Genomic DNA, 57,671 nt, shown 5'->3' on the forward strand with positions numbered 1-57,671 from the left:
ACGCCGACGGCATCCACGGCAGCTTCGCGGGCTGCCAATCAGCGTTCATCGCCACATCTACGCCAAAGTCCTGTGCACCTTCCGCCGTTGAGAAGGTGAAGTTTACCGGTTGACCAAACCAAGCGGCATTCATTGGGCTACTGGTTAAATTGCCATTATCGAAATGCAGTGAACCATTGAGCTGAGTAAAGGTGCTATCCAGCGGCTTGATCAACAAGGAGTTATTCTTAAAAGCAACGTCACCGGTGGCACGAGTTTCTTTGCCATCCAGCGGGATATCAAGATGTAAGCGCCCACTGACATCGCCGCCCACTTCCAACTCATCCAAGGCCGCGCCGACTGAATCGGCTAATGGCGAGGTTTTAAAGTATTCATGAACAGCCTTGCCAGAACCTGCCACCTTTGCGTCAACGAGCAGCTTTTCTTTTTGGTAAACAGGGATTACGGCCGTGATATCTGTGCCGTCAACGTCGCCTAACTTGGTGTGCGGCGCATTCATCCACAGACCATCGTTGAGGAAATTCAAATCGATAGCGAGATTATTCAGCGGCTCCCAGTTTGGCTGGAAACGGAAAGTGGCATCACGCAGAGGAACAAAGACTTGGAACTGCCCTTCATTATGCAGATAAGGGAAATAATGCGGATTCCCTGCGTAGACCAGCGTGGCATTGTCCACCTTCCCGCCTTCCAATGCGCCGGTGAGATAATCAACCAAATGCGTTCCCATCAAGGGCTCTGGGAAATAGCGCCATGCCTGTGCCGCGTCATACAGACGGATCCCTGACAAGATGCTCAACCATGGCTGGCCCTCTTTAGGATGCTGATAATTAAACTCGCCGGTCGCCCACAAAGACTTCGCCTGTACGTCAAGATTATCCCCCGACAGCGACCAGCCTTTGTCATTGTTGATAAACGTGGCGAAACCGCTGGCGTGACTCACTTCAAGCGGCGCTCGGAACATATCGCCATACGGCAATAAGCTGTCTTTCAACGAGAATTTCAGGCCCGCGTTCATCGCACTACCGGATATGCTGCCGTTGAAATGATTAACACCAGGCAGCAATTTCCACGGCTGCCAACTGACGTCTTGCCATTCCCCGATAAAGCGCGCTCGTTCAGGTTGTTGCAGGGGAATATCAACACCCGCGAAGGCGATATGGCCCTTAGGGCGAATATCGTCCCAGCGCCCTAAGGCATCAGGCGTAAGAAACGCCAGCGTAGGCAAAATAGGTCCAATGCGTTCTAACTGTAAATCTGTCGCACGCAGACGCAGTTCTTCAGGCTGATCTGGGCCGATAAAATGGGTATTTTCAGGACGGTACATGGCGCTCAACGAGCCTTTCGGCCATGCAACGCCATCGGTGCTCAAATTAAGCTGCGGAATATCAAACGTCCAACCGCCGGCAATGCGCCCAACCTGTAACGTAAGATTATCCACCGTCAGTTCATGTTGCTTATCCGCAGTGCTCCAGTTGGCCTCGCCCTGTTTTAACAACAGATGCCCACCTTGGATTTCGCCATCGGTCACGGTTAACCAAGACGCTAAGCTGAACCGCGCGCTATGCAACCCAGTATTGCGGTTTACCCAGCGGCTCAGCCATGGCTTCATCTCTATTTCATCGGCCTGCAAATAAACGGTGCCATCGCTGAGCAAGCCGTTTTTGTCATGCAGATCCATTCTGACCTGCATATTGCCGTGCTGACCTTCTGGCGTAGAGAACATGACCTGACCTTCTGCGCGGTGGCGCGTGGCGGTGTTTAGCCAAGTCAGATTAGGGATTTCAAGCTGGATACGCGGGCCCGACGGGCTTGGAAAGGTGATCTTGCTGTCGCGCAGGATAAAGTGGTCAAACTGGTAAAGGAAGATGTCCGTAATACCGTCACTTTCGATGCCCTTTGAATCGGACGAGGAACCGCTTAAAGGCTCATTGCTATCGGCCTGTAAGTGGTAAAAAGTGAGATCGCGGAACTGCCAACGCCAATGCAGCAGGGACTGCCAAACATCAAGCGCAACGGTTACTCGCTGAATGCTGATATTACCTTTTGGCTGCGCAACAGAAATATTGCGCACTTCCAGCGTGGGGCCAAATGACTGCCAGTTTGCATTCAGCGCGCCGATTTTTACCGGCACACCAGAATACTGTTCAATCTTTTCAACGATCTGCGGGCGAAATGTTTCAAGGTGAGGCAGAGCCAAGCGCAGACCACTCACTATCAACGCCACCAGAACAATCAATGCCACCAGTGTCGCTAGTAAGTATCCAGACAGTCGCCTCACGCTCTTCTCCTTGAAATCATAATCGTAAGCTGAGCGTTCAAATCACATCATAACCACGTCGAATTGCTCTTGGTTGTAAAGCGGCTCAATCTGTACTTTGACCTGTTTACCCACAAAAATCTCCACCTCAGCCAAAGAATGAGATTCTTCGCTTTTCAGCGCTTCGCCAACGGCAGGTGACGCGTAAACCAAGAACCGATCGCTGTCATAAGCATGGTGTACACGAACGATCTCACGCAAAATCTCGTAGCATACGGTTTCGACGGTTTTCACCGTTCCACGCCCGCGACAGGTTGGACAATCGCTGCACAGCACATGTTCAATGCTTTCGCGCGTTCTTTTGCGCGTCATTTCCACTAATCCTAGCTGGGAAAAACCGTTTATGCTGGTTTTCGCACGATCTTTGCTAAGCGCCTGCTCCAACGAATGCAGCACGCGGCGACGGTGATCTTCACTGCTCATATCAATGAAATCAATGATGATAATACCGCCTAAATTGCGCAGCCGTAGCTGACGAGCAATCGCCTGAGTCGCCTCAACGTTGGTGTTGAAAATGGTTTCATCCAGATTACGATGGCCCACAAACGCACCAGTATTAATATCCACCGTCGTCATGGCTTCCGTTTGATCGATAATCAGATAGCCACCCGATTTTAGCTCAACACGGCGATCGAGCGACCTCTGGATCTCGTTCTCAACGTCATAGAGGTCGAAAATGGGCTGCTTGCCAGTATATAGCTCAAGCTTAGACGTCATCTCCGGAATGTACTCACGGGTGAATTCGGTCAATGAATCAAAATTCAGGCGCGAATCAACGCGGATGCGATCTAACGCGGCACCCGCAAAATCACGCAATACGCGGTGCGCTAAGGCTAATTCGCCATACAGCTTACATTTGGTTTTATTACGACGCTTGCGTTCCATTACTTTGGTCCACAAACGTTTTAAAAATGCGGCATCTTGTGCCAATTCTTCGTCATCAATACCTTCCGCCGCTGTGCGGATAATAAATCCGCCCTGCTCATCACAGTATTCAGAAACGATAGACTTCAGACGATTGCGCTCCGCTTCGCCTTCAATACGCTGAGAAACGCCAACGTGGCTCGCTCCCGGCATAAAGACCAGATAACGAGAAGGCAGCGTAATATCCGTGGTTAGGCGTGCGCCTTTTGTTCCAAGGGGATCTTTGACAACCTGAACCATCAGGTCTTGTCCCTGACGAACCAGCTCAGCGATATCACGTACGTGGAAGTTTTTTTGCTCATCACCCGCCACGCATTCGGTGTGCGGCATAATGTCCGAGGCATGTAGAAATGCCGCTTTATCTAATCCAATGTCGACAAAAGCCGCCTGCATGCCGGGAAGTACACGGCTGACGCGCCCTTTGTAAATATTACCCACAATGCCACGCTTAGATTCACGCTCAATATGGATTTCTTGCAGGATCCCCCCGTCAATGTAGGCGACCCGTGTTTCTGAAGGTGTAACGTTAACTAGCAATTCAGCTGTCATGGTCTCTCCTCACGTCCCGTAACGCCATAAACTGTTTAAGTAGCTCTTGTGTTTCTACTAACGGTAGTCCCATTACGGCATGATAACTACCGGTAATAGATCTGACGAAGCAGCCACCTTTTCCTTGTATCCCGTATGCACCCGCTTTATCCATGGGTTCGCCGCTGGCGATATAGTCGTGAATATCTTGTTCGCTGAGAGATCGAAATGTCACGTCGGTTACCACATGACAATATAACTGATGCTGTCTATCTGCCAATGAAACCGCGGTAATCACCTGATGAGTTTGCCCTGATAGTTGGCGCAACATCTGTGCCGCATAAGTCTCATTTTTAGGTTTTTCTAGCACTAAGCCATCTAGCACAACAATCGTGTCAGCACCCAGCACCGGTTTGTCTTCTGTCGCGGCGAGCACACCCGCACGCGCTTTATCCTGAGCCAAACGGCAAACGTATTCCAATGGCGTTTCTTCTGGCTGGCGCTGTTCTTCCACATCAATAATCAAGCGCTCGAATGGAATATCCATTAACGCTAATAATTCGCGACGGCGCGGCGATCCAGATCCCAGATAGATAGAGTCCATTGATAATTCTCGTTATAAATAAATGAGCTTTACCCTAAGGTAAATTATTGCACCGCAAAACGACGACGAACTTTGCGCATCAGCAAGAATAGCCACGGCCACAGCACGCCGTTAACCACACTACTCCAGAATACCTCTGGACGGAAAGAGGCATTTGCCACAACAAATTCACCCCAGAAAACAACAACGTCCATGGCAGCCGTGAGTAATACCACCATCAGAGCCTGCTGCCAGAGTGCCATATTGCGGAATAGTTGGAATTTGAATGCGACCAGATATGCCAACAGGCTAAACGCTAACGCGCGAACGCCGAGCGTGGAGCCTAAAATGAGATCCCAGATCAGGCCCAGAACAAAACCCGTGCCAACGTTAACCCGATGCGGCAACGCCATCACCCAGTAAATCAGAAACAAGGCTAACCAATTCGGCCGAAACATCATCAATTCGTCCGGCCACGGCATTATTTGCAATACGAAGGCCAGCAGAAAGAACAACCAAATAATCCACCGTCCTTGGCTACGATATCCCGACATTAACGACCTCCTTGCGCACGAGCAGGAAGCGTTGTGGCTGAAGGCGAAACCGCAGGAGTGGCTGAGCTGGTAGCGTTATTAGTAGGCGTTACTGGCGCAACGGGAGTCGTTCCCGGCGGGGTAATACCTGCAGCTGGCGCGGGTTGTTGGGGCCCCATTTCTGACGGCGTCGGTAACACCTGCGGCATCATCTGCATCAAACGTTCATTGGCAACACGATGTACTTCATCTGGCGGCAGCGGCATGGTGCCATTGCGATCGGCACCCCACAGCAGCAGCAGATAGCGCAAGCGCTGTAGCCCCGCCGTTGGACGCGCTTTGATCACGGTATACGCACGTTGGTTATCCACTTTAACCGAAGAAACCACGGCAACCGGATAGCCTTCAGGGAAACGTCCACCCAAGCCGGATGTCACCAAGACATCACCGACGCGAATATCGGTATTGGCAGGAAGATGCTCAAGCTGGAGATCGTCAGTACAACCGTTACCCGCGGCTAACACGCGAATGTCATTGCGCAATACCTGAATAGGCAAAGCATGTGAAGCATTACAGATCAGCAGCACTCGGCTAGACATTTTGCCGACGGCAACAACCTGACCGACTACGCCTTTATCACTGATGATAGGCTGACCAAAATAAACGCCGCTGTTGCTACCTTTATCTATCACCACCTGATCGCTATAGGGATCGGGCAATGTGGAGATGACCTGCGTCACCATTTTGTGCTCATCCTGACGCAACGGCGATCCCAGCAGCTCACGCAGACGGGCATTCTCTTGTTTGAACTGACCGAGTAACAGGGTATCGCTATTTTTTAATAGGAGTTCTTGGCGTAATGCCCTGTTTTCCAGTTCCAATTGTTCGCGGGTGGCCAACGTACTTGAAACGTTGTCCAGAATCTGACGAGGTCCATTTGACAGATAATAAAAAGGACTAACGGCGGTATCAAGATAGCTACGAATCTGCAGAAAAGTACCAAAACGGCTATCTGCAATCACTAATCCAATAGCAACAACCACCGCCAGAAAAAGTCGGAGTTGCAGAGAAGGGCCTCTGCTAAATATGGGCTTCATAAAATTGCGTTATCCTCGACAGCAGGGAAACAGGCAAGCGTTTCCCGAGCGGTTTTAGCGATTCCACGATGCACAACCACCGGCTTGGGAATTCCCAATCCGGTGGCAAACACGTGGCATCACCGGCAAGCAGGAGCCAAGCTCCTACCTACTGGCCGATTATTCTTCGCTGAACAAATCACCGCCATGCATATCGATCATTTCCAACGCTTTACCACCACCACGCGCCACACAGGTCAGCGGGTCTTCGGCAACAACAACTGGAATACCGGTTTCTTCCATCAGCAAACGGTCTAAATTGCGCAGCAGTGCGCCGCCGCCGGTCAGAACCATACCGCGCTCGGAAATATCAGAAGCCAATTCTGGTGGACACTGTTCCAGAGCAACCATCACCGCGCTTACGATACCGGTCAGAGGCTCTTGCAGAGCTTCCAGAATTTCGTTGGAATTCAGCGTGAAGCCACGAGGAACACCTTCTGCCAGGTTACGGCCACGAACTTCGATTTCGTGAACTTCATCACCAGGGTAAGCAGAACCGATGCCGTGTTTGATGCGTTCGGCGGTTGCTTCACCAATCAGTGAGCCATAGTTACGACGCACATAATTAATGATAGCTTCATCGAAGCGGTCACCACCGATACGTACAGAAGAAGAGTAAACCACGCCATTAAGGGAGATAACGGCAACTTCAGTGGTACCACCACCGATATCCACCACCATTGAGCCGGTAGCTTCAGAAACAGGCAAACCTGCGCCAATGGCTGCTGCCATTGGTTCTTCAATCAAGAAGACCTCACGAGCACCTGCGCCCTGCGCAGACTCACGGATTGCACGACGTTCAACCTGCGTTGCACCTACTGGCACACACACCAAGACACGCGGGCTTGGACGCATAAAGCTGTTGCTATGCACCTGTTTGATAAAGTGCTGAAGCATCTTTTCAGTCACGAAGAAATCGGCAATAACGCCGTCTTTCATTGGACGAATCGCGGCAATATTACCTGGCGTACGGCCCAGCATTTGCTTAGCTTCATGCCCTACCGCGGCTACACTTTTCGGGGAGCCTGCGCGGTCCTGACGAATCGCCACTACGGACGGTTCGTTCAATACAATGCCTTGTCCTTTCACATAAATCAGGGTATTGGCTGTACCCAAGTCGATGGACAAGTCATTTGAAAACATGCCACGAAATTTCTTAAACATAACTGAAGGATAATCCTGAAAGCTGGGGGCGAAAAATAAAATCCGCCTACTTTACCAACCACGCGAAGCAGCGACAAGGCGCAAAAACGTCCTACTTCGGTGAAAATTTACACCATGTTTGAGATTCAATGAATTAGGCCTACAGGTCAGAGAAATAACAGCACAATCTCACCTTCAGCGGCCACAGAAACACCACGCCGGTAATTCGTTGAACGGTAAAACACAGCACACATGAGCTTTGAAACTGACCGACAGACAATATTTGACCAATAGACAACCTATTGCTGAACAGTTTCGATACATTAATGCGTCGAATACTGCGGACGGTCTTTTGTATCAATCGGCAGGTGGTCACTAACGTTAGCACCTACCAACTATGAATGACTTGGTCGCGCGCTATTCTACGTGAATTTCACGCGACAAAAAGGCCAATTTATTGTCGATGTGAATATTTTTTTTACACACGACTAACAGGCCTTGGTTTTGCAAAAAAATCTCCTTGGCCACCGGCGATCCCTTTGTCTTTTAGTACCTGCCATTCTTCTTTAGTTCGTACGCCTGCGGCAAAAACCTGTGCCGACGTGCCTTCACACGCGCCCGTCAAGCTCTGAACAAACAGCTGATTTTCTACCCGCTTATGGATATTACGAACCAAGCCAGGATGAAGTTTTACCAACGTCACCTGTAATTGCTTGATATAAGAAGTGCTAACCACTTTGAGCCCTGCTTGAGAGATAACAATGTGGCAGCCCAAACCTTGCAGCAAGCGCACAACAGGGCGCAAACGGTCAATATGCTGGCTCACATCCGCCTCAGACAGTTCAAATAAAATACGCTGGCGAAGCGATTTTTCACTCTGAAGCAGCGTGTCACGCAGCCACCGTTGGAAACTGCGCTGCAATAATGAGTCAATACTAACCGGAAAGGCTAGTTTCTCAGCAGAAAAATGACGTAATAAAGGAATAATCTGAAGCAGCATCTGTCGGTCATAGCTTTCAGCCATGCCAAGCTGTTGAACGAGCGGATAATATTCCGCGCTTGGTAGCGCCTGCCCCCCATCGTAAATATAAGGAAGAATATCGTGATGATGCACTTCTCCACTCACGCTGACCGCTTCTTTTTGCAACAGCGTTGGGCCGCCTCGTGCAAGCGTTTGTTCTAATAGCGTGCGCCATTTCACACTACCGCGTACCACTTCCGGCACGGGGTTACTATCAATAAACCAGCCGTTACTGCCCTGTAGCACCGCGTTGCGCGCTGCCTGTTCGGCCTGATCCATCACCTGCTCGGTACTTTGCCCATAATGGTAAAGGCTAATCCCGATGTGCAATACTTCCTCGCTATCAATCCCGTTGGCAGGAGGAATAGCGCTGACCGAGTTAATGAGCTGAGATGCAAACCCTTCGGCTTCTTTTAACGATCGATGAGGCAGCAACACGGCAAAATTGTTTTGGAAATAGCGGGCTAATAACCCAGATGGATAACGCATGACCGACGTCGACAGCATATTCACCAGCGAATAGCGGTATTCTTCACGCTCGCGTTTACCTGGCAGACCCGCCATCGATTCCCAGTCCGGCACGCGGATCACCATCACAACGCCGTGCGCGCCTTCATCTTCTAACTGCGTCGTCAGTTGATTATCAAAAAAGAGACGGTTATTGAGGCCCGTGCGAGAATCCTGCGCCGCAAAAGCGCGGATCAAGGTATCGACCCGCCCGCGCTCTTCGCGCGCATCGGCCAGATCGGAGAGTAGACGATCGATAGCGCTACTCGCGTTAGGTGGAAACTCATGTACGTCGCCACGAACCGCATTTTCTCGCTCACCACCCAAGATTTTCCGCGCCCGCCGCTCTAGCTTTTCGAGCCCCAGCGTTTGTTCACGTAGCCAGCGATAGCTAAATAGCAGCACCAAAATCATCAGACCGATAGAAACCGTCACGGGAAACATGGTTTCCAGCGAGCGTGTATAGCTCGCCGTGGGATCGATATACACCATTTTTAGGCTATAGCCTGGATGATGCATTAAAGGCGCGTCAACATAGCGCTGGTTGGTTAGCGTATCCCACGCGTTGTAGCTGGTCGGTAATTTAAGCTGATAGACCTGATGAGAATTATTGTGGACGATGATTTCATTTACGCCAGATGAGCGCATAACCACCGGCAGCCATTTTTTGATATTGCTGCGCGGCTCGGTCAACAACAGCTGATCAATAGTCGTTGCGAGGGCATTAAGCTGGTTTTCAGCCCGATGATGGCTTTGATTGAAAAAACTGTATGTACTTCCCAGCAACATCAGCAGCATCGCCAATGCCACTAAGACCGTAATAAACGCAAACAACTTGGTTGTGATACGCATCCCTGTCAGTACCCACCTATATAATGTAACTTAGCCGTAAATTTGGCTCCCAAGCGCCTTTCCATTGCGCACACCGACATCCTAAGAGCTTCATTGCTCTATATCAAAGACAACTTTTGAAATTATTCACACACTGATTAATCTATTAGCATAGCGAATTCCTAATTAATCCGAGACGATTTTTGTCAATGAATGAGGCGTCTCGCGGTATTTTCTCGATCTTTTGGCAATTTAATGACCTCAACGAGGGCTCCCGAATGAAAGCTTTAGTGCTTGAACAAATTGATGGCAAAACCGTTGCCAATATTCAGACTCTGAAAACTGACGATCTCCCCGCAGGAGATGTTCTCGTTGATGTCCAGTGGTCCAGCCTTAACTATAAAGACGCCTTGGCGATCACCGGTAAAGGCAAAATTATCCGTAATTTCCCAATGGTTCCCGGCATTGATTTTGCCGGTACCGTCCATCACAGCGAAGATCCGCGTTTTCATATTGGTCAATCCGTGATCCTCACAGGATGGGGCGTGGGAGAAAATCATTGGGGCGGTTTATCTGAGCAGGCTCGGGTCAGCAGTGAGTGGCTGGTTGCATTACCTCAGGGGCTGGATGCACGTAAGTCCATGATTATTGGCACCGCGGGCTTTACTGCCATGCTGTGCGTTATGGCTCTCGAAGATGGCGGCGTGACGCCAGAAAGCGGTGAAATTCTGGTTACAGGTGCCAGCGGCGGCGTAGGAAGTACCGCCATTGCGTTGCTGACTCGCTTGGGCTACCACGTTGTTGCCGTGAGCGGCCGTGATAGCAATGAAGAATATCTAAAATCACTAGGAGCAGAACGAGTTCTGCCACGCAGTGAGTTCACCGCCGACAGCCGTCCATTAGAAAAGCAAATTTGGGCAGGTGCCATTGATACCGTTGGCGATAAAGTGCTGGCGAAAGTCTTGGCTCAGATGGACTACAACAGCACGGTTGCCGCCTGTGGGTTAGCCGGTGGCTATCAGTTACCCACCACAGTGATGCCATTTATTTTACGCAATGTGCGTTTGCAAGGCGTTGATTCCGTGATGACACCGCATGAACGCCGCACCCAAGCATGGGAGCGTTTGGCTGATTTACTGCCGGAAAGCTTCTATGAAGACGCGTCAACAGAAGTTGCGCTGGAAAAAGCCGCAGAAGCCGCAGCGGCCTTAATCGATAACAAAGTCACGGGCCGCACCTTAGTGAAAGTTCGCTAAGCTGCGTCCTGATAGTTCACACTAAACACTTCCCTCTCCCACTAAGGAGAGGGAACCTTCACGCTAAGTATGACGAGTTTATAACAATTTCGTGATACTCCTCCATTACGCGTAATTCCTGCCATCATGTTTTTCAACAGCGACGATAATTAAGAAAAACAAGAGGCATCGATCATGGCTAAATTTCCAAGATTCACTGAATCAGATGTCACGCCGGAGAGCGTGTTTCAGCAACGCCGCAGCGTACTCAAAGCGTTAGGCATTACCGCTGCATCTTTAGCACTTCCCCATGCTGCTCAGGCCGATCTTCTTTCTTGGTTTAAGGGTCACGATCGCCCAGCGGCTCCAGCAGGCAAACCTTTAGAATTTACCAAACCCGCAGAATATCAAGCAAAGCTCGCACTCACACCGGAAGATAAGGTGACGGGCTATAACAACTATTATGAGTTCGGCTTGGATAAAGCCGATCCTGCCGCCAATGCCGGAACATTAAAAACCGAAGGCTGGAAAATTCGCATCGACGGTGAAGTCGCCAAACCGCTCACGCTCGATATGGACGACATCTATAAACACTTTGCCTTGGAAGAACGTATTTATCGCATGCGCTGCGTTGAGGCTTGGTCGATGGTGGTGCCGTGGGTAGGGTTCGAGCTGGGAAAACTGCTAAAAATGGCGGAACCCACCAGCAAAGCTCGCTACGTGGCGTTTCAAACTATTTATGACCCTGACAACATGCCGGGGCAAAAAGATCGCTTTATCGGCGGAGGGCTTAAATATCCCTATATTGAAGGTCTGCGTTTAGACGAGGCCATGCATCCACTCACCATGATCACTACGGGCGTCTATGGCAAAGCGCTACCGCCGCAAAACGGTGCCCCTTTGCGTCTCACGGTACCGTGGAAATATGGCTTCAAAGGGATTAAGTCGATTGTCAGCATCCGCTTAACTCACGATGAGCCGCCGACAACCTGGAATGCCAGCGCACCGGACGAATATGGTTTCTATGCCAACGTAAATCCACATGTCGATCATCCTCGTTGGTCGCAGGCCAGCGAACGTTTTATTGGTTCTGGTGGCATTTTGGACGTCAAACGTCAGCCAACGCTGCTTTTTAATGGTTATGCCGAACAGGTCGCACCGCTCTATCAAGGCATGGATCTGAGGAAGTTTTTCTAACCATCTAACCCGATGTGCTCAAGAGCATCCATCAGAAGTCTAGAGTACGAGGTCAATAGCCCAAACATGAAAAGACTCACGCTCAAACAGATAAAGATAGTCAAAGTGCTGATCTGGCTAGCGGCAAGCCTGCCGCTGCTCTGGTTAGTATTTGCGACCACACAGGGACTGCTTAGCGCCGATCCCGCCAAAGATATTCAGCATTTCACCGGCAGAATGGCGCTAAAACTGCTGCTGGCCACCCTTCTTATTAGCCCACTGGCGCGCTACGGAAAACAACCGTTGCTAATTCGCTGCCGCCGTTTGCTTGGAGTTTGGTGTTTTGTTTGGGCATCAATTCACTTAGCCAGCTATACAATTCTGGAACTTGGGTTAGACTTCACCCTGCTGGGCAGTGAGTTGGTCAAGCGACCTTATCTCACCTTAGGTATCATCAGTTGGCTGATTTTATTTGCTTTAACGGTGACATCCACCCAGTGGGCGATGCGAAAAATGGGTTCTGGCTGGCAGAAATTACATAATTTTGTCTATATTGTGGCCATCCTAGCGCCGATTCACTACCTGTGGGCGGTGAAAACACTCTCGCCATTGCCTATTTTTTACGCGATTGGAGCAATTATATTGTTAGCATTCCGTTATCAGAAAATTCGCCAATGGTGGCGGTAACGGTTGGAACTTATTAGTATTTTTCTATTCAAATTCATTCAACGTGTTTCTATCTAGCGAAGTTCGTAGTTGAATATCTTCGCTGATTCGACCAGTATTTAGCTGCTAATTGCCACGAAATCATTATAATGCCCGACCTTATACGCAGATCTGTGCCACAAATTGACACAGAAAAGGTGACAAGTCGGTGACATAGGGTTATTTTGACGATGATCGTCTGATTGCCGGAGATAGCAGCACAATGGCAGATAAGTTCAACATTTTGCTTTTAAACGGGCCTAACCTAAATTTGTTAGGAACGCGTGAGCCAGACAAATATGGCAGCACCACGTTGCCAGAAATTGTCAGCCATTTAGAACAGGCCGCCGATGCGCTGAATGTTTCGCTCAGTCATTTGCAGTCTAATGCCGAATTTGAGCTTATCGATCGCATTCATGCTGCCCGAGGCAACACTGACTTCATTCTGATCAACCCTGCGGCATTTACGCATACCAGCGTAGCACTCCGCGATGCACTGTTGGCAGTTCAAATCCCGTTCATCGAGATCCACCTGTCGAACGTGCACGCACGCGAGCCTTTTCGTCATCACTCCTATCTGTCTGATATCGCTGTTGGCGTTATCTGCGGCTTGGGTGCAGATGGATACGAATTCGCCCTGCAGGCGGCAGTTAACCGCCTGAAAAAATTTAACTAAGGATGTCATCTCGGTCGATCCGAACCCAGGGTTCAGATTCAGACAGATGAGCATCTATATTCTACGTAACAACAAAGAGTACGGAATCACACATGGATATTCGTAAAATCAAAAAACTGATCGAACTGGTTGAAGAATCTGGCATTTCTGAGCTGGAAATCTCTGAAGGTGAAGAATCAGTACGCATTAGTCGTGCCCCAGCAGCAGGCAGCATGCCTATGATGCAGCCTTACTATGCAGCAGCACCTGCGCAAGCGGCAGCTCCAGTAGCAGCAGCGCCTGCGGCAGCACCTGTAGCAGACGCTCCGGCAGCGATTAGCGGTCACATTGTACGTTCTCCGATGGTCGGTACTTTCTACCGTACTCCAAGCCCAGATGCGAAAGCGTTTGTTGAAGTGGGCCAAAAAGTGAATGTTGGCGATCCACTGTGCATCGTAGAAGCAATGAAAATGATGAACCAGATTGAAGCCGACAAATCCGGTGTGGTGAAAGCCATCCTGCTGGAAAACGGCCAACCGGTTGAATTTGACGAGCCTCTGGTCGTCATCGAATAACGAGGCGAGTCATGCTAGATAAAATTGTTATCGCCAACCGTGGTGAAATTGCCCTGCGTATCCTGCGCGCTTGTAAAGAGCTGGGAATCAAAACCGTAGCAGTTCACTCCACGGCTGACCGCGATCTGAAACACGTGCTGCTGGCAGACGAAACCGTCTGTATCGGCCCTGCACAATCAGTCAAAAGCTATTTAAATATCCCTGCGATTATCTCTGCGGCAGAAATTACTGGCGCCGTAGCGATCCATCCGGGTTATGGCTTCCTGTCTGAAAACGCTGATTTTGCTGAGCAAATCGAGCGTTCTGGCTTTATCTTTATCGGCCCACGCGCTGAAACTATCCGCCTGATGGGTGATAAAGTTTCTGCGATTAGCGCGATGAAAAAAGCAGGTGTCCCTTGCGTACCGGGTTCTGACGGCCCATTAGGCGACGATATGGTGAAGAACAAAGCCATCGCCAAACGCATCGGTTACCCAGTGATTATCAAAGCCTCTGGCGGCGGCGGCGGACGCGGTATGCGTGTTGTTCGCGGCGATAAAGATCTGGAACAATCCATTATCATGACGAAAGCGGAAGCCAAAGCGGCTTTCAACAACGACATGGTTTACATGGAAAAGTATCTGGAAAACCCACGCCACATCGAAATTCAGGTGCTGGCAGATGGTCAAGGCAACGCGATCTATCTGGCTGAACGTGACTGCTCAATGCAGCGTCGTCACCAGAAAGTCGTCGAAGAAGCACCAGCGCCAGGCATCACGCCTGAGCTGCGTCGCTACATCGGCGAACGTTGTTCTAAAGCTTGTGTAGACATCAACTATCGCGGTGCGGGTACTTTCGAGTTCCTGTTCGAAAACGGCGAGTTCTATTTCATCGAAATGAACACCCGTATTCAGGTTGAACATCCAGTGACTGAAATGATCACCGGCGTCGATCTGATTAAAGAACAGCTGCGTATCGCTGCAGGACAGCCTCTGTCTATCAAACAGCACGAAGTTCAGGTTCGTGGCCATGCGGTAGAATGCCGTATCAACGCCGAAGACCCTGATACCTTCCTGCCAAGCCCGGGTAAAATTACGCGCTTCCACGCGCCGGGCGGCTTTGGCGTTCGTTGGGAATCTCATATCTACGCGGGTTACACTGTACCTCCGTACTATGATTCCATGATTGGTAAGCTTATCTGCTACGGTGAAAACCGTGACGTAGCTATCGCTCGCATGAAAAATGCGTTGGCGGAACTGATCATCGACGGCATCAAAACCAACGTTGAGCTGCAACAGAAGATTATGAGTGATGAGAACTTCCAACACGGCGGTACTAACATTCATTATCTGGAGAAAAAACTCGGTTTGCAGGAAAAATAACTGCGCGTGAGTTTTAGCTCCCTAAAAAGGCCGGGTAACCGGCCTTTTTGCTTTTTAGCTGCCGAATCGTCCAGAGAAACGATAACGCTGCATTAAAAGTGGGGTTGCCGTAAAATCCCGTACCTTCTGACTTCTTATTCAAACAGGGGAGATCCCCATGGATGCACGCTTTTCGCAGGCGAACCGTGAAGCACGCTGGGCTTTGTGGCTAACCATTGCTTATTTGGTGCTATGGATCGCTGCCGCATATATCCCAAACAACTTGCAGGGCATAACAGGATTACCACACTGGTTTGAAATGGCCTGTTTACTGTTGCCGCTGGTGTTTATTTTGCTGTGCTGGGCGATGGTTCGCCTGATTTTTAAAGACATACCTTTAGGGAACAATGATGCAGACTGATGTCATTTTACCGCTGGTAGGCTACCTATTATTGGTATTTGGTTTATCGGTATATGCCTATCGTCGCCGCCAAAAGGGCAACTTCCTTAACGATTACTTCATTGGCGATCGTTCAATGGGCGGCTTCGTGCTCGCGATGACGCTAACCGCCACCTATATTAGCGCCAGCTCGTTTATCGGTGGACCCGGCGCAGCCTATAAATATGGGCTAGGATGGGTACTGTTAGCAATGATACAGCTGCCTGCCGTTTGGCTGTCGCTTGGCATTCTCGGTAAGAAATTCGCTATTCTGGCACGCAAATATAATGCCGTTACGCTTAACGACATGCTGTACGCGCGCTATAAAAGCCGTTTATTAGTTTGGGTGGCGAGCCTGAGTCTGCTGGTCGCTTTCATCGGTGCCATGACCGTGCAGTTTATTGGTGGTGCACGCCTGCTGGAAACCGCTGCGGGTATTCCTTACGATACCGGTCTGCTAATTTTTGGCGTCAGTATTGCGCTCTATACGTCGGTGGGCGGCTTCCGTGCTAGCGTGCTTAACGATGCCATGCAGGGCCTCGTGATGCTGCTCGGCACCATTATTCTGCTGGCCGGTGTTATCCACGCCGCTGGGGGTTTGCACGCTGCCGTAGATACCCTGAAAAATATCGACCCTAAACTTGTTGCACCGGAAGGGGCTGACGATATTCTGAGCGCGCCGTTTATGGCGTCATTCTGGGTATTAGTTTGCTTTGGCGTGATTGGCCTGCCACACACCGCCGTGCGTTGTATTTCATACAAAGATAGCAAAGCGGTACATCGTGCCATTATTATTGGCACCATCGTGGTCGCCATTCTGATGTTTGGCATGCACTTAGCCGGTGCGCTTGGGCGTGCGGTTCTACCCGATCTCAAAGTGCCTGACCTGGTTATTCCAACGCTGATGGTGAAAGTTCTGCCGCCGTTTGCCGCAGGTATCTTCTTGGCTGCGCCGATGGCCGCGATCATGTCCACCATTAATGCTCAGCTGTTACAATCGTCGGCGACCATCGTCAAAGACCTGTACTTGGGAATGCAGCCTCACGCGCTCAAAAATGAAAAGCGTTTGGCAAGAATGTCCAGTCTGTCTACGCTGATTTTAGGTCTGCTATTGCTGCTGGCCGCATGGCGTCCACCTGAGATGATCATCTGGCTGAACCTGTTGGCGTTTGGCGGCCTTGAAGCGGTATTCCTATGGCCACTGGTTCTGGGTTTGTACTGGGAACGCGCTAATGCACACGGGGCGCTTAGCTCAATGGTTGCTGGTGCCGTTTGCTATACCGTTCTTGCCACCGCCGACTGGCATATATTCGGCTTACATCCGATTATTCCGTCACTGTTAATCAGCTTGGCGGCATTCTGGATCGGAAACTTTTTTGGCGAACGTGGTGCGTCCACGTCCGCTGCCACTGAATTAAATTCAAAATAGAGACTTCGAGATGCCTTGGATTCAAATCAAAATCAATACGACCGGCAATCAGGCAGAATCACTGAGTGATGCGCTGATGGAAAGCGGCGCGGTATCCGTTACCTTCCAAGATACTCATGACAATCCGGTGTTTGAGCCGCTGCCGGGTGAAACTCTGCTGTGGGGCGATACCGACGTGATCGGCCTGTACGATGCTGAAACCGACATGAAAGAGATTGTCGCGATTCTGGAAAACGATCCTGCACTAGGCAAAGGCTTCCACCACAAAATCGAGCAGATCGAAGACAAAGACTGGGAGCGCGAGTGGATGGACAACTTCCACCCAATGCAGTTTGGTCGTCGTTTGTGGATCTGCCCAAGCTGGCGTGATGTTCCCGATCCAACTGCGGTGAACGTTATGCTCGATCCGGGTCTGGCGTTTGGTACGGGTACGCATCCAACCACCGCCCTTTGCCTACAATGGCTGGATGGCTTGGATCTGGAAGGCAAAACTGTGATCGACTTCGGCTGTGGCTCAGGCATTCTTGCGATCGCAGCGCTGAAACTGGGTGCAGCACGCGCTATTGGGATCGATATCGATCCGCAGGCAATTCAAGCTAGCCGCGATAATGCCCAGCGTAACGGCGTTTCTGAACGTTTAGAGCTTTATCTGCCAAAAGATCAGCCAACCGATCTGAGTGCCGATGTGGTTGTCGCCAATATCCTCGCAGGCCCGCTACGTGAACTCGCACCGCTGATCAGCGATCTGCCAAAATCAGGCGGCCATTTGGGTCTATCGGGCGTATTGGCCACGCAGGCGCCAAGCGTTGCAGAAGCCTACGAAGATAAATTTATTATCGATCCGGTAGCAGAACGCGAAGAGTGGTGCCGCATTACCGGTATTCGCCGCTAAGCGATATTCCCACGTTCACAACGAACCACCATTAAAAACAGCGCCTTATTCTGGCGCTGTTTTTGTTTCAGCAATACCCAATAACCGGAAATACTCACAGACCAGCCACATATCCTCAGTGAAGTTTTTGTCTATCGCCGCAAGGGACTCTTCAAAAAATGTCTGATGAGCCTGCCGCCAATAAGCCAAAGACTTATCCCCTTCCCCCTCTGCCGCCGCGAATACGGCGTCTACATCACGAAAGCGGCGCAAAGACACCTGCGTGGTTTCTATCGCCGCCACGGGCTTTTCACGCCCATCTAGCACAATCGTCAGGTAACCCACGTGAGGAATGGTGCTTCCCTGTTGCTGATACTCCACCAAGGCACCGCAGGTAGCATATTTATCGCCGCTGACGATAAGGTCTGCAAGCTGCTGCGCTAACTCACCCGGCGAACCAAACTGTTCAGCATGATAAGGACGGCCCGCTAAATCTGGGTGTGCTTGTACTATTTTCGACCAAAATAATGCGATTTCACTGTCCATATCATCCTCTAAAATGCGATATGCATCCCATTTATAGCGTCATTATTGCTGCTTTAATCAGCAATTTGTTTGACTGACGCTGCCAAAAACAGGTTAAAACCACGAATACTAAAGGTAAAAAATAAAAGAGCATTTTTTAACCATCGCAATATAACCATATGTTAAACAACAAAAATAATCAAACACCAGCCCTCAGCCCGCGATTTCATTGATCTACAACAGAGGATTGTTCAAAGTTTGGCCTTTCATATCCAAGCAAAAATGCGTAATATACGCGCCCTTGCGGACACAGTATGGTCAGTCTTTGTCTATGCGCATTGGACACATTGAACTTAAAAATTGCCTTATTGCTGCGCCTATGGCCGGCATAACCGATCGCCCTTTTCGGACGCTTTGCTACGAAATGGGTGCAGGGATGGCTGTCTCTGAAATGCTCTCTTCCAATCCGGAAGTGTGGCAGACAGATAAGTCGCGTCTGCGTATGGTGCATTTAGACGAGCCTGGGATCCGAGCCGTGCAAATTGCCGGGTGTGACCCTGATGACATGGCTGCTGCGGCCAAAATCAACGCTGATAGCGGCGCGCAGATCATTGATATCAATATGGGTTGCCCAGCGAAAAAAGTGAACCGCAAACTCGCGGGTTCTGCGCTTTTGCAGTATCCCGACTTGGTTGAAAAAATCCTCAGCGCGGTAGTTAACGCTGTGGATGTACCGGTAACGCTAAAAATTCGCACGGGCTGGAGCCCAGAACACCGTAACTGTGTTGAGATTGCCCAATTGGCTGAACGCTGCGGAATTCAGGCCCTGACTATTCATGGCCGAACACGTGCTTGCTTATTCAACGGCGAGGCGGAGTACGACAGCATTCGGACAGTTAAGCAGAGTGTTTCCATCCCGATTATCGCGAATGGAGACATAACTGACCCGCATAAAGCCAGAGAGGTACTCAACTACACCGGAGCCGACGCTCTGATGATAGGACGTGCCGCTCAGGGGAGACCCTGGATCTTCCGGGAAATCCAGCATTATCTGGACACAGGGGAGCTGCTTCCGCCCATGCCGTTGGAGGAAGTTAAGCACTTGTTATTAGGGCATGTACAAGAACTGCATCATTTTTACGGTTCTGGTAAGGGATTTCGCATTGCCCGCAAGCACGTATCTTGGTATCTCCAAGAACACGCCCCATGTGACCAGTTTCGGCGCACATTCAACGCCATAGAGGATGCCAGCGAACAGCTGGAGGCGTTGGAGGCATATTTCGAAAATCTTAGCGTAAAAAAAGAGCTGACAGAACTATGTTCGAACAACGCGTAAATTCTGACGTACTGACCGTTTCTACCGTAAACTCCCAGGACCAGGTGACTCAAAAGCCACTGCGTGACTCGGTTAAACAAGCCCTGAAAGGCTATTTTGCTCAACTGAATGGTCAGGACGTTAATGATCTGTATGAGCTGGTACTGGCTGAAGTAGAACAGCCACTGTTAGACATGGTGATGCAGTACACTCGCGGTAACCAAACCCGCGCTGCGCTGATGATGGGAATTAACCGCGGAACTCTGCGTAAGAAATTGAAAAAATACGGCATGAACTGATACTAATCAGTTAACGTATTGAAAAAAGGCGCTTTTATCGAAAGATAAAGCGCCTTTTTGCTATCTATTCATCTCTAATATGTTCATTTCTCACCAATATCCCCTCAGAAGTAACAATGTTAAGATAGCGCGAGCGTGATGCTTATTCTGTTCAATTGAACCCTGTTTTCTTCTTACTGTGACCACCGAGAGAGTCATGAGCAAACCAACCTCTTCTGTTTCTGAATCCATCACCCGTGATCTGGCTATTCGTATCATTCGTGGCGAACTAGCAGAAGGCATGGCGATCCCAGGCGAGCATGAACTGGCGCAGCAGTACGACGCATCAAGAACGTCGGTAAGAAATGCGCTTCAGGTATTGGGAGCTAAAGGAATGTTACTGATTCAGGCTAAGCGCCGCAGTACGGTCACGCCGCGTGAGCAGTGGAGCTTTCTGGATGCCGAAGTTCTCTCTTGGTTAGAAGACGTTGGCATTGAATCCGAACTGGTTGAGCAACTGATGCTAACGCGCCTTATATTCGAACCCGACGTTGCGGCAATGGCAGCGCTTAACGCCAACGGCCATGATTTAGCCACCATCGAAGATGCTTGGACGACCATGCAGGCAGGGCAAAAAAATAACTCCGCAGAGCAGTTTGAGCGCGGCGATTTGGCCTTTCATACAGCGGTGCTGCGCGCCTGCCATAACCCCTTTCTCGCCTCCGTGGGCAATGCGCTTTCTGCCGCCATGCTGTTGTCATTCAAGCAAACGCTGGAAGACGATCTCCAATTAACCCAAGACGCCGTCCAGCAGCATCGCGACCTATTTGAAGCAATTCGTTTAAAACAGGCTGATACAGCGCGCCAATGTATGCGCCACATCTTATTGAGCGCGGCCCATAAGCATATTTGGCGTGAAATCCCAGAAAAGTATCGGCACTTTTTCTAAGTTTTTTTTCATCATTCTTCCACGCGTGTAGCTAACTTTCGATCTCCCTCACAGATCTAAGGTTATTTATTCGCCATCATTCTTGTAATACAAGAATTGATTTGTTGTGAGTCAAGAATGAATAATCACTGGATTGCAATCGATTGGGGAACCTCGAATTTTCGTGCGTTCCTGATGAACCATAACCAATGCATTGATACCGTCAACGCGCATTGCGGGCTGCTTAGCGTGCCCGATCGTCAGTTTGACGCTGCGCTTTTACCTCTAATTGCCCCCTGGTTGGCGCAGTCCCCTAACCTTCCTTTACTCATGGCGGGAATGGTCGGCTCACAGCAAGGCTGGCAAGAAGTGCCTTATGTTGAATTGCCCGCCAGTGGCCAACGTTTTGCTCAGCAAACCGCACAGGTTGTTACCTCATGGGGAAGCCCTTGTCGGATTATCGCCGGAGCCTGTGGCGTCAACGCCTTCGGTTTGCCAGATGTCATGCGTGGCGAAGAAATTCAGCTAATTGGGCTAGCAGCGCAATACCCGCAGGAACGCCATCTGGTCATTCTGCCGGGCACTCACAGCAAACACGCCACGCTTGAACACGACCATATTTTGCATTTCAACACCTTTATGACCGGCGAAATCTACGCCGTGATGCTGAACCATTCACTGCTAGGCAAAGATTTACCGGAGCCTTGTGAAGATAATCCCGCCTTCACCCTTGGGGTGCAGAATGCACAAACTGCCCCTTATCTCAGCAACGCACTCTTCTCTGCACGCACGTTAAAGCTCAGTGGTGCAATCAGCGCGGCTCAGGTTGCTAGCTACCTATCTGGATTGCTCATTGGCTCAGAGCTGGCTGCTTTATCAGAAACCCAAGCGTGGATCGTCGGTTCACCAGCACTCTCTGAACGCTATACGCGCGCAGCCAGCCTGCTGGGCATCACGTTGACCTCTGTCGATGGCGATAGCTGCTTTATCCACGGCATGAGCAAAATCTATCAATCCTTAGACGGAGCATTCGCATGAACTACCTTAGCTTTGCATCTCGCTGGCAGCAGTGTTCATTGCCGCTAATCGCTATCTTGCGTGGAGTTACGCCTAAAGAAGCGCAGGGCGTGGCGGAAACGCTGCTTGAATGCGGTTTTACCTATTTGGAAGTGCCGCTCAATAGCCCTCAACCATTCGAGTCTATTGCGATTATGGCGAAGGTCGTCGGTAACCGTGGGTTCGTGGGTGCCGGAACGGTGCTAACCGAGCATCAGGTTCATCAGGTCGCTGACGCCGGTGGACAACTGGTTATTTCTCCAAATATGGATCCTTCTGTAATCCGCGCCACCTGTGAGTTAGGGCTTACCAGTCTGCCCGGCATCGCAACGCCGAGTGAAGCGTTTACTGCGCTGCGTGCCGGTGCCTACGCGCTGAAACTCTTCCCCGCTGAATTGATCACGCCAACCATCGTCAAAGCGATGCGAGCCGTTTTACCCGCAGAAGCCGTTTGTCTTCCCGTAGGCGGTATTAATCCTGACGCCGAGCAAATGCGCCGCTACAGACAATCAGGTGCGCGTGGTTTTGGCTTAGGCGGTGGCTTATATCAGCCAGGTATTTCGCTCGTCACGCTACGTGAACGAGCACTGGCCTATCACGACGCTTGGCATCAGGCTGATAAAAAATGAACCACGACGCGCTGCAAAATCCGTCTATTGTCGACAATTACCGCGCCATGCTCGGAGAATCTCCGGTGTGGTGTTTCCGCTCTCAGTCGCTGATCTGGGTGGATATTTTGCAGCACCGCCTGCTGCGCTATTGGCCGCAGCGGGATGATCGTATTGAGATCCACGAATTACCTTTTCTCTGTAGCGCTGCGCTGCTCACAACTGAGCCAGAGCAATTCCTACTGGTCACCACGCAGGGCGTGATGCTGTACGACTATCGCCAGCAAAGCTACCGCCTGTTGTGTTGTTGGCCTGAAGATCATCGAACACGCCCGAATGAAGCAGCCATTGCACCAGATGGCTCGCTGTGGTTTAGCACCATGGACAAAACTGCTCAGTTAGCCATCGGCAGTTGGTATCGCTTTACCTACGGCAGCGTCCAGGCAGAAAGAATGCTCAGCGGGCAGCATGTTCCCAATACGCTGGTCTGGCACGGCAAACACGCTTGGTTTGCCGATACTTTTCGCCATTGTTTTTGTCGCTGTGATGCGCAGCGAATCAGCGAAAGCACGCTCCATGAATGGCCGATCGCCTCATTGATGGCCGACGGTTCAGCGCTTACGCATAACGGAATATTGCTCAATGCCTGTTGGGGAAGCGCCTGTATCACGGCCTACCGCTTGGGCGATGCTGCACCTGAATGGCTGGCAACCCATTCACTTCCCGTCACTCAACCGACAAGCGCTGCCTTCGGCGGGCCCGATTTACACGATCTCTATATCACTTCAGCGTCTGATGGGCTCGTCGAGCCTTCAAACACCGAAGGCGCACTTCTGCGTTATCAAACCTCCTACACCGGACAGCGAGCCACGCTGTTCACCCTAAATACTCATTAAAACAATTAATTATTTTAGAGGCTTACCATGACTACGCATTCAATTCCGCAGTCTGTACCCCACACCAATCGGCAAACATTGCTGATCTGTTTTTTAGCCGCATTGGCTGGCCTGCTCTTTGGCCTCGATATGGGCGTGATTGCCGGAGCCCTCCCATTCTTAGCCAAAGAATTCGCCCTTAGCAGCCACCAGCAAGAGATGGTTGTCAGTATCATGATGTTAGGTGCGGCACTCGGCGCACTATGCAGTGGCCCGCTATGTACCCGCATTGGACGTAAAAAAACGCTGCTCATCGGCTCTATTTTATTTGTCGTTGGTTCGATTGGCTGTGCGCTGGCAGGTGATTTGCACATGCTGGTTATTTCACGCTTTTTGCTCGGCGCAGCGGTTGGTGTAGCCTCCTTTGTCGCGCCGCTCTATCTCTCTGAAATCGCGCCAGAACACATCCGAGGTAGCATGATTTCCCTGTATCAGTTAATGATCACCATTGGGATTTTAGCCGCCTTTTTATCCGATACGGCGCTCAGCGCCAGCGGCAACTGGCGTTGGATGCTGGGCGTTATCACCATCCCTGCTCTGATCCTATTTGTCGGCGTGCTTACGCTGCCTGAAAGTCCTCGCTGGCTGATGATGAAAGACAAACATGCGCTGGCGGAAAAAGTTCTGCTATTGCTGCGTTCCACCCACACAGAAGCCCATGCCGAACTCGAAGCCATTCGCCAAAGCGTGCAGATAAAGCAGCGCGGCTGGCAGTTATTCCGCGCCAATAGCCATTTCCGCCGCTCCACCTACTTGGGCATTTTGTTGCAGTTTATGCAGCAGTTCACCGGCATGACCGTGATCATGTATTACGCACCGAAGATCTTCGCCATTGCTGGATTTGCCTCTACCGAGCAGCAAATGTGGGGAACCGTTATTGCTGGACTCACCAACGTGCTCGCCACCTTTATTGCGATTGGCTTGGTGGATCGTTGGGGACGTAAACCGATCCTCAAACTCGGTTTTGGCGTGATGGCGATCTGCATGGCATCAATGGGCTATATGTTCTTTGTCGGTATCACCACCACTACCGAGCAATATACCGCCGTCACGCTATTGCTGATCTTTATCGTCGGCTTCGCCATGAGTGCTGGTCCGTTGATCTGGGTGCTCTGTTCCGAGATCCAACCGTTGGCTGGCCGTGATTTTGGTGTCACCTGCTCCACCATGGCCAACTGGATCGCCAATATGATCATCGGCGCCACTTTCCTCACTCTCATCGACACCATCGGCAGCGCGGGCACATTCTGGCTCTATGCCGGACTCAACGTGGTTTGCATCGTGCTTACCCTGCTATTTGTCCCTGAAACTAAAAATATCTCGCTGGAAAACATCGAGAAAAAACTGATGGCTGGCTCACCGCTGAGAAGCATCGGCAGCGCCCTCTAACTCAGGATTATTTTTTAATTCACGATTATTTTTGTTTCGTCGAGGTCACCCATGACAGCTTTGGACATCAGTAATACCTCTGAAAATGAAAAAAGGATCGCCGCGGTATATAACAAAATTACCCGCCGCCTCATTCCGTTTTTGATCCTATGCTATTTCTTCGCCTATTTGGATCGCGTGAACGTCGGCTTTGCCAAACTGCATATGCAGGATGCACTCAGCTTCAGCGATACCGTATACGGCGTTGGCGCGGGGATCTTCTTTATCGGCTACTTTCTGTTTGAGCTACCGAGTAATCTGCTGATGCAGCGTTTTGGCCCGCGCTTTTGGATCGCGCGGATCATGATCAGTTGGGCCGTTCTCTCTGCGTTGATGATCTTCGTAAAAACACCCACTCAGTTCTACGTGCTTCGCTTCCTACTCGGTGTGGCAGAAGCGGGATTCTTCCCCGGCATCGTGTTTTATCTCACGCTGTGGTTTCCATCGTGGCGATCGGCTCGCACGCTGGGGCTGTTTATTCTCGTCACACCGCTATCCACCATCATTGGCAGCCCGCTGTCTGGTTTTATTCTAAAAGCGTTTGAAGGCGTTGAAGGCCTACATAACTGGCAATGGTTGTTTGTGGTCGAAGCGATCCCCTCGTTCTTGCTGGCATTCGTGGTATTACGTTATCTCGACAACGACGTGAAATCAGCCCGTTGGCTTAGCGATGAGGAAAAGCAGGTCGTCAGCGACGACCTTGAAATCGACCGTCAACGCGGCCTGAAAGCGAATGCAGGCAAACCACCGCAAAGCCTAAAAATGATGTTTCGTAATGGCTATGTTTGGCTGCTGGCGCTGATCTTTTTCAGCTTCAATATTGGCTACTACGGCATCAACTTCTGGCTTCCTTCGATCATTAAAAGTTCTGGCGTGAGTGACGATTTCCATATCGGCTTACTCGCCGCGCTACCTTATGTTTTCGGCGCCATTTTCATGGTGTGGAACAGCCGTCACTCCGATCTGCACTGCGAACGCCGCTGGCACATTGCCATTCCTGCGGTGCTGGGCGCGGTGGGGCTCACGCTCAGCGCATATTGCAGCGGCTCAACCGTATGGATGATGGCGTGGATATGTCTGGCGATGTCCGGCACGTTGGCGCTGATCCCAACCTATATCAGCCTTCCCGGTACGTTGCTGTCTGGCACAGCCGCTGCGGCAGGCATCGCGTTAGTCAATTCGATCGGTAACCTAGCCGGGTTCTTTGGCCCTACGGTTCTTGGCTGGCTCAAAGACAACACCGGCAGCACCAATGCCGGGCTGTATATCCTCGCCGCATTTTTATTGCTGTGCGCCCCCCTGATGTTTTTGTTACCAGCCAAGCTGGTTAATCCCCGCCGTGATGCAGGCAGATCCTGAATGCAAAGCACGGTAGGCGTTGTATCGTTATTGAAAAGAGGCTGTTTATGAGTGGATGTAAAAGCTGTGGCACCTGTGGTGATGGTCATTTTAACCCAGTATTAAGCGGCGACGACGGCGCGCTTAAGCGTGCGCTATACAAATCAATGGGGCATACGGATGAGCAGCTACGTCGTCCGGTCATTGCGGTCGTAAACAGCTATACCAACGCTACGGCTGGTCATGCGAACCTCAATGATCTTACCGCCGAAGTGTTGAAAGGAATTGATGAGGCCGGCGGTGTTGGCATGGTCTTTGGCACTATTGCGCCCTGCGACGGTATCGCCGAAGGGCATTTGGGCATGCGTTACATTCTTGCTGCCCGCGAAGTGATCACCAGCTCAATCGAAGTCATGATGCGCGCCCACCGTTTTGACGGCATGGTGCTGCTCGGCTCCTGTGACAAAATTGTCCCCGCCATGCTCATGGCCGCAGCTCGTCTGGATATTCCGGCTATTCTGGTTAACGGTGGCCCAATGTATCCAGCGGAATATCACGGCAAACATTGGGACGGTAATATCGTTACCGAAGCCATTGGCTGGAAAAAACGCGGCGAAATCGACGAAGCAGAGTTCCGACATATCGAAGATATCGCTGAACCCGGCCCCGGTTCCTGCACCATGTATGGCACGGCCAATACGATGTGCAGTATCTCAGAGGTGTTAGGCATGAGCTTGCCTGGCAGCGCTATGCTTCCTGCCATATCTCATGCGCGTCGCGAATGCGCCTACCGCACCGGCCAAGCCGCCGTTGACTTAGTCAAACGCGGCGTCAACGCACGGCAAATTATCACCCCACAGTCAATCCGCAACGCCATGATTTATCTGCTGGCAACCGGCGGTTCAACTAACGCGATCCTGCATTTACAAGCGATTCACTACGAAGGGGAATACGGTCATCTACCGTTGTCAGACTTCGATAAGTTAAGCCATCAGGTTCCGCTCGTTGCGTCGCTCTACCCAGCATCAGAATACGACATGATCGATTTCTGGGAAGCGGGCGGCGTGGCGGCGGTTGAAAAAGAGATCGCGTCGCTGATGGATCTCAACGCACTCACCGTCAATGGGCAAACCAAAGGCGAATGGCTGGCTCAGGCTCCAGTCAGCCATCGTCCTGAAGTCATCCACACATTGGCTATTCCGGTACGCAATGAAGCCGGGGTTGCGGTCTTACACGGCAACTTATCGCCGCTCGGCTGCGTCGTAAAACCGGCCGCCGTGCCTGAACACCTGATGACGTTCACTGGCCCTGCGGTCGTGTTCAACAGCGAACAAGAATCGGTTGATGCCATTCTCTCTGGCGAGATCGCCCCCGGAAGCGTGCTGGTGCTGCGCTATGAAGGGCCAAAGGGGGGGCCGGGTATGCCCGAAATGTATAAGCCTATGAAGTATCTAGAAGGCATGGGGCTTTCTGATAGCTGCGCGCTGATCACCGATGGTCGCTTCTCCGGCTCCAACCGAGGGCTGTTTGTTGGCCATATTTCACCTGAAGCCAGTGACGGTGGCGATCTGGCGCTGGTCGAAAATGGTGATCTCATCACCATCAATATTCCGACCCGCGAACTCATGTTGAACGTTGACCAAGCCACGTTGGCAAAGCGCCGCCAGCATTGGGCGCCGATTGAAAAACAGGTGCCACGCGGATTCCTACGTTTATACCGCCGCTGGGCGCTACCTGCGGCACAAGGCGCCGTGCTTGCAGACCGAGATGAGGAGTAAGCCATCATGTACCAATCAACAGATATCCGTGGCGTAAACCCAATTGCAGCCATGCCGTTCACACCGCAGGGCGAACTAGATTACTCAAGCTTTAGCCGTATGTTGGAACATCTGGCGGCAACCGGTATTCAGGGATTAACCCTATTCGGCATCGCCAGTGAATTTCCTAAGTTGGAGGATGCTGAACGCCTCCAGCTCTCCAATCAGTTTTTGTCCGACCTTCGCGGCAGCGGCGTTTTTCGCGCCATTTCCGTCACCGATCACAGCACAGAGGTTGCCGTAAAGCGCGCTCGCGATTATCAAAAGCGTGGTGCCGACGCACTCATGCTATTGCCGCCATTCTTTCTACAACCAAGCCCAGAGGCGATTTCACATCATATTTTCTCGGTGCTAGAAGCGGTCGATATTCCGGTTATGGTGCAATACGCGCCGGGTGAAACCGGGCTGGCTATCACCCCTGCACAGCTGGCCGAGGTCGCGACTCGCTATCCACACGCGGTGTTTAAAATTGAATGTAATCCACCAGTAGATTACACCCGTGAATTTTTACAACAAGCGCCTCAGGCCAGCGTCCTCAACGGTTATGCAGGGCTTTATATGCTGCAAATGCTTGAGGCAGGAGGCAAAGGCGTGATGCCGGGTTGTTCCTTCAGCGAGGTTTACGTGCAGATTTATCAGCACTGGCAACAAGGAGAAAAAGGCGCTGCACAGGAATTACATCAGCAGCTACTGCCGTGGATCCAGCGCTGGATGACACACTGCGAATACATCATTCAAGTGGAGAAAACGATCCTACAACGCCGAGGGATCATCGCCAGCGATTACTGCCGTCACCCTGGCTGGTCACTGACAGCGCAAGATCGTCTGATGATCGACAGTTTCATTTCAACATTTGCTCTTTAAACTGACGGAGTATTTATGTCTACATCAGCCCAGCAGCCGCGCGTAGTCATCGTGACCGGAGCCAGCCAAGGCATCGGCCACGCTATCGCGCAAACATTTTTGAAAAACGGTGACATCGTTATTGGCTGCGCTTTTTCCCCATTGGAAAAAGCGCCCCATGCCAAAACGCTGTTAGATCACTACCCCGAACATTTTTGCTACTACTCGGTCGATATCACCCGCACCGAAAGCATCAGTGAATTTGTTGCCGCCGTTGAACAACGCTTTGGCCGTCTTGACGTACTGGTTTCCAACGCAGGTAAAAACGTCTTTAAAGGTATTGATTGCGAGCTGGAAGATTGGCACCACAATCTCGATCTTAACCTGCGCTCACATTGGTACATGGCGAAATCCTGCCGTGGGATGTTAGAGAAATCACGGGGCGTTATTTTGGTGATGACCTCAAACCACGCTTTTTCAACCATGCCAGGCTGCGCGCCTTACAACATCACCAAGCGTGCATTGCTCTCACTGGTACAAAGCCTCACCATTGAATGGGGCTCGGCTATTCGCAGCGTGGGAATTGCACCTGGCTTTATTGATACTGCAGGAAATCAGGTTTGGTTTGACTCACAGGGTGACGGAGAAAAGGCGCGGCAGGAAACTATCGCCAAACATCCCGTTGGCCGTATTGGGACATCTGAAGAAGTGGGCGAACTTTGCCTGTTCTTATCCAGCCCAGCGGCTGGGTTTATCGCGGGCACCACCATCGTGATGGACGGTGGACGTAGCGCTCTGATGCAAGACTGATTAACTGATCATCCAATAAAAAAGGCGCACTACCTTAATCGGTAGGCGCTTTTTTGCTACAGAGCACAACATTGAAAGTCATTGATTCCTAAAAAGTGTTGCTGAGATTTTCAATTTGAAGCATTCAGACAACAACGCTCATTTCTGCATCTCTTTGAATTAAAAATAATTTATATATCTTTACCTTCAAAGTCGCGAGAAAAGCTTCCCAACGACCTACCTGTAGACATAAATTCTTGCAGTGCAAATTGGACAGATATCGAAGGTTTTATAGAATCTGTTGTCCAAGCTACTGACCAAATAAAAGCGAATTAGCTTAACACGCTGAATAGTTTAATTTTTAACCATTGAGAACAATTTCATGAAGAAAACACTGTTAGCCTTATTCGTTCTCTCACCGTTCGCCGCTCTGGCCGCAACGCCAGCACAGCCGATGATCGGCAACTATCATGCGGTAGGCTATACCACCTGCGGCGGGTTTAAAGTGCTCTCCAGCGCCATCAGTAACGAGAATGTGATGGTGTTGCAAATCACCGATCCTATCAGCAAGGCATCGCAGATTTATTACGGGAATCGTACTGACGACGAGAGCGAGAAAGTGCAGTATGTGCTGTCTAATTACGATGAGAAAACCAAACAGTTCACGCCAGATCCATCGAATACCACCATCAATTTCGGCATCAAAATGGGCCATCCGGGTACACCGGGCAATGACTTATACAATCTGACGATGGCTGGCCAAACCTATATTTGTAAGCAGTTCACCATCTTCAATTCATTAAGCAAAAAATAAAATCGTCTAATTTGAAGACGTAAAAAAGCCATCTGCAAATAGCTGATGGCTTTTTTGTTTTTTTATTTAAATCAAACTGCTACAACTTCTCACCATTGCTCTCAATCACTTGCTTATACCAATCGAAACTCTGTTTTTTCGACCGCTCCTGCGTGCCAGTGCCATCATCATGTTTATCAACATAGATAAAGCCATAGCGCTTACTGTATTGACCGGTTGTGAAAGAAACGCAATCGATGCAGCCCCACGGGGTATATCCCATCAGCTCAACGCCGTCGTCGATCACCGCTTTTTTCATCTGCTCAATGTGGGATTTTAAATACGCGATGCGGTAATCATCGTGAATTTGCCCATCGGCGCCGGCTTTGTCGACCGCGCCAAAGCCGTTTTCAACGATAAACAGCGGTTTCTGATAACGCTCATACAATATGTTCAGCGTATAACGCAGGCCTACGGGGTCGATCTGCCATCCCCATTCTGATGCTTTTACATGTGGATTCGGAACCGATCCTTCAAAACCTGCCAGCGCCGTACCTGTTCCCGCCGAGTTCGCCTGCACCGCATTACTCATGTAGTAGCTCAGGCCGATATAATCCGCACATCCGTCTAACAAAATCTGCTTATCATCCGGTTGCATTTCAATGTGATACCCTTTGCGCTCCCACTCTTTAAGAATGTATGAAGGGTAATAACCACGCATATGCACATCGCCAAACAGAAAACGCTCACGCATCGCTTCCTGCGCATACATCACATCATCGGGATGGCAGGAGTACGGGTAGAGCGGCACCATTGCAATCATGCAGCCGATTTGTAGCGCAGGATTAATATCGTGCCCTAATTTCACCACCTGTGCGCTGGCAACGAACTGGTGGTGCAACACTTGGTACATGCACTCTTCAGGGTTAGGCTCATTGGTGTAAATCACCCCTGAGCAGCAATAACCAAACAGCGGTGTTTTCCAGTTACGCTGGTTGTTGATCTCGTTGAACGTCATCCAGTATTTCACTTTATGCTGGTAACGTTTAATAACCACTTCGCTAAAGTGAACAAAGAAATCAATGACTTTACGATTTTTCCAACCACCGTACTCTTTCACCAAATGCCACGGCATTTCGAAATGCGACAGCGTAATCACTGGCTCAATGCCATATTTCAACAGCTCATCGAACATCTCATCGTAAAACTGTAGCCCCGCTTCATTCGGTTCTACTTCATCCCCATTCGGGAAGATGCGCGACCACGCAATCGAGGTGCGAAAACATTTAAAGCCCATCTCAGCAAACAGCGCGATATCACCTTTGTAGCGATGATAAAAATCGACCGCGTCGTGGTTGGCATAAAGATAACCGTCTTGGATACCGTCGGTGATCACGCGATCGACGCCATGTGATCCGCTGGATAAGACATCAACGATGCTTGGCCCTTTGCCGCCCTGATCCCAGCCGCCTTCAACCTGATGAGCCGCGACCGCGCCGCCCCACAGAAAATCATCCGGTAACCGTTGTTGTTTCATGCTGTTGCTCTCTTCTTTAATGAATTTTGTTACGTAATCAAGCGACTTCAGGCTGCGCCGCTGCTTTGGTATCTGTCACTGCTGCTGGAATTTCTTCTTTAAATCCGGCAAACCAGGTGAATACGGCACCGAGGACAAAGGCCACGCTTATCGACAGGACGAAACCAAGGAACTGAGGCAGATGCCCTTCTTTGAAGAACACCGGCAGCACCGCAATCCCAGGGATACAGTAACTCCACGATACCGCATTGAAGGAGCCGGCAATGGCACCGCCGACCGCACCCGCCATGCAGGCACAGACCATCGGACGTTTTAAGCGTAATGCCACACCATAAATTGCAGGTTCAGTAATCCCGAACAGACCCGTCATCCCCGCAGACAGCGCAACGCGCTTCATCTCGGCATCTTTAGATTTCAGGTAAACGCCCAGAACTGCGCCCGCCATGGCAAACACGGCGGAGGCTTGCAGGCCAGTAAAGGTGTCGTAGCCCAAAGTCGCGTAGTTGCCGACGGTGACAGGAGTAATCCCCCAATGCACGCCCAAGGTAACTAACGGTGTCCACAGCGCGCCAACCACAAAACCAGCTACCGCAGGACTAAGGTGATAAAGCGTGTTGTAAACCCCGCCGATGGCACCGCCAATCATGTTGCCAATCGGGCCAAATACCAGCAGAGTCAGAGGAACAATAATCGCCAAACAGAACATCGGCGTGAACAGATTACGGATCACCAGCGGCAGAATTCGTTCAAAGAAACGCTGCACATACGACATCATCCACACCATCAAAATGATCGGAATAACCGCCGAGGTGTAGCTCAAATACTCCACAGGCATACCTAAAAACGTCAGTGGATCTGCGCTAAGCGGGATCCCCACAACTTCCGTTAGCACACGGGCGATCTGTGGATTATTCACCGCTTCTTTCATCAGCTCCTGCATTGCCGGATCGGCTGAGTTAACCAGCAGGATCTTGTTGGCTGTCAGCATGCTCATGTAGTCAGGGCAAACCAGCGCACAGGCGGCAATCACGGCAGTAAATGGATTAACGTTAAATTTCTTCGCAGCGGTGTAAGCCACCATCACCGGCAGGAAAGTAAAGCCGGTCCATGAAACGAAGTTCAAGATACGGTACGTTCCGCTGGCAGGATCCATCCAGCCTAAAACGGCAAACAGCGAAATCAGCCCCTGCAGGACACCACATGCCGCAAGCGGGTAGAGAAAAGGCGCAAAAATACTGGAAATGATATCCATCAAGCGGCTAACAATGCCGACGTTAGGTGCGCTGACGGCCGCATTTTCATCCACCTGAATCAGCTTTAGCACTTCTCGATAGGCATCACCCACATGGTTCCCAATCACCACCTGTAATTGCCCGCTAGACTCAATAACCGTAATAACGCCTTTAACACGCTTAAGGGTTTCTTTATCTACCTGCGAATTATCTTTTAATACAAATCGTAGACGCGTTGCACAATGTGTGACATTAATCACATTATTATCGCTACCAATTAATTTTACAATTTCCTTGGCCGAGTCCGCATAATTAATTGCCATAGAATGAGTCCTTCTGTAGGAACAGAACCCCCTTTTAATAAACGGAGGGGAATATTTATGATTTATAATTTGGATAGTAGCAAAGAATTAATTAATGTCACGATATAACAAAAAAACGCAAATGTGATTTGTTACGTCAAAGAAACACGCTGTTTTTTATCAGATCAATGTCTCAATTATTAACTAGAAATATTCTTTGCTAATTTCTTTCCTATTGCCTCTAGCATATAAATAACCGGAACCTGAGTGGTGATATTATATTCACTGGCAATCAGGATTTGTGGCATGTGATAGGAAAGATTGAAGTCTGCCATGCGGGCTAAAGAGGAGGTTTCACTGTTGGTAATGCTGATGATTTTACAGTGATGTAGGCTAAACTGGCTCGCCAGTTTTAATATCTCTGGAGTTTCACCAGAAACGGATAAAATAATCGCAATCGCGTTTTTATACATATCCGTACTAATAGGATAATAGGGATCATCAATATAATTACTAAACTTGCCTACGTTAGAGAAAAAACGTGCGCCATATTTCCCTAGCGTGCCGGACGTACCAGCACCAACAAATATTATTCTTTCCGCCTCAGCAATTTGTTCCGCCGTGCGCGTAATAAGTTCTTCAAACTCATCATTATGAATACTTTTAAAGAAGCTCATTATTTCACTCGCTCCGGAGGTCAATAATAATTTCTCTTCTTGCTCAAGATAAAGTTTAAAACGAATACGAAATTCAGAATAGCCACTGCAATTCATTTTTTTGCAAAAGCGTAATATGGTGGTGGTGGAAACATCCGCTTCATCCGCCAACTCGCGGATAGTCATATACATCACCTTATCTTTATTTTTGATGACATAGTTATATACCATCAATTCCAAGCCATTCAGCGTCGATAAGGCGATATGGGTAAACATGCGAGTATCCAGTAACGAGTTATCGTGACAAAGTATCAGAACATCATAGCGATGACAAAGTATCTCAGACCTCAGAGGCGAAACGTTCCTCAAACAAGCTTAACGCCTGAGCACGGCAAATATGCGCGGAGCTCAGGCAGATTATCTTTACTGTCCTTGAATATCTTTCGCTATCGCGGTTTTAAAATCATCCATTGGGCAGAAACCATTGGCATCAATTTTACAACCATCAATTTGTAAAACCACACGCTGAGCCGGTGATGACAATGATAACGGCGTAGCATTGCGGATTTGATCGGTTGACTGATATACATATTCAATCTTCATCAAATCACGATTGTCGTTTTTATCATGCCAACGTTGGAAAACAATTTTCCCGCTGATTGGGGTTTTCTCATATTGCTTAGGCAGTTCATATTCGGCCGTTTTCATGGCTGCTAATAAAGACGCAATGTTGGAATCATGCCCCACCAGCACTGCGACCTTCGCTTTATGAGCGTCTGCCACAAGCGCGTTGTTATCTGGCGTTCCCACCAGCGCTGCGCTGACAAAACGCATCAAAGGTGCCGCCGCATTTTGGGCTACCGCTGACGAGCCAAACAGGGTTTCATGATAAAGATTCTTTATCTCTTCCAATTGCTGCCACTGTTTTTCATCGGTGATTTGTCCCCAAGCCACCTCTTTCAGCGGATATCCTTCGTAATACTGCAGCATAAACCCATCAGATGCGCCGGTTCCTACGCGTAGCGGCCCCGTAATCCCAGGTTCTTTGTCCTGAACGATATTGACCGTATTTGGCTGTTCCGCCAAAGAGCAGGTTTTTTTCTCGGTGCAAACTTTCGATTGCCCGTAGTCCATCACCTGCTGAAGTACCGCATAGTTAGGTTTCAAGCGCTCGTTAAGACCGTCAATCCCCCCCTGTCCCGCATGTTGGTTAATCGACTCGATGGCTTTTTGTTTGAACTCATCAGTGACTTTCGCGGTAATTATCGGGTTAAACGTTGGGTCCATGGTGCCAATTTTGGCCTGATGATTCACCTTGAGTGAACACTCGGGAAATGCGCCGCTGACAAAGCTTTTCGCGGTATCAATGGTGCGAGGTAGGCTATTCGCATAAACAAATACGGCACCGTCGGTTGGGCAACCCCCCGCAGGCAAAATGCCGGTTTGGGCAAGCCAATCGCGCATATATTTACCAAAGAGTGTTTCTACTTCAGCCCCTTTCGGCGTCAGCAATCCCCCTTCCGTTTTCCATACTGGCCATTGGTGTGGCGTCGATTCTGCCAAGATATCGCCATATCCCACCAGCGGTGCACGAATACCATGACGGCTAAAAATGAGAACTTGCTCTAGCTGGTAACCCTCAGGCGCGGCGGGAGAAACATCCGCAGACTGAGCCGCCAGCGGAATGAATAACGCCAATGCGCTCAGTGAGAAAAAGCCCTTAGTTATTTTTTTCATTTGCTCGTTTCCTTATACAAATTGAAGGGTTACCGAATGGAATTAACAGGGCTTAGTGTAGATAGGTATCTCCGTTATGTTCTGGTCACGCTTCACATAACAGGGCTAATCATGCTCATTGCGCAGAGCGCCATGCAGGATCTCTCTTCCAGAAAAGTCCGGTTGTCCCACATTTTCAATCCGCTATGGTCTGTGCCTATAAGAGAGAACAATGGGAGAGTCAGCATGTATTTACGCCCTGACGAAGTCGCACAGGTACTTGAACGAACTGGGTTTATTAGAGATTACGTGACCGATAAAGCCTATGGTTTTCACAAAGGCGATCATTACGTCTATGTTAACCGTGAGGCCAGAATGGGCCGAACCGCGCTGGTAATCCACCCAGCGCTCGGACAGAAAAGTCTTAAATTTGCGCACCCCGCCGAACCACTACGTAGCAGCGTAGCCTATACGCGTTTCCCTCAGGATCCCCATGCCGTAGAGACCGCGTTCGTTGGTATTCCACATGGTTTTACCTCGCGCGCGCGCCTCAGCCAGTATTTGGAAAAAATGTTCCAATAGCGACAGCGCTGAAAATGGGGCAAAAAAAACCTCTGCCGTGCGGGTGCTAGGCAGAGGCAAACTCTTGCAGCTATAGCGCTGTTTTATACAGGCTTATTATTAAAATTCATGACCACATCACATGGCCGATCAGCGGGGCTAGAACCACGGTCACGACCCCCGCTAACATCATAACTAAACTTGAAACCACGCCTTCGGTCTGCCCTATTTCATAGGCTTTCGCGGTCCCCGCGCCATGCGACGAAGCCCCTAATCCGGCTCCTTTCGCCATACCGCTGCGCACCGCCAACCGTAGGAATAAAATATCGCCAACCGCCATACCGAAAACGCCGGTAATCACCACAAACAGCGCCACTAAATCAGGTTGCCCACCTAGCTGTTTAGCCGCTTCCAACGCAAATGGCGTGGTGATTGAACGCACAGCCAAGCTGCGCTGAACTTCCTCCGGCAGCGTTAACAACCGAGCCAACCAAACCGAACTGCTCACCGCAACGACCGTTGCCGTAATCACGCCCGCGCTCAATGACATCCAGTGGCGGCGAATGACCGTCATGTTTTCATAAACTGGCACCGCAAACGCGATGGTGGCTGGGCCCAATAGCCAAAGCAGCCAATGGCTCTCTCCCATGTAGTCCTGATAGGAAACATGTGTTACCACTAAAAACAGCACCAAGATCAGCGGCGTTAAAACCAGCGGCATCATCCAAATGGTGTGAAGGCGACGGTATATTTTCTTATTGGCAAAATAGAGCGCTAACGTCATCAACAGGCACAGCACACTAATACTTAAACTACTCATACGCGATCTCGCTTATAGGCGGCTGATTGCTTTTTACGCTGTAGATAAATCTCGAAACGATAAACCCGATCCACTACCAGCGCGGTCAAACCAAGCGTAAGCGTGGTACTCACCGCAATCACGGCAAAAATTCGCCAACCTTCTACCATTAATAGCGAAGCGTAATTCACTACCGCGACCACGGCAGGAACAAAAAACAGCAACATTTCAGCCAATAACCAACGCGACCCTGCCTTTACCCACTTGATAGGCAAAACGCGTAAAACGATCATCGCCAGCAGCATCAGCATACCCACGATATTGGCAGGAAGAGGAAGGTGGAATCTAACCACAGCCCATTGTGCAACCAAAAACAGTGCGGCATACAAAGCAACCTGAACAGGCACCTGTAAGCGGCTTAGGACGAACGGTGCGCGAGAGCGCAACGCCAGAGACATGATAACCTCAGAATGAGCAAAAGTGTGAATGAGCGCACAGTATAGGCAGTAAACAATACCTGCATAAAATGAATTAATATTATTGCCTTTATGCCAAATTGGCATACTTTGTTATTCCATCAACAAAACGCTCTTATGGAGACACCATGGACGTCAGAACGCTGCGCTATTTTGTCGAAGTGGTACGCCAACAAAGCTTTACCCGCGCGGCGGAAAAACTGTTTGTTACCCAGCCAACCATCAGCAAAATGCTGCGCCATCTAGAAGATGAGCTGGGATGTACGCTGCTCATTCGTGAAGGACGCCGTTTACATCTTACCGACAGTGGACAAGCGGTTTATCAACGCGGCCTAGCCATACTGGATCAATTTAGCCAATTAAGAGCAGAGCTAGAAGATATCAGCACGGTGAAACGCGGCCAGCTTAAGTTAGGTATTCCTCCAATGGTCGGTACCCAAATGGCCGGATTGATTAATGAATTCCGCCATAACTATCCGGGAATCGAACTGATTATTTCCGAGTTTGGCGGGCTTACCGTTGAGCAGGCCGTATTATCAGGTGAACTCGATCTTGCCCTGACCGCACTCTCCGGTGATACCGACGGCGACATCGCGTCGCTGCCGCTGTTCAGCCACCCGCTATGCGTTTTAGTGCCTCGCACCGAAGAGTGGCTATCGCGCACCAGCATTGCTATGCCCGAACTCGCCGAGCAAAACATTCTGATCTACAACGAAGATTTCGCGCTCTACAAACAGCTAATGCAGGCCTTTGCCGCCCACAACGTGACACCACAGATTGCGGTTCGCAGCGGACAGTGGGACTTTCTCGCCGCCATGGTTCAGGCTGGCGTAGGCATCGCGATTTTGCCAGAACCTATCTGCCAACGACTCGATCCAAAGACCCTACTTTGGCTGCCGTTAGAGCCAAAACTGATGTGGGAGCTAGGTTTAATTTGGTGTGAGGGCAGGTACTTGTCGCACAGTGCTCAGGCGTGGATCGCGCGCTGCCGCGAATATTGGCCGAACGGGGAAATGCATCCAGAGTGGATAACGTTGAAGTAGTTCGATGACCCCACCCTAACCCTCCCCTTAGCAGGGGAGGGAACCGTTCAGCGTTGATCGAAAGATTCTCGAGCAACTCCTCCCCCTGCGAAGGGGAGGCTGGGAGGGAACCGTTCAGCGTTGATTGAAAGATTCTCGAGCGGCTCCTCCCCCTGCGAAGGGGGAGGCTGGGAGGGGGTTGTATTTCGATAAGTGGAAGTAAACCTAAAATACCTTACCCACTCTTCTCCACCAGCAACGCTTCTAGCAAATCAAGGTCGTGCAGCAGCTTCTGCAACGTTTCATTGCTGATTTTTTGTGTGGCACGCAGATGGTAAAGCTCGCCGCGCTCAGCGCGTAGCGCGGTTAAACGGAAGCGACGTTCAAGGTTTTCCACCTTACGCATCTCTTCGGCATTTTCCTTGGTGCTAATGCGCCGACGCAGGCTCCCTATCACTCGCGAACTCACCTCTGTCAGCAACTGAGGATCGATATTTTCCTCGGTATCAACTTCCAAGCGTTCCTGCATTTTCTTCAGGCTCTCAATCGCGACTTCTGCCGTCACCGATTTGGCCATCGACTCTTCTTCACGATAGGTATTCGTATCGTTGACCTCCATGCCTTTCAGCAGCAATGGTAGCGCAACGACCCCGACGATAAGCGAGAACAAAATCACTCCGGTGGCGATAAACACGAGCTGATATCGGCCAGGGAACGGCGTGCCATCGGTCAAGAACAGCGGGATAGAGAGCACACCGGCTAAGGTAATTGCACCGCGCACACCCGCAAACGACGCAATCCACAGGTCACGCAGGCTGTAGCTGGCGAACTGAAGCGGATTACGTTTGATGAAGCGCAAACTTAAGCGACGCATGCACCATAGCCACAGGAAACGTAATACCAGCAGCACGCCGTACACTAACGCAACGTCAGTGAACAGGAACCATGTCTGGATGGTAGGATCGCGCTCCGCCTGAATAATGGAACTCTCCAAAATCCCCGGCAGTTGCAGCCCCAACATGATAAAGACCATGCCGTTAAACACAAACTCGAGCATTGCCCAAACGCTGTTAGCGCGCAGTCGCATCGTCAATGGTGCATTACGAATCACGCCCGACTGGCTGATGGTCATGCCCGCCGCAACCGCGGCCAAAATACCGGAAACGCCCACGTGTTCAGCAATCAGATAGCTGGCAAACGGCAGCAGCATCAAGAATACGATTTGCGTGGCAGGATCATCGCCCGCCCAGCGGCTCATAAGGCGCAGCGATTTACTGTATAGCCATGTCACGGCAACACCGGCGAGCAGACCACCAATCGCGACTTTAAGGAACTCAAGCGTCGCACCGCCCACGGTGAACACCATCGTGCCCATCGCAACGGCGATAGCAAACTTCAGCGCAACCAGACCAGACGCATCGTTCATCAGGGCTTCGCCTTCCAGCACGCCCATAATGGTTTTTGGAATGCGGCCTTTGCCCACGATCCCACCTAACGCCACGGCGTCAGTTGGCGAGAGCACGGCGGCCAGAGCAAACGCAGCCACCAAAGGAACTTCAGGCAACAGGATGTGCAGGAAATACCCGACGCCAACCACCGTGATGAGCACCAGCACCAGCGCCAGACCTAAGATCTCACGCCCGTGGTGTAAAAATTCTCGCGTTGGCGTTTTCCACCCGTCAGCAAACAGCAGCGGAGGGATAAACAGTACGAGGAAAAGTTCAGGGTCAAAATCGACGTGCAGGCCAAAATGCGGCCATGCCAGCAGAGCCCCGATAGCAATCTGCATCAGCGGCAACGGTATTTGGAACGGCAACATACGCGTTACCACCCCAGATAAAGACACCACTAGGATCAGGATCAGAATAGTAAAGAAGATTTCCATGCTTTCCTTAGTCTCACTACAAAATACAACCGCGTTTTGCTTATAAATACCCTTTCAAACATATCACCTTATGATTTTTGTCCTAAAGGAAAAAGTGTGCAAATAGGCTGAGATTTACCTGAAAGTAACCAATGGTATTATTTCTGTTGAAGATAGCGACCGCAAGCGGTCATCACATAAAAACAAAGAGCGCCCTTAGGCGCTCTTATAAACGTTATCGGTTTTCACGCAGCAAACTTAAATTGCCCAGCCGCCTGCATAAAATGCCACCAAGGCAATCGCGATGATTACCGTGCCCACATTCAGCTTGCGCCACTCATTGGAGAAGATACGGCCAACCACTAAAGTGGTGAAGCCCAGCATAATACCGGTCACAATGTTACAGGTCAGAACGATAAACACCGCGCATACCAAACCAGACATCGCATCAACGAAGTCATTGAAATCCAGCTTGGAAACATTGCTCAGCATCAGCAGGCCAACATACATCAGCGCCGGTGCCGTTGCGTATCCCGGAACCAAATAAGACAGCGGAGACAGGAATAAAATCAGCAGGAACAGCACGCCAACAACGGTAGCCGTGAGTCCGGTTTTACCACCGGCTGCCGTACCCGCCGCAGATTCGATATACACGGCCGCAGGGGAAGCACCCACAAAACTCGAAACAATGCTGCTTACGGAGTCAGCGGTTAACGCCTTGCCACCGCTGATGATTTGGCCGTCTTTATCCAACAGGTTTGCCTGACCAGCCACCGCACGGATCGTACCGGTCGCATCAAAAACTGCCGTCATCACTAACGCCAGCACGCTTGGCAGTACCACTGGCTGCAATGCCCCCATGATATCGAGGCTAAAGATCAGCGATGAACCATCGGCTGCAGACAGGCTTGGCAATGCAAACAGTCCCTGATATTTCACGCTTGGGTCAAAAATCAGCCCGACGATTGAAATACCAATGATCACCAGCAAAATTCCGCCTGGAACTTTTAGCTTTTCCAAGCCGAAGATAATGGCAAGCCCTAGCAAGGACATCATCACAGGGAAAGAAGTGAATGCCCCCAGCGCCACCGGCAGCCCTTCAAGTGGGTTTTTAATCACTAAGCCCACGCCATTTGCGGCAATCAATAGCAGGAATAGCCCAATACCAATCCCCGTTCCGTGAGCAATCCCCATCGGCAGGTTATGTAATATCCACGAACGGATCCCCGTGACCGAAATCAGGGTAAACAGAACGCCCATCAAGAATACAGCGCCTAAAGCCACTGGAATACTGATGTGCTGCCCGAGCACCAAACTAAACGCGGTAAACGCCGTCAGGGAAATCGCACACCCGATGGCCATTGGCAGATTCGCCCACAGCCCCATTAGCAAGGAACCAAAAGCCGCCACTAAACATGTTGCAACGAACACGGCTCCAGGGGGGAATCCCGCCTTACCCAACATGCTCGGCACAACGATAACGGAATACACCATGGCAAGAAAAGTAGTCACCCCCGCCAACACTTCTTGGCGAACGCTGCTGCCACGAGCCGAAATTTTAAAGTAAGCGTCAAGCGAACCGCCCGATTTACCCGCTGACCCTTCTTGAGATGAATTGCTAGACATATTGATGTCCTCTGAGTGTTTTAACATTGCGCATGATGACAATAATGTTGTTCAAGATTGCTAACGCCTGAACCTGCGTTTTTCTTATTACCGTAACTTTGCGATATCCATTTGCGGTATCTATAACTTGCTACGAAACCACAAAGCAAACGATTACCCCATCAAGCACATCAGTCATAAAAATGGGACGGTTATTTAAGGCAAACGATTATCTGGCCTATAAACCGTCATTTCAACTAAAGATATCGACATTTTAGGTGCGTTCGTACACTAATTGTCCATCCACGTAGGTTCTGTAGATCGAACGGTCATCGCCAAGCGTCATCATCACGAATAATTTGTCCATGAGAGTCACAGAGTTATCGTAACGAAGCTGCTGTAACGGCGTTGCCGTTGGCTCTAAAACCACAAAGTCAGCCTCTTTGCCGACATTGAAATTACCGATGATGCCATCAAGCCCTAATGCTTTGGCACCGCCTAGGGTCGCCAGATAAAACGCTTCATAGGCCGACATTCGCCACCCTTGAAGCTGCATCACTTTGTACGCCTCATTCAGCGTTTGCAGCATATTGAAGGTGGTTCCAGCGCCGATATCCGTTCCCATGCCGACTTTAATCTGCTTATGCCACGCTTTTCTCAGGTTGAACAAACCGCTGCCGAGATACAAATTCGACGTTGGACAAAACGCGATCGACGAGCCGGTGTCGCGCAAACAGTCCCACTCGGACTCTTCTAAATGTACGCAGTGCGCAAAAACGCTATTTTTACCGGTTAACCCATAGTGATGATAAACGTCTAAGTAGCCCTTTCGTTCGGGATACAGAGCTTTAACCCACTCAATTTCGTCTTTATTTTCACAAAGATGGGTATGTAGATACGTGTCGGGATACTCTTCACGCAGCCGCTGCGCCATTGCCAGCTGTTCTGGCGTTGACGTTGGGGCAAAGCGCGGCGTAATGGCATAGAGCAAACGCCCGTTGTGGTGCCAGCGTTCGATCAGTGCTTTGCTTTGGCTATAGCTGGTTTGCGCCGTATCGAGCAAATAATCAGGGGCATTGCGATCCATCATCACTTTGCCTGCGATCATTCGCATATTGATGTTATGCGCGGCCTCAAACAGCGCATCAACCGATTCAGGGTGAACGGTGCCAAATACCAGCGCCGTGGTGGTGCCGTTGCGCAATAGTTGCTTGATAAAGAAAGCGGACATTTCGCGCGCGTATTCAATGTCGTTGTAACGCCGCTCGGCGGGGAACGTATGTTTATTCAGCCATTCCAGCAACTGTTCACCATAGGCTCCCACCATTTCGCTTTGCGGATAGTGAATATGGGTATCCACAAAACCGGGCACGATCATTTTTCCGCTGTAGTCACGTACGCGGATACCTTCTGGAATGAGATGCTTACCTTCCTGCCATGTGCCAAACCACTCAACTTTCCCACTGCGGAGCAGCATTAAGCCGTCTTCAATAAAACGCAGATGAGATTCAATTTCCTCAGGCTGCTCTACTGTTTTGACGATATCTAAAAAATTACCGCGTATCGCTTTCAAAGAATGTTGTCCAGACATGATGTTTTCTCCATAAACATGTCAGTGTGATGAACGACTACTTCGCTTGAGTAAAATTCTCAGTCACGGGCTTAATCAGTTCTTCCAACTCATCTTCTTGACCACGCTTATTCACTCTAGGGATCAGCAGGTTAAGAATGATGGCGGTTACGCCACCCGCACAGATAGGGTTTTCAAACAGCACATAAATAGAATCAGGAAGAACACGGAAGATTTGCGGATCGTAGGAAACACCCAGCCCAATCCCCAGCGCAGTTGCCACAATCAGAGTTTCACGCCGATCCATACCGCCACACAGAATGATTTTTATCCCGGCGAGGGCAATCATCGAAAACATCAGTGTCATTGCGCCGCCTAAAATAGGCGCGGGGATAGTGGTAAAGAAACGCCCAATAACGGGAAACAGCCCAAGGATCACTAATATCGCCGCGATGTATTTCCCCACGTGACGAGAGGCCACGCCGGTCATTTGGATCACGCCGTTGTTTTGCGCAAACGTGGTCAGCGGCAGGGAGCCCAATGCACAGGCAATCACCGAAACCAAACCATCTGCCAGCACACCTCCGGATAATCGTCGGTCGTATTCCTCACCCACAATTGGGCGTTCGGAAATAATCGCCGTTGCGGTGATGCTGCCCACCGCTTCCAAAATGCTTAAAAGATAGATGGTAGCGGCAACCAAAAAGGCATGAAAATCAAACGAGAAACCATATTTAAACGGCTGAGGAATGGTGATAATCGGCAGATCTTTTAGAGGCGAGAAATCAACAATACCCATAAATAACGCACAGACATATCCCACGATTAAGCCAATGGCGATCCCCCCCATCCGCAACAGCGCGTTCTGGCAGCAGTTGAAGCCAATCACCACGCACAGCACCAGAAATCCCAGACCGAGATTTTGATAGCTGCCAAAGGAGCCATCGCCTTTGGCGGGTAAACCTCCGCCAAAATCAATAATGCCGACTTTGATCAGGCTAAGACCAATCATCAGAACCACAACGCCGCTCACGGTGGGCGTGATCACGCGTTTGAGATAAGGAAGAACCTGTGACGAGGCAACAACCAGGAAAGCACCGACAAAGGCCACACCGAGTAGAGCGGAGATAATCGCCTGTTCGTCGAGCCCGTCTTTTTTCATTGAACCACCCAGCGCAATCATGACGGTCACGAACGAAAAATTGACCGACTGAATGGAGAGTAACCCTGAGCCAACGCGACCAAATCGATTTACCTGGATGAACGTACCAATCCCCGAGGCAATCATCGCCATAGAAACTAAATAGGCGGTGATCTCTGAAGATAGCCCTAGTGCAGTGCCGACAATCAGCGCAGGAGCAACCATGGGGACGAAAATGGCGAGAAGATGCGTCACCGCGCCGATCAACATTTCATGCAACGGCGGTTTATCATCAAGATGGTAAATAAGCTCTGAATCCCCAGAATATAAGGACTCATTTTTAACGGTTTTATCTGCAACTTGCTGTACATCAGACATTTTCTACTCCAGTGAGAAATTGAATATCTGATTCAATAAATGCGGGAAAAACCATGCAGAAACCCTGCCCAGATTAAAGTGAATCCAGACTTAAGCTCATGCTTAGTTAACTATTGAATCGTAGAGGCGCGGGAATGCTCTCCCCGCGCCTTATTACGCTTACGCCTCGAGTTTGTTCAGTCCTCGGAGGATTTTTTCCGGTGTAAAGTGCCACTCGCGTAGCCAAACACCGCAGGCGTCGTGAATCGCCGTCGCTATTGCAGGCGCTGCGCCGTTGACACCGATTTCAGAAATGGATTTGGCACCGAATGGGCCAACCCTATCGTCGCTGGGCACCAGAAATGCGCGGAAATCTCGTGGGATATCACCAATTTTGGGTGCCCCGTAGGTCTGTAGATCGCGCGTTATTGGGCTACCGTTTTCATCGTAAAACAGCTTTTCTGTCAGGCTGTGTCCGATGGCACGCATAGAGGCGCCATAGATTTGCCCTAACGCCAGTTCTGGATTAACCGGCGTACCGCAGTCGAGCAATGCATAGAACTTATCGAGCCGAATCTCACCGGTTCGCACATTGACCGCAACCTCGGCAAAGTTCGCGCCAAACGGGAAAGCAAAATCAGGCGTGATATAACACGCGGTAGCAACCAGCGTACCAAAGCCCGTCCCCGTTTCCGCTTTATGTGCAATCTCAGCAAAGCTCACTTCGCCCTGTTTACCCCGCACGATGCTTGGGTGGACGATCACCACGTCGTCGATAGGTTCACCCAACATCTGGGCTCCGTGGAAACGGATTTTTTCTTTCAGATTTTCAGCCGCTTTCTTGGCAGCGTTGCCGGAGAAACACGTACCTGAGGACGCATAAGCCCCCTTATCAAAGAGCGCATGATCGGTGTCACCCGAAATAACATGCACATCAGCCAGTGAACAACACAACACTTCTGCGGTAAGTTTAGTGACAACCGTATCCAATCCCGTACCGATGTCTGCGCCGCCAGAATGAACGATAATCGTGCCGTCAGATTCCAGCTTCACCATGCAGTTTGCTTGGTCGATATCTGGAATGCCGGATTTCTGCATGATAATCGCCACGCCTTGCCCAATTCGCCAATCTCCCTGTGGTGCCTTATTGGCTCCCCAATTCATCAGCTCGCGTCCTTTACGCAAAATCGGTTCTAACGCACAGCTCGCTGCGGTGGGTACCGACGTTGGCATTTTACCTTCGCCAATCGCGCCCAGTATTTTCAGCTCTTGCCCTTCGATGACGCGGTTGAGTTCAATCATATCCAGCAGATCGATATCGAGCTGTTCAGCTAACTCGGCCAGCGCCATGGTTAGCGCAAAGTTTCCTTTCGGCGCACCGTAGCCTTGGTAAGCACCGGTTGGGCAGATATTGCTGTAGTACGTCGTCACTTGGAAATTGACGTTGTCGCAAGGATAGAGGGGCAATGAAAGCGCGGGACCATTGCTGGGAACCGTTAAAGAATGGTTGCCATAAGGACCAGTGTTGGCACGGAAATCCATATCAATGGCGGTAAGCTTCCCTTCCTTCGTTGCCCCAATTTTCACCTTCACTTTGGCAACGTGTCGCGTGGTGTTACTGATAAATTCTTCTTCGCGAGTGTAATGAAAATAGACTGGGCGCCCCGTCACACAGGTTGCCCATGCACAGACTTCCTCTAACAGAATGTCCTGCTTAGAGCCAAATCCACCACCCACACGCTCTTTGATAACGTGGACTTTATTTTGCTTCAGCCCAACTAAGCGTGCTACCTGACGACGAACATGCCACGGTACCTGCGTAGATGCGTGGATCACCAACCGTTCACCGTCCATATAGGTGAAACAGACATGAGTTTCCGTCGGGCATTGTTGCGCTTGGGTCGATTCATACGTGCGTTCAATCACGACATCCGCCTGAGCGAATCCCTTTTCAACATCCCCAATACGGCCGTGAACGCCAGCGGCAATATTGCTATGTGGTTTTGCACCAATCGGGAAGTTGATAATCATGTGCTCGCCCCGCGTCGCCGAGCCCCGATTCTGCACCTCAAGGTCAGCCGGTGCGCCGTTCACATAAACAATAGGTTCATCATGAACAAGCGGAGCACCGTCGGCCATTGCCTCATCAATCGACATGACCGGTTTCAATACTTCAAAACTGACGTCTATTAACGCTAATGCCGCCAACGCAATCTCTTCGCTTTCAGCCACGACCGCAGCCACACGATCGCCCACATGGCGCATCTTCTTACCAAACATACGGCGATCGAGCGGAGAAGGCTCAGGCGCGCTTTGTCCACCCGGCGTGTAATAAATATCAGGGCAGTTCAAATGCGTAATCACATGTACTACGCCCGGCAATGCTTCCGCCTTGCTCACATCTAAATGCGTAATCAGCGCGTGCGGATGCGGGCTGCGCAGCATCTTGATAATGCAGGCATTGGCAGGGACGCGATCTTCAACATAGCAAGGTTTAGCCTGCACCATTTTGGCAGAATCGACCTTTGGGCACAGCTTGCCCACCACCTGTAAATCATCGCGAAACTCCGGCGCGATCTCCTGTTGACAGAAAGGATCGGCCATACGAGCCTGGGCTAATTCAACCACCTGATAAAACTGCTGATAGCCCGCATCGCGGCTAAATAATCCCGATAATGCATCATCGATCTGAGCTCGCGTTGGCGACGGAATGCGCTCAAGCAGCTCGGTAAGGATTAACGCTGCGGCAGGATCGTTATAGCCTGATTGCACAATCCCCACATCCACCATAGCCTGTTGTACTGGGCTAAGTTGATTCCACGTGCCCAGTGATTCTGCGGTGCGTACCACAGATCCCTCAAGTTGGGCTGCGATCAACAGTGAAGCGTTAACCACCACACCGTCGAAAATAATGGCGTCTGAACCCGCAAATCCAAACCCATCGTCACTGTTACGTACAGAATGCAGGCCTAGATTAAACAAGACTTTCTGCACGTTATCCCCCGCCTCACATGACAACGTGCAAGGGGTACCATTTAGCGTAAAGCGAATATTCATATCACTTTTCCTCACTCATCTGCTGACAGTCAGCCAACAGTTCTGCAACGACAACACCCGCGATATAGCGTTTGTATGCTTCGCTGCCTCCGATATCAGCACGTGGGGAAATGGCATCGCTCACGGCCTTCTCTAGTTCGTCATCACTTAGGCCACGAGACTCCACGTCACGCAGTCGTATTGCTCGTTCAGACACACCATCTAGCGCAATTTTCATTTCACCATGGGAGCCGGTTGCTACCGCCGCGGTTATCACGGCCAAGCCTGCCGCAGAGCGTGCGATCTTACGCGTTGAACAGTTTTGGTATGGATCGGGGAGGATCACCTCTAGCAGAAGATCGTCACGATCGTTATCCAGATACTCTTCTAGATTGAGCGTTTCACCTTTTGCCGTCACCACCAGCGCATCAAGCACTAGCAACACGGGAAGTAGAACGCGCTCTTTCTGCTTGGCGACAATTTCGCCTGCTAGAGTGGCCTGATTACGGAGATGGCGAGAGTAGATAAACCCCAGAGCATGACGCAGCGCATCGGGGATCAGCGGGGTATCAATCAGCCGCTGTAGCGTTGCCTGAGAACCAATGTGTAGTTTTCCCTGCTGCAAACTCACCTTATCAAGTCCGAGCTTTGATAAAGCGATACCAAACTTCTTTGTCGTTTTGGTCGGCGTCGCATTTAACTTGCTACCTCCGCCAAAATAGACCGCCTCATCCTGAAACTGGCGCTTGAGTTCAAGTGCCTGCTTAACGGATTCTGGCCAGAAAAATTGCTCAATCATTTTTCATCCTCTTGTTATTTGCCCCTAGAAGGACAAACCGCCCCTAATAAGGGGCGGTATAACAGTTATGCTAAGTCATCCATCCGCTTCCATAACCGTGCCGCCACCTTGCTGGCTTCGGCATAAATTGGCGTTACATCAAATGGGAATTGGCCGTTTTCATAAACGAAGCGTCCTTCAACCATCACACTTCGGACGCTGCCTGAGCCCATACCAAACGCGAGATGTCCGCCAATATTTTGGGCCGCTAGCGGCGTTGGCTCTGGATAATCACACACGGTAAGATCGGCTTTGTAGCCTGCGGCTAAGCAACCGAATTGAGCGCCGAAGTTGCGTTCCAGTAAGCGATTACCATTCCATAAGAAACGCGTGAAACTGTCTGGCCACATTGGACCTCCGGCATCACGGTGTTTAAAGAAGGCGAATTTCAGCTCTTCAAACATATCTGAGCCTATGCCATCCGTTCCCAAGGCCACATTCTGGTATTCGCCAATGCGATGGTTATAGCCAACGTGATTGTTCATATTGGAACGGGCGTTATGCACCAAGAACGCATCCTGTCGGTTGATGATCTGAATATCGGCCTCAGAGAGATACAGACCGTGCGCCACCAGCGTTTTGGCGTCGATCAGATCGTGCTCCGCCAAGCGTACAATCAGATCCTTGCCATATTTATCGTGGCTGTGAGATACGTCATAACTGTCTTCCGCCGCGTGAATATGCAGGCCTCGCCCCGTGGCTTTAATCGCTTCACGCAGCATATCCAGACCCGCATCCGACACGGTGAAAGGCGCATGAGCACCAATATGTGCCTCCACCAAATAGGGCTCACTCCCCTGCTTCTTCGCGTTATCAATCAACCGGGCAAAGGCAATGTTCTCTTCCACACCCGCCTGAAGCTCTTTATTGCCACCGTTACGATCGGTGGTTTCAAAGCAGGTCATACCGCGCAGCCCTGCTTTAATAAACCCCTTACGCAGCGTATTTAATGACCCCGCGATGTAGTTAGGCGAAGCATGGTGATCGATAACCGCGGTACAGCCGCTTTTGATGGCTTCCAGCGAACAAATTAGCCCACTGTAATACAGCGACTCCTCATCTAAGGCGCGATCCAAGCGCCACCACAGATTTTTCAACGTGGAGATAAAATCAGGGCTAGGGGCAATATTGGCCATAATCCCGCGCGATAATCCGGAGTAGAAGTGGTTATGCGCGCAGACAATGCCCGGCATAACCCATTTACCCTGCATATCTTTCACATCTGCCTGCGGATATTTGGCAACCAGCTGGCTGCCTACCTCTTTGATAAGCGAGCCTTCAATCGCAATATCAATACCGTGTTGTACCCAAGCCGGTTCGAACTGAACCGCCGTCACATTTTTTAGGATCAGCATAATTAAACCTCCACTCGGCCAAGCAGGTAGTGATGATGGTTGTGAACATGGCTAATGATGCGGCACATGTCTTCCAGCTCAGGGGGAACGTCATCAAGCTGGCCTTGTTTATCAATATGCAAATGCCAGATTTGCTTACCTTGTCGAACGCTGACGTTATCGTTATCGACAAAGAATCCTGGGTTGGTGCTGTTGGTAAAATCTTCTGGCAGGCTGTAGATGGTAATTTTGTCTTTGTAAGGTTTTCCCTGCCACGGACAGAACTGCGCACAGTTGCCACACTCGTTGCAGTAAGCATCTAAATGCAGGGTTTGGAAACGATCGTGGAAGCCGGGAACGGCAATAGACACGTTGGCGCGGTTTGGGCAAACATCGACGCACTTGCTGCAGATATAGTTACACTCCAAGCAACGCTGCGCTTCCTGAGCCACAAAGGCTTCACGCTCTTCTTTATCCACCATCAGCACGCTGATCGCACCTTTACGCTGGTAAATCTCCGCCGGATCGACGTTAGACCACTGCTTATCGCTGTGATGAGTACGGATATTTTCACGCTTGAGCACTTCGTCCGTCGCACGGCGAGCAGTACTGATAGCCGCAACGATGGAGGATGGACCACTTTGCACATCACCAATTAAGAACACGTTAGGACGTGGAGTTTCACCGGTCTCTGCGTTTACCGCAGGCCAACCCTCGGCATTTAATGGCACACCCATCGCGCTAAGCGCCGCGCAGTCGGCCTGTTCACCAATGGCGGTAATCAGCGCGTCCATGCGTAGTTTGATGGTTTTATCCGTGGCCACTGGGCGACGACGGCCTTTCTCATCGGGTTCGCCGAGCTCCATCACCCGCGCAGTGAGCGTGCCGTCGGCATCGAACTGCTCTGGGTTAGTTAGGAACATAAACTTCACGCCGTCTTCAACCGCTTCTTCATACTCTTCGCGGTAGGCTGGCATTTCATTTAAGGTGCGACGATAAATGACGGTCACATCTTCTACGCCGGGAACCTTCAGCGCAGCACGCGCGCAGTCCATGGCGGTATTCCCCGCGCCAACGACGGCCACATGACGGCCTAAAGAGAGTTTATCGCCACGGTTATAGCTACGCAGGAACGGCAGCGATTTATAAACATCGCGGTTGTCACCTGCCAGTTTCACACCGCTGTTTTTATCGGTGCCGACCCCAATAAAGACATAGCGGAAACCTTGCTGGGTAAGCTTATCGACGGTTAATGCAGGATCGCAGCCGAACTCAAACTTCACCCCGTGTGCGGCAACAAAATCGATATCATGCTGGATAGTTTCAGCCGGAATACGGAACTGAGGAATAATGTTTTTCACCACCCCACCCGCGTTGGCTTCACGCTCAAACAAAGTGACCTGATAGCCCGCTCGCGCCAAGAAATATCCTGCGGAGAGTCCTGCTGGCCCTGCGCCTAGCACCGCAACCGGATGCTTAGAGCCAGAGCCCGCAGGTTTATGCCAGCGTTTCTGATATTCATCCCAGCCTTTTTCCAATGCCACCTTTTTCAGCTCGCGAATGTTTAGCGCGCTGTCATAGTCCATACGAGTACAGTTGTACTGGCACTGATGATCGCAGATGTGCCCGGTGATGGCAGGCAGCGCATTGCGCTGATAAATCAGCTCTAACGCATCGGCGTAGCGTTGTTCACCGAGCAAACGAATATATTCAGGAATATCTTGTTTGATTGCACAGGCGGTGACGCACGGTGCCACATAGCAATCGGTCATTGGCAATGGGCCGCCTGCATCAATATGATCCTGCGCTTTCCAATGTTTCTGGGTGTATTCCATGCTAACGGCTTTCTTCGCCAGCGCTTCCAAACGCTCAACGTCGACTTTAGTCATACCCCACGAATCAGACTGATCCAGCTCACGCATGCACTCTAGCTGGCGTAAGTACCCGCCCGGCTTGAGTAAATCCGTTGCCATCGTGATAGGACGAATGCCAGTATCAAAGATATCGCGAATATTAAATTTGCTCGCGCCGCCGGAGTACGAGATTGGCAGCTTGCCGTCGAACGCACGTGATAAGACGGCAGCCACGTTGATAGACAGTGGGAATAGCGCACGCCCAGACATATACATCTCTTCACCCGGCAGCGCGCCTTTGTGATTGATGGTGCCGAGCGTGTTGGTGAGTTTCACCCCGAAGCTAAGCTGCTTTTGCTGGCCTAGAGCCGTCAATCTTTGCAGCATAGAAATGGCCTGCTCTAGCTTCAAATCATGCTCAAAGGACTCTTCTTTCAGGCCAATATAATCAAAGCCGCAGGTGTCGAGAATTTCACGCACGCGAGGGTAGCCAAGCAGCGTTGGGTTTAATTTAACAAAGGTGTTGAGCCCTTTTTCCTCCAGCATATAGCGGCAGATCGCCTCAATTTCATTAGGTGGGCAACCGTGCATCGTGGAGAGCGTGACCCCATGAACCATTTGCGCGGGGATTTGCTGTGGTAGTTGGCTGAGCTGCGCTGAACGCGATTCAAACTGTTCGCGAATGAAATGAGACAGGATAGACTGATATTCGGCATATTTCGGATGTTGGCCTGAATCCATCATGCTATGAATAAAGTTCTGCATGGCGGGCTGCTTGATGCCTTCAAGGTTATAGCCAACGCTCATATTGAAGATGAATGACTTAGCTTCACCCTGTGTGCGAGGGTCAAAAAGAGCTTCGAGTAAATGCAAAACAAACCAGGCTTTCAGATATTCGTCATGGGCTTTTTGCAGCGTGAATTCCGTTGACCATTCGGTGTTAAAGCATTCGTCTTCAGCATCGATACACGGTTTGTCTAATTCTAAGCGGTCAAGAATTTGCACCGTTTTCAACTCAATAAAGCGCCCACCGGTCAACCAAGACACAATGATATTTTGCGCAAGCTGTGTATGCGGCCCTGCGGCTGGCCCCATAGGCGTTTCACAGGTTTCGCCAAATACCTTGATAAGTCGGTCGTTATCTTTGCGATAGAACTGCTGTTCCGGTATCCCGAAGATTGAGTGGCTTTCGTTATACTCGTCGAAAACACGCGTCAAAAGTTCCTTGAAAGGAACGGGGCGCATAATATCTCCCATGACTATCTCCTTGCTGCGACATGCTCAAATGTAAAATGGCAGAGGATTCTCAATCCTCTACGGATAGGAGATATGGGAGCAACAATCGAGCCAAAGGTTTTCTAGCCATAAGAAAAAAGCTAATTCCGTGAGCCAACTCGAATAGTGATTTTTATTTGTGAAATTGCTCACTAAACAAATGAGAATATAAATCAATGCGGCAGTAACACATAATTAGCCAATTATCTAACTCAGGAATAAATTATCAAATTAGAATAATACGGTATCAGTTTGATAAAAAATAATAAGCGTTACTTTGAAAAATGAGAGCGCAATCGATAAACCGAATTAAAACATCTATTCCTTACTAAATATCCAGTAAGGAATAAAATACCCCACGACCATATAGATTATATTTTTAGCAAGCGCTGATATGCCTCTGGCGTATCTATATCCATAATCGTTTGCGGCTGCGGCATATTAAGATAGCGGTACTCCCCCGCGAGTAAAAACTCGCGCATTGATGATACAGACACATCATCTTGGCAAGCTCGCTTTATAATTTTTTGAGGCAGCAAAACAGGGTGTCCCGGCGTTCCTTGGTGGCAGGGCAACAACGCGTATGGCCCGCGTTTAAGCCAAACTTGATGGAAAATATCACGGTTCAAACAAGGAATATCACCGTGAGTGATAAAGCAATAATCTGTTTTAACGATCGGACCTGCCGCCTGTATGGAAGAGAATAGCCCGCTGACGTAATTATTATTTACAACAACTGTGACATCACTCGCAGTATTATAACGGTCATACAGTTCATCACCGCGATATCCAACTACTAATATAATACGGCTACAAAATTGCCTCGCATTTTCTATACTTGAATCAAGAATTGTTCCCTCTTTATAAGGTAGCATCATTTTCCATTGCCCCATTCGAGAGGAAAGGCCCGCAGCGGTAATGATACAGTCAACATTTTCACGCGGTTTCAAATTCTCGACCGGAGATATATTCGCGTACGGATGTTTTCCTCTTTTCTGATTCATCATTCCCTCTCTGCATAACCTTTAATGAATGCTTATGAACTTTGACCTAGACGTACTATTTAATGATGTACTTTCAAGCGTGAAAAATAATAAGTCATACCTGATAAGCCTCATTGGAGCCGGTGGTAAAACCAGTACGCTTTTTTGGCTTGCCCAGCGATTTTCTCAGCAAGGCCTGAGCGTATTAATCACCACCACCACGCATATGTACCGACCTGAACCGTCACAGGCCCAGACTATCATTGAAAAAGAGGATTGGCATGCTCTGCTTACCCACCAAAAAGCATCATCCTCCACTCCCAAGATCGTAGCACTATTCACTGAATATAACGCGGCCACTCATAAAGTTTCAGGCATTACACCTGAGCAGGCCGACATGCTACAAGCTGCTCAACTCTTTGATGTCATCTTAGTTGAAGCTGACGGTGCTCATCAGCAATTACTCAAAGCGCCAGCAGGGCATGAACCTTGCATACCCCAAAGCAGTAAATGTGTCATTGCACTGACTGGAGGCCTTGTCATTAATAATCCTGCCGATCCTGAGCAAATCCATCGTTGGCCGATTTTTGCCGATCTTTGCGGCATAAAAGCTGGAGATAGATTAAATATTTCGGTATTTGAGCGATTCATCGCCCATCCGGATGGAATGTTCAAAGGCACCCCACCGCACGCGTTACGGGTTTGGTTTATTAACCGACTTTATCAGATTGATAATGCGCTATTGGGTTCATTGACTGCGCTGCTAAAGGCACGGCCTGAGCTCAGCACTATTTGGATTGGCGCAGTTCAAGAGTCACCTCCGATTACACACCAGTTATGTCAGTCGCAAACCACATAAAGGAATTGACGAACAATTACGGGGATCTTGAGGTTGCTATGAACATTTTTGCACAAGCAGCACGACTGGAAGAAGAGAACAAACCCTTTGCTTTGGCACAGATTATTGAGAGTCGAGGATCAACGCCGCGTCACTCAGGCCAAATGCTGGTATTGGCCGATGGCAGCATCGTTGGCACTATCGGCGGCGGCATGGTTGAGCGCTTGGTCATCGATCAGGCACTCGAAGCCTTATCTGAACGCAAAGCACGTGTTTTCCATGGACGCATGGCGCGTAACGGCCAAGATGCCGTTGGTTCTGACTGCGGTGGGGCTATGTCGGTTTACATTGACGTGCATGGTTTACGCCCTCGCTTAGTTTTAATTGGTGCTGGCCATGTTAACCGCGCAATTGCTCAGGCCGCAGCCTTGCTCGGTTTTGATTTGCACGTTGCTGATACCTACGCTTCCAGTCTTAATCCTTCACTGTTTCCTGCGGGCACTACGCTGGTTCATGCAGAGACCTTCAGCGCGGCCATTGAAAAACTAAATATCGAAAAAGAAAACTTCGTCATAATTGCAACCAACAACCAAGACAAAGAAGCCCTTGATGTCTTAATCGAAAAACCAGTGAGCTATCTCGGTCTGCTCGCAAGCCGCAGAAAAGTACAAACATTCACACAGGCATTACGTCAGCAAGGTATCACGCAGGAGCATCTTGAACGGCTGCACGCCCCGATTGGCTACAACATCGGAGCAGAAACGCCGGAAGAGATTGCCGTCAGCATCATGGCTGAAGTTTTACAGATAAAAAACCATGCTGCCGGTGGGTTAAAACAGGATGATGTGAGATTGAAGCGCGACAAACTCGTCGTCATTCGCGGGTCTGGCGATATCGCCACCGGCGTCGCGTTACGGCTTTATCATGCAGGTTTTCATGTCATCATGTTAGACATTGCTAAGCCCACCGTCATCCGCCGAACCGTCGCGTTTGCTCAGGCTATTTTCGTTAACGAAATGACGGTTGAAGGCGTAACGGCGAGAAAAGCGAGCAGCATCGACGAGGCTTTCAGCATACTTGATCGCGCTGAAATTCCCGTGCTTGTTGATGAACAAGCCAGCTATCTCAGCGAACTCAAACCGCGTTTTTTAGTGGATGCCATTTTGGCGAAACAGAACTTAGGCACCCACAAAGATATGGCGCCGGTGACTGTCGCTCTGGGCCCCGGATTTAATGCCGGACATGACTGCGACGCCGTCATTGAAACCAATCGCGGACACTATCTTGGCCGCGTCATCTATCAAGGTTACACCCAACCCAATACGGGTATCCCAGGCAATATTGCCGGTCACACCACGCGCCGTGTTATTCGAGCCCCAGCCTCTGGCATCATGCATTGCTGCGTTGCGCTGGGTGACTTAGTCAAAGAAGGTGATGTGATGGGGCATATCGGAGAAACACCGGTGTTTGCTCCGCTGTCAGGAATGGTGCGCGGTTTATTGAGTGAAGGATTAGAGGTGAGTGCCGGATTTAAAATTGGCGATATCGATCCGCGCGGTGCTGAGGCTGACTACACCACCGTTTCAGATAAGGCGCGCGCCATTGGTGGTGCGGTTCTGGAAGCTATGATGAAGCTGGGTCGAAAACACTAACTTCTTCTTTCTAAATGACTTATTCGCTCACTCCATCTCTTTTCTTTAGTCTGATAAGGCATCAAGAAAAGAAAATGGAGCGAGCTCACTACTTCACAATTTAATGAGAAATCACCGTTCCGGTTTTTCCCTCAATGCCTTGCTGGGCTTTACTCAACACGGTAATCAGAGCTTGGCGACCAGGGCGAGACTCTGCAAATGAAACCGCAGCTTCGACCTTAGGCAACATCGAACCCTTGGCAAAATGTCCCTCTTCAATGAAACGCTGAGCATCGGCGATACTCAGTTGATCAAGCCATTGCTCATTGGGCTTACCAAAGTTAATCGCCACTTTTTCAACCGCGGTTAAAATAATCAGCATATCTGCATCAATCATTTCAGCCAGTTTAGCGCTCGCCCAATCTTTATCGATAACCGCGCCCG

At 50.1% G+C, this 57,671-nt stretch carries 49 protein-coding genes (2 of these 49 only partly in view); 25 read left to right on the forward strand and 24 right to left on the reverse strand.

Going from position 1 to position 57,671, the window contains the following annotated elements; all coding sequences use genetic code 11:
* The 7 genes from yhdP to csrD form a co-directional block, all read right to left on the reverse strand.
* On the reverse strand, positions 1-2,278 hold the 5' portion of the coding sequence (gene yhdP, locus CPY98_RS18255; protein ID WP_096388569.1) for an AsmA2 domain-containing protein YhdP. 1,532 nt of this gene lie to the left of the window's left edge; the window shows 2,278 of its 3,810 coding nt (coding positions 1-2,278); it begins with the start codon at positions 2,276-2,278; its stop codon lies off the left edge, out of view.
* A gap of 42 nt (positions 2,279-2,320) precedes the next feature.
* Complete coding sequence (gene rng, locus CPY98_RS18260; RefSeq protein WP_040045631.1) at positions 2,321-3,790, reverse strand: ribonuclease G; 1,470 nt, start codon at positions 3,788-3,790, stop codon at positions 2,321-2,323.
* Positions 3,780-4,373, reverse strand: coding sequence for a nucleoside triphosphate pyrophosphatase (locus CPY98_RS18265; RefSeq protein ID WP_096388570.1), 594 nt, complete (start codon positions 4,371-4,373; stop codon positions 3,780-3,782). Before CPY98_RS18265 ends, rng begins: the two co-directional genes overlap by 11 nt.
* Before the next feature lie 44 nt (positions 4,374-4,417).
* Positions 4,418-4,906, reverse strand: coding sequence for a rod shape-determining protein MreD (mreD, locus tag CPY98_RS18270; RefSeq protein ID WP_040045629.1), 489 nt, complete (start codon positions 4,904-4,906; stop codon positions 4,418-4,420).
* Positions 4,906-5,982, reverse strand: a complete 1,077-nt coding sequence (mreC, locus tag CPY98_RS18275) for a rod shape-determining protein MreC (protein WP_096388571.1) — start codon at positions 5,980-5,982, stop codon at positions 4,906-4,908. Before mreC ends, mreD begins: the two co-directional genes overlap by 1 nt.
* Before the next feature lie 159 nt (positions 5,983-6,141).
* The gene (gene mreB, locus CPY98_RS18280) at positions 6,142-7,185 is read right to left on the reverse strand and encodes a rod shape-determining protein MreB (RefSeq protein WP_012147106.1); all 1,044 of its coding nucleotides are present in this window, start codon (positions 7,183-7,185) and stop codon (positions 6,142-6,144) included.
* A 457-nt stretch (positions 7,186-7,642) separates the two neighbouring features.
* Positions 7,643-9,544, reverse strand: a complete 1,902-nt coding sequence (csrD, locus tag CPY98_RS18285; RefSeq protein ID WP_040045627.1) for an RNase E specificity factor CsrD — start codon at positions 9,542-9,544, stop codon at positions 7,643-7,645.
* 257 nt (positions 9,545-9,801) lie between these two features.
* Here csrD and CPY98_RS18290 point away from each other — a divergent pair, with 257 nt between their 5' ends.
* The 9 genes from CPY98_RS18290 (at position 9,802) to prmA (ending at position 17,969) form a co-directional block, all read left to right on the forward strand.
* Complete coding sequence (locus tag CPY98_RS18290) at positions 9,802-10,779, forward strand: MDR family oxidoreductase (protein ID WP_096388572.1); 978 nt, start codon at positions 9,802-9,804, stop codon at positions 10,777-10,779.
* A 174-nt stretch (positions 10,780-10,953) separates the two neighbouring features.
* Complete coding sequence (msrP, locus tag CPY98_RS18295; RefSeq protein ID WP_096388573.1) at positions 10,954-11,955, forward strand: protein-methionine-sulfoxide reductase catalytic subunit MsrP; 1,002 nt, start codon at positions 10,954-10,956, stop codon at positions 11,953-11,955.
* A 66-nt stretch (positions 11,956-12,021) separates the two neighbouring features.
* A complete protein-coding gene (msrQ, locus tag CPY98_RS18300) occupies positions 12,022-12,621 on the forward strand; it encodes a protein-methionine-sulfoxide reductase heme-binding subunit MsrQ (protein WP_096388574.1) in 600 nt (199 codons plus the stop codon).
* A gap of 241 nt (positions 12,622-12,862) precedes the next feature.
* Complete coding sequence (gene aroQ / locus CPY98_RS18305) at positions 12,863-13,315, forward strand: type II 3-dehydroquinate dehydratase (protein ID WP_040045623.1); 453 nt, start codon at positions 12,863-12,865, stop codon at positions 13,313-13,315.
* A gap of 92 nt (positions 13,316-13,407) precedes the next feature.
* On the forward strand, positions 13,408-13,869 hold the full coding sequence (gene accB / locus CPY98_RS18310) for an acetyl-CoA carboxylase biotin carboxyl carrier protein (RefSeq protein WP_025798452.1): 462 nt from the start codon (positions 13,408-13,410) through the stop codon (positions 13,867-13,869).
* Positions 13,870-13,880: 11 nt separating this feature from the next.
* Positions 13,881-15,230: an acetyl-CoA carboxylase biotin carboxylase subunit gene (accC, locus tag CPY98_RS18315; protein WP_025798454.1), complete on the forward strand. Its 1,350-nt coding sequence runs from the start codon at positions 13,881-13,883 to the stop codon at positions 15,228-15,230.
* Positions 15,231-15,387: 157 nt separating this feature from the next.
* On the forward strand, positions 15,388-15,630 hold the full coding sequence (locus tag CPY98_RS18320) for a YhdT family protein (RefSeq protein WP_025798456.1): 243 nt from the start codon (positions 15,388-15,390) through the stop codon (positions 15,628-15,630).
* The gene (panF, locus tag CPY98_RS18325; RefSeq protein ID WP_025798458.1) at positions 15,620-17,077 is read left to right on the forward strand and encodes a sodium/pantothenate symporter; all 1,458 of its coding nucleotides are present in this window, start codon (positions 15,620-15,622) and stop codon (positions 17,075-17,077) included. Before CPY98_RS18320 ends, panF begins: the two co-directional genes overlap by 11 nt.
* Positions 17,078-17,087: 10 nt before the next feature.
* On the forward strand, positions 17,088-17,969 hold the full coding sequence (gene prmA / locus CPY98_RS18330) for a 50S ribosomal protein L11 methyltransferase (RefSeq protein WP_096388575.1): 882 nt from the start codon (positions 17,088-17,090) through the stop codon (positions 17,967-17,969).
* Between the two features lie 45 nt (positions 17,970-18,014).
* On the opposite strand, the gene CPY98_RS18335 is transcribed toward prmA, so the two are convergent.
* A complete protein-coding gene (locus CPY98_RS18335; RefSeq protein WP_043488968.1) occupies positions 18,015-18,494 on the reverse strand; it encodes an ASCH domain-containing protein in 480 nt (159 codons plus the stop codon).
* A 310-nt stretch (positions 18,495-18,804) separates the two neighbouring features.
* On the opposite strand from CPY98_RS18335, the gene dusB reads away from it, so the two are divergent.
* The 12 genes from dusB to CPY98_RS18395 all read left to right on the forward strand — a co-directional run bounded on the left by dusB (position 18,805) and on the right by CPY98_RS18395 (position 30,622).
* Positions 18,805-19,809, forward strand: coding sequence for a tRNA dihydrouridine synthase DusB (gene dusB, locus CPY98_RS18340; protein ID WP_043488967.1), 1,005 nt, complete (start codon positions 18,805-18,807; stop codon positions 19,807-19,809).
* Complete coding sequence (gene fis, locus CPY98_RS18345) at positions 19,791-20,087, forward strand: DNA-binding transcriptional regulator Fis (protein WP_004097144.1); 297 nt, start codon at positions 19,791-19,793, stop codon at positions 20,085-20,087. Before dusB ends, fis begins: the two co-directional genes overlap by 19 nt.
* Before the next feature lie 196 nt (positions 20,088-20,283).
* Positions 20,284-21,015, forward strand: a complete 732-nt coding sequence (locus CPY98_RS18350) for a FadR/GntR family transcriptional regulator (protein WP_096388576.1) — start codon at positions 20,284-20,286, stop codon at positions 21,013-21,015.
* Between the two features lie 117 nt (positions 21,016-21,132).
* Positions 21,133-22,032, forward strand: a complete 900-nt coding sequence (locus tag CPY98_RS18355; protein ID WP_096388577.1) for a 2-dehydro-3-deoxygalactonokinase — start codon at positions 21,133-21,135, stop codon at positions 22,030-22,032.
* Positions 22,029-22,679 (forward strand): 2-dehydro-3-deoxy-6-phosphogalactonate aldolase, encoded by a 651-nt coding sequence (locus CPY98_RS18360; RefSeq protein WP_043488929.1) that lies wholly within the window; start codon positions 22,029-22,031, stop codon positions 22,677-22,679. Before CPY98_RS18355 ends, CPY98_RS18360 begins: the two co-directional genes overlap by 4 nt.
* Positions 22,676-23,554 (forward strand): SMP-30/gluconolactonase/LRE family protein, encoded by an 879-nt coding sequence (locus CPY98_RS18365; protein WP_043488927.1) that lies wholly within the window; start codon positions 22,676-22,678, stop codon positions 23,552-23,554. Before CPY98_RS18360 ends, CPY98_RS18365 begins: the two co-directional genes overlap by 4 nt.
* A gap of 27 nt (positions 23,555-23,581) precedes the next feature.
* Entirely contained in the window at positions 23,582-24,982 is a 1,401-nt protein-coding gene (locus CPY98_RS18370; RefSeq protein ID WP_096388578.1) for a sugar porter family MFS transporter, read from the forward strand.
* 51 nt (positions 24,983-25,033) lie between these two features.
* A complete protein-coding gene (locus CPY98_RS18375) occupies positions 25,034-26,380 on the forward strand; it encodes an MFS transporter (protein ID WP_096388579.1) in 1,347 nt (448 codons plus the stop codon).
* Positions 26,381-26,427: 47 nt separating this feature from the next.
* Positions 26,428-28,137, forward strand: a complete 1,710-nt coding sequence (gene ilvD / locus CPY98_RS18380; protein WP_096388580.1) for a dihydroxy-acid dehydratase — start codon at positions 26,428-26,430, stop codon at positions 28,135-28,137.
* A gap of 6 nt (positions 28,138-28,143) precedes the next feature.
* Positions 28,144-29,040, forward strand: coding sequence for a dihydrodipicolinate synthase family protein (locus CPY98_RS18385; RefSeq protein WP_043488920.1), 897 nt, complete (start codon positions 28,144-28,146; stop codon positions 29,038-29,040).
* 15 nt (positions 29,041-29,055) lie between these two features.
* A complete protein-coding gene (locus tag CPY98_RS18390) occupies positions 29,056-29,829 on the forward strand; it encodes an SDR family NAD(P)-dependent oxidoreductase (protein ID WP_096388581.1) in 774 nt (257 codons plus the stop codon).
* Between the two features lie 361 nt (positions 29,830-30,190).
* On the forward strand, positions 30,191-30,622 hold the full coding sequence (locus tag CPY98_RS18395; protein WP_046359528.1) for a hypothetical protein: 432 nt from the start codon (positions 30,191-30,193) through the stop codon (positions 30,620-30,622).
* A gap of 79 nt (positions 30,623-30,701) precedes the next feature.
* Here CPY98_RS18395 and CPY98_RS18400 read toward each other — a convergent pair whose 3' ends face one another.
* From CPY98_RS18400 to agp, 4 genes are all read right to left on the reverse strand, one after another.
* Positions 30,702-32,138 (reverse strand): 6-phospho-beta-glucosidase, encoded by a 1,437-nt coding sequence (locus CPY98_RS18400; RefSeq protein ID WP_096388582.1) that lies wholly within the window; start codon positions 32,136-32,138, stop codon positions 30,702-30,704.
* Positions 32,139-32,175: 37 nt separating this feature from the next.
* Positions 32,176-33,693, reverse strand: a complete 1,518-nt coding sequence (locus tag CPY98_RS18405; protein ID WP_025798493.1) for a PTS transporter subunit EIIC — start codon at positions 33,691-33,693, stop codon at positions 32,176-32,178.
* A 179-nt stretch (positions 33,694-33,872) separates the two neighbouring features.
* Positions 33,873-34,604, reverse strand: a complete 732-nt coding sequence (locus CPY98_RS18410) for a MurR/RpiR family transcriptional regulator (protein ID WP_025798495.1) — start codon at positions 34,602-34,604, stop codon at positions 33,873-33,875.
* A 147-nt stretch (positions 34,605-34,751) separates the two neighbouring features.
* Entirely contained in the window at positions 34,752-36,065 is a 1,314-nt protein-coding gene (gene agp, locus CPY98_RS18415) for a bifunctional glucose-1-phosphatase/inositol phosphatase (protein WP_096388583.1), read from the reverse strand.
* Positions 36,066-36,290: 225 nt separating this feature from the next.
* On the opposite strand from agp, the gene CPY98_RS18420 reads away from it, so the two are divergent.
* On the forward strand, positions 36,291-36,626 hold the full coding sequence (locus CPY98_RS18420; protein WP_043488909.1) for a DUF2002 family protein: 336 nt from the start codon (positions 36,291-36,293) through the stop codon (positions 36,624-36,626).
* 106 nt (positions 36,627-36,732) lie between these two features.
* On the opposite strand, the gene CPY98_RS18425 is transcribed toward CPY98_RS18420, so the two are convergent.
* Complete coding sequence (locus CPY98_RS18425) at positions 36,733-37,425, reverse strand: LrgB family protein (RefSeq protein ID WP_043488906.1); 693 nt, start codon at positions 37,423-37,425, stop codon at positions 36,733-36,735.
* Complete coding sequence (locus CPY98_RS18430) at positions 37,422-37,862, reverse strand: CidA/LrgA family protein (protein ID WP_096388780.1); 441 nt, start codon at positions 37,860-37,862, stop codon at positions 37,422-37,424. The genes CPY98_RS18425 and CPY98_RS18430 overlap by 4 nt, the downstream gene beginning before the upstream one ends.
* 146 nt (positions 37,863-38,008) lie before the next feature.
* Here CPY98_RS18430 and CPY98_RS18435 point away from each other — a divergent pair, with 146 nt between their 5' ends.
* Complete coding sequence (locus CPY98_RS18435; protein ID WP_025798504.1) at positions 38,009-38,923, forward strand: LysR family transcriptional regulator; 915 nt, start codon at positions 38,009-38,011, stop codon at positions 38,921-38,923.
* A gap of 214 nt (positions 38,924-39,137) precedes the next feature.
* Here the strand turns inward: CPY98_RS18435 and CPY98_RS18440 are convergent, their stop codons facing one another.
* The 9 genes from CPY98_RS18440 to CPY98_RS18480 all read right to left on the reverse strand — a co-directional run bounded on the left by CPY98_RS18440 (position 39,138) and on the right by CPY98_RS18480 (position 54,782).
* Positions 39,138-40,787 (reverse strand): Na+/H+ antiporter, encoded by a 1,650-nt coding sequence (locus CPY98_RS18440; protein WP_046448917.1) that lies wholly within the window; start codon positions 40,785-40,787, stop codon positions 39,138-39,140.
* 237 nt (positions 40,788-41,024) lie between these two features.
* Entirely contained in the window at positions 41,025-42,392 is a 1,368-nt protein-coding gene (locus CPY98_RS18445) for an NCS2 family permease (protein WP_025798509.1), read from the reverse strand.
* Between the two features lie 253 nt (positions 42,393-42,645).
* Positions 42,646-43,962 (reverse strand): guanine deaminase, encoded by a 1,317-nt coding sequence (gene guaD / locus CPY98_RS18450; protein ID WP_157743854.1) that lies wholly within the window; start codon positions 43,960-43,962, stop codon positions 42,646-42,648.
* Positions 43,963-43,999: 37 nt separating this feature from the next.
* Positions 44,000-45,460 carry a nucleobase:cation symporter-2 family protein gene (locus CPY98_RS18455; RefSeq protein WP_043488890.1) on the reverse strand — a complete coding sequence of 487 codons (1,461 nt, stop codon included), beginning with the start codon at positions 45,458-45,460 and terminating at the stop codon, positions 44,000-44,002.
* Positions 45,461-45,619: 159 nt separating this feature from the next.
* Positions 45,620-48,496, reverse strand: coding sequence for a molybdopterin-dependent oxidoreductase Mo/Fe-S-binding subunit (locus tag CPY98_RS18460; RefSeq protein ID WP_043488888.1), 2,877 nt, complete (start codon positions 48,494-48,496; stop codon positions 45,620-45,622).
* A 1-nt stretch (position 48,497) separates the two neighbouring features.
* Complete coding sequence (ygfM, locus tag CPY98_RS18465) at positions 48,498-49,274, reverse strand: molybdopterin-dependent oxidoreductase FAD-binding subunit (RefSeq protein ID WP_096388585.1); 777 nt, start codon at positions 49,272-49,274, stop codon at positions 48,498-48,500.
* Positions 49,275-49,339: 65 nt separating this feature from the next.
* Positions 49,340-50,668, reverse strand: a complete 1,329-nt coding sequence (gene ssnA / locus CPY98_RS18470; RefSeq protein WP_025798518.1) for a putative aminohydrolase SsnA — start codon at positions 50,666-50,668, stop codon at positions 49,340-49,342.
* Between the two features lie 2 nt (positions 50,669-50,670).
* The gene (gene ygfK, locus CPY98_RS18475; RefSeq protein WP_096388586.1) at positions 50,671-53,757 is read right to left on the reverse strand and encodes a putative selenate reductase subunit YgfK; all 3,087 of its coding nucleotides are present in this window, start codon (positions 53,755-53,757) and stop codon (positions 50,671-50,673) included.
* 389 nt (positions 53,758-54,146) lie between these two features.
* Positions 54,147-54,782 (reverse strand): NTP transferase domain-containing protein, encoded by a 636-nt coding sequence (locus tag CPY98_RS18480; protein WP_096388587.1) that lies wholly within the window; start codon positions 54,780-54,782, stop codon positions 54,147-54,149.
* A 31-nt stretch (positions 54,783-54,813) separates the two neighbouring features.
* On the opposite strand from CPY98_RS18480, the gene yqeC reads away from it, so the two are divergent.
* Both yqeC and yqeB read left to right on the forward strand, forming a co-directional pair.
* The gene (gene yqeC, locus CPY98_RS18485; RefSeq protein ID WP_096388588.1) at positions 54,814-55,617 is read left to right on the forward strand and encodes a selenium cofactor biosynthesis protein YqeC; all 804 of its coding nucleotides are present in this window, start codon (positions 54,814-54,816) and stop codon (positions 55,615-55,617) included.
* Between the two features lie 38 nt (positions 55,618-55,655).
* Positions 55,656-57,248 carry a selenium-dependent molybdenum cofactor biosynthesis protein YqeB gene (yqeB, locus tag CPY98_RS18490; protein ID WP_096388589.1) on the forward strand — a complete coding sequence of 531 codons (1,593 nt, stop codon included), beginning with the start codon at positions 55,656-55,658 and terminating at the stop codon, positions 57,246-57,248.
* Between the two features lie 100 nt (positions 57,249-57,348).
* On the opposite strand, the gene arcC is transcribed toward yqeB, so the two are convergent.
* On the reverse strand, positions 57,349-57,671 hold the 3' end of the coding sequence (gene arcC / locus CPY98_RS18495) for a carbamate kinase (RefSeq protein ID WP_043488874.1). It continues 610 nt past the right edge of the window; the window shows 323 of its 933 coding nt (coding positions 611-933); its start codon lies off the right edge, out of view; the stop codon is at positions 57,349-57,351.

Origin of the sequence: Hafnia sp. CBA7124 (genome assembly GCF_002355555.1) — a bacterium.
Lineage (GTDB): Bacteria > Pseudomonadota > Gammaproteobacteria > Enterobacterales > Enterobacteriaceae > Hafnia > Hafnia alvei.

Bases quoted from the DNA above. Each gene is read 5' to 3' on its own strand.
- CPY98_RS18480 (WP_096388587.1), bottom strand. From the start codon at position 54,782: ATGATGAATCAGAAAAGAGGAAAACATCCGTACGCGAATATATCTCCG.
- mreD (WP_040045629.1), bottom strand. From the start codon at position 4,906: ATGTCGGGATATCGTAGCCAAGGACGGTGGATTATTTGGTTGTTCTTT.
- CPY98_RS18425 (WP_043488906.1), bottom strand. From the start codon at position 37,425: ATGAGTAGTTTAAGTATTAGTGTGCTGTGCCTGTTGATGACGTTAGCG.
- CPY98_RS18420 (WP_043488909.1), top strand. From the start codon at position 36,291: ATGTATTTACGCCCTGACGAAGTCGCACAGGTACTTGAACGAACTGGG.
- CPY98_RS18335 (WP_043488968.1), bottom strand. From the start codon at position 18,494: ATGGACAGTGAAATCGCATTATTTTGGTCGAAAATAGTACAAGCACAC.
- yqeB (WP_096388589.1), top strand. From the start codon at position 55,656: ATGAACATTTTTGCACAAGCAGCACGACTGGAAGAAGAGAACAAACCC.
- accC (WP_025798454.1), top strand. From the start codon at position 13,881: ATGCTAGATAAAATTGTTATCGCCAACCGTGGTGAAATTGCCCTGCGT.
- CPY98_RS18405 (WP_025798493.1), bottom strand. From the start codon at position 33,693: ATGGCAATTAATTATGCGGACTCGGCCAAGGAAATTGTAAAATTAATT.
- CPY98_RS18400 (WP_096388582.1), bottom strand. From the start codon at position 32,138: ATGAAACAACAACGGTTACCGGATGATTTTCTGTGGGGCGGCGCGGTC.
- msrQ (WP_096388574.1), top strand. From the start codon at position 12,022: ATGAAAAGACTCACGCTCAAACAGATAAAGATAGTCAAAGTGCTGATC.
- CPY98_RS18430 (WP_096388780.1), bottom strand. From the start codon at position 37,862: ATGTCTCTGGCGTTGCGCTCTCGCGCACCGTTCGTCCTAAGCCGCTTA.
- rng (WP_040045631.1), bottom strand. From the start codon at position 3,790: ATGACAGCTGAATTGCTAGTTAACGTTACACCTTCAGAAACACGGGTC.
- guaD (WP_157743854.1), bottom strand. From the start codon at position 43,962: ATGTCTGGACAACATTCTTTGAAAGCGATACGCGGTAATTTTTTAGAT.
- ygfM (WP_096388585.1), bottom strand. From the start codon at position 49,274: ATGATTGAGCAATTTTTCTGGCCAGAATCCGTTAAGCAGGCACTTGAA.
- dusB (WP_043488967.1), top strand. From the start codon at position 18,805: ATGCGCATTGGACACATTGAACTTAAAAATTGCCTTATTGCTGCGCCT.
- accB (WP_025798452.1), top strand. From the start codon at position 13,408: ATGGATATTCGTAAAATCAAAAAACTGATCGAACTGGTTGAAGAATCT.
- CPY98_RS18290 (WP_096388572.1), top strand. From the start codon at position 9,802: ATGAAAGCTTTAGTGCTTGAACAAATTGATGGCAAAACCGTTGCCAAT.
- CPY98_RS18385 (WP_043488920.1), top strand. From the start codon at position 28,144: ATGTACCAATCAACAGATATCCGTGGCGTAAACCCAATTGCAGCCATG.
- panF (WP_025798458.1), top strand. From the start codon at position 15,620: ATGCAGACTGATGTCATTTTACCGCTGGTAGGCTACCTATTATTGGTA.
- fis (WP_004097144.1), top strand. From the start codon at position 19,791: ATGTTCGAACAACGCGTAAATTCTGACGTACTGACCGTTTCTACCGTA.
- CPY98_RS18390 (WP_096388581.1), top strand. From the start codon at position 29,056: ATGTCTACATCAGCCCAGCAGCCGCGCGTAGTCATCGTGACCGGAGCC.
- ssnA (WP_025798518.1), bottom strand. From the start codon at position 50,668: ATGCTGATCCTAAAAAATGTGACGGCGGTTCAGTTCGAACCGGCTTGG.
- yqeC (WP_096388588.1), top strand. From the start codon at position 54,814: ATGAACTTTGACCTAGACGTACTATTTAATGATGTACTTTCAAGCGTG.
- mreC (WP_096388571.1), bottom strand. From the start codon at position 5,982: ATGAAGCCCATATTTAGCAGAGGCCCTTCTCTGCAACTCCGACTTTTT.
- CPY98_RS18455 (WP_043488890.1), bottom strand. From the start codon at position 45,460: ATGTCTGATGTACAGCAAGTTGCAGATAAAACCGTTAAAAATGAGTCC.
- ilvD (WP_096388580.1), top strand. From the start codon at position 26,428: ATGAGTGGATGTAAAAGCTGTGGCACCTGTGGTGATGGTCATTTTAAC.
- CPY98_RS18435 (WP_025798504.1), top strand. From the start codon at position 38,009: ATGGACGTCAGAACGCTGCGCTATTTTGTCGAAGTGGTACGCCAACAA.
- CPY98_RS18395 (WP_046359528.1), top strand. From the start codon at position 30,191: ATGAAGAAAACACTGTTAGCCTTATTCGTTCTCTCACCGTTCGCCGCT.
- prmA (WP_096388575.1), top strand. From the start codon at position 17,088: ATGCCTTGGATTCAAATCAAAATCAATACGACCGGCAATCAGGCAGAA.
- CPY98_RS18375 (WP_096388579.1), top strand. From the start codon at position 25,034: ATGACAGCTTTGGACATCAGTAATACCTCTGAAAATGAAAAAAGGATC.
- csrD (WP_040045627.1), bottom strand. From the start codon at position 9,544: ATGCGTATCACAACCAAGTTGTTTGCGTTTATTACGGTCTTAGTGGCA.
- CPY98_RS18265 (WP_096388570.1), bottom strand. From the start codon at position 4,373: ATGGACTCTATCTATCTGGGATCTGGATCGCCGCGCCGTCGCGAATTA.
- CPY98_RS18440 (WP_046448917.1), bottom strand. From the start codon at position 40,787: ATGGAAATCTTCTTTACTATTCTGATCCTGATCCTAGTGGTGTCTTTA.
- CPY98_RS18370 (WP_096388578.1), top strand. From the start codon at position 23,582: ATGACTACGCATTCAATTCCGCAGTCTGTACCCCACACCAATCGGCAA.
- mreB (WP_012147106.1), bottom strand. From the start codon at position 7,185: ATGTTTAAGAAATTTCGTGGCATGTTTTCAAATGACTTGTCCATCGAC.
- msrP (WP_096388573.1), top strand. From the start codon at position 10,954: ATGGCTAAATTTCCAAGATTCACTGAATCAGATGTCACGCCGGAGAGC.
- CPY98_RS18445 (WP_025798509.1), bottom strand. From the start codon at position 42,392: ATGTCTAGCAATTCATCTCAAGAAGGGTCAGCGGGTAAATCGGGCGGT.
- CPY98_RS18360 (WP_043488929.1), top strand. From the start codon at position 22,029: ATGAACTACCTTAGCTTTGCATCTCGCTGGCAGCAGTGTTCATTGCCG.
- CPY98_RS18320 (WP_025798456.1), top strand. From the start codon at position 15,388: ATGGATGCACGCTTTTCGCAGGCGAACCGTGAAGCACGCTGGGCTTTG.
- agp (WP_096388583.1), bottom strand. From the start codon at position 36,065: ATGAAAAAAATAACTAAGGGCTTTTTCTCACTGAGCGCATTGGCGTTA.
- CPY98_RS18460 (WP_043488888.1), bottom strand. From the start codon at position 48,496: ATGAATATTCGCTTTACGCTAAATGGTACCCCTTGCACGTTGTCATGT.
- CPY98_RS18365 (WP_043488927.1), top strand. From the start codon at position 22,676: ATGAACCACGACGCGCTGCAAAATCCGTCTATTGTCGACAATTACCGC.
- CPY98_RS18410 (WP_025798495.1), bottom strand. From the start codon at position 34,604: ATGTTTACCCATATCGCCTTATCGACGCTGAATGGCTTGGAATTGATG.
- ygfK (WP_096388586.1), bottom strand. From the start codon at position 53,757: ATGGGAGATATTATGCGCCCCGTTCCTTTCAAGGAACTTTTGACGCGT.
- aroQ (WP_040045623.1), top strand. From the start codon at position 12,863: ATGGCAGATAAGTTCAACATTTTGCTTTTAAACGGGCCTAACCTAAAT.
- CPY98_RS18355 (WP_096388577.1), top strand. From the start codon at position 21,133: ATGAATAATCACTGGATTGCAATCGATTGGGGAACCTCGAATTTTCGT.
- CPY98_RS18350 (WP_096388576.1), top strand. From the start codon at position 20,284: ATGAGCAAACCAACCTCTTCTGTTTCTGAATCCATCACCCGTGATCTG.